The organism is Bacteroides sp. An269, from assembly GCF_002159755.1.
GTDB classification, from domain to species: domain Bacteria; phylum Bacteroidota; class Bacteroidia; order Bacteroidales; family Bacteroidaceae; genus Phocaeicola; species Phocaeicola intestinalis.
Map to the genome: position 1 here is coordinate 1 of NZ_NFJG01000014.1, position 49,972 is coordinate 49,972.

Genomic DNA, 49,972 nt, shown 5'->3' on the forward strand with positions numbered 1-49,972 from the left:
ATCAATAACAAAACAGCATTATGGAAACAAAGACCATTGTAAGAGTGAACAACGTGGACATCATTGCCACCAGTGACGAACAGATGATTGCCATACGCCCCATTTGCGAAGCGTTGGGGATTGACGCAGACAGCCAAAGAAAGCGTATCGAACGGGACGAAATCCTTAATCCAACTGCGGTCATGATGACCGTGGTTGCCGCCGACGGGAAAGACCGGGAAATGTACTGCATCCCATACAAATACGTCTTCGGCTGGCTGTTCAGCATCGACACATCGAGGGTGAACGAGGAAGCGCGCCCCGCCGTGCTGCGCTATAAGGAAGAATGCTACGAAGCCCTTTACCGCCACTTTGCCGAGCCGCAGACCTTCCTTGCCGAAAAGCAGAAGGTGATTGAGCGGAAGGTGGAGGAATACAAGGAAGGCCAGCGCCGCTTCAAGGACGCGCAGAAGCTGATGAACGAAGCCAAGGCGGAACTGAACCAGGTGATGAAGGTAACCATTGAGGAATGGCGTGCCAACAACCGGCAGCTCATCCTGCCCTTTCATTCCGATGAAGAAGAATAAAAATCCACCCAAACCCTTTGCACATTCAAAAATTATCACTATATTTGCAACGTCTAACATAAACTACATACTCACAAATGCAGGACGAAGAGCTTGCATCGGAAGTGCAGGCATTTTTTATGTCCGCAACGATTATAGTATAACCTTATACAGGTATCCGTGTACCCCCGTGTGGCGTGTTAATGCACCCACAGCATTTGTGAGTGAATGTGTTAGACAGCGGGACAGGCACGGATACCTTTTTTATTTATACGTATGTTACAGTATCACTCACTTTCCAACGCTGAACTGTCTATCTGCCACGGAACGTCCGCCCACGAAACGGGCATCGGATCCTTCACGCTTACCGGAAATCCTTACACCGACTTCGCACGCCTGGGCATGGACCTGCAGGGCTGCCACGTCCGCTACCGCCGCACGCCCAACGCGCAGGGGCACACCCTTACCGGCACGTTCAACATCTGCGGCACGTGCTACACCATGGGAGCCGACTCGTATGCGCAGCTGGTGGAGCGCGTGCACGCCAAATGGCTGGAGAAGCAGGCGTACCGCCGCCGCTGCCGTGCCGAGAAGCGGATGCGCAACACCCTCGCCTTCATCGCCCGGCATCCCGACGCTACCGTATTGCCCGCCTACCTCTCGTAACGGGCGCAACCTCTTACTATTGTTTTCCCCCCAAACGGCTTTCCACGGAGATCCGCCCGGGACGGGTACACCCTGAACCGAACGAATTACCAACACCGGATAAGCAATCATTAAAACAATAAAGACATGAAAAAAGAACAGATTAAAGAAGCAGCAGAAAAGCATTCCGAACAATGGCTTGACAATTCGGACGAATATTTCCGCAGCCACCACAGAGACGTTTACGAGTATGGATTCACAGACGGTGTGTACTGGCTGGCCGACCGCTTGTGCCGGCTCCCATGGAATGAAATACTGAAAGAACTGCATGAGTATTGTGTGGAAGAACAAGAAAAACAACAATCAAACAACGCATAGTATGGAAACAAAAACAATCAAAACACAACAGCGGGGCTTTGCCTGCATCGCCTCCCCCGATGAACGATATCGCATCTGGATTCCGCGCCCCACGCCGACAGGCATCCTGGTGTGCACCTGCGGATTTGCCCTGAGCGGGCACATGGACTTTGTGGATGCCGTAGACCGCCTGTTCTACGTGCGTGTAGACCGTGCGCAGACCATCGACGACGACCTGAGCAACCTCTACCTCACTTGCCTGCAAGCCCCCATGGGCTGCATGGAACAGCTGCTGGTAGACTTGCCCGAACTGATGGAGGAACACTTGGGCAATGAATAATTAACAATTAATAATTAATAATTGGATGATGAAGTATGAATTGGAAATCGAGACGGGGCTGCTGCAGGCGCTCATCGATGAATGCCGTGCCGGGCGGCTGCCCGTACACATCCAGCGGGGCGTGCCTTACGATGATGCGAACGGCACCATGCTGGAGACCGTCATCATCGAATGTCCGGACACGGATTTCGACTTCAACGCGGTGATGAGCCGCGTCATCAACCGACACTATAACTTAAAAGACACGGAACAATGAAAAAAGACAAGAACACGAAACAACAACGCGTCAGGGTGCTGCAGACCGGAGAGCTGGGCACCGTGACCGACCAGGTATTGATGAAACGCGGCAACAAGCCGATGGTGTACAAACAGGTAAGGCTCGACAGCAAGCCCCACCTCGACCGCTGGTACTGGGCAGACCAGCTGGGAGCTGTAAGGGAGACGTGCCGCATCACGCTAACGGGCGGCAACGGGACGGAATTGTATATCAATGTGACGCATGACTACGAAAAATACGGCAGCTACGAGTTCGAAGCTTTTGTCAAGCCTGCCAACCTGAAGGAGCACGACCGCCACGGGCTGCCGTTCCTGCTTACAGGCGCATTGCTGAAGGGATTGGGCGTCGGGCAGGAAGGTGTGGAGACTTCCGTCGATGTGCGTCCTGCCATATCCGAAAAGAATTGACCACCTTTGCGGCCTGCCGACAGACCGACGACCGCAACCACTTACAGCTATACCTATGATAGACGATAGAACCATCGAACAAATCCTCGACCGTGCCGACCTGGTGGACATCATCGGGCAATGCGTCGAGCTGAAGAAGCGCGGTGCGGCATATTGGGCTTGCTGCCCGCTGCACCACGAAAAGACACCCTCGTTTTGCGTCAACCCCGCACGCGGCACGTGGCACTGCTTCGGCTGCGGCAAAGGGGGCAACGCTATCGGATTCCTCATGGAGCACGAAGCCATGAATTTCCCCGAAGCCGTGCAGACGCTGGGCAAACGCTACGGCATCGAAGTGGAAGAACGGAAGCTGACTCCCGAACAGGAGCGCGAGCAGGCGAAACGCGAGAGCATGTTTGCCATCAACGAACGCTGTGCCGAACATTTCCGCCAGAACATGCTCCTGCCCGAACACAAGGCAGCCATGGACTACATCGTGAGCCGCTGGGGCAAGGAATACGTAGAAGAGACCGGCATCGGCTATGCCCCCGACACGTGGGACGACCTGCTCCGCTTTGCGCGCTCGGCAGGCCTGTCTGCCGACCTGATGAAAGAAATGGGGCTGCTGAAGACGAACGAGAAGGGAGCGGTGTACGACGGCTACCGCGGGCGTGCCGTTATCCCGATACGCGACCGCTTCCGCCGCATCATCGGCTTCACCGCCCGCGACATGACCGGGGCGAAAGACACAGCCAAGTATCTCAACCCGCCCGAAAACGACATCTACCATAAACGCGCCTCCATCTTCGGCATCGACCTTGCCGTGCGTCAGGCAGCCAAGGAGGGGAAGTTCTACCTGGTAGAGGGTGCGCCCGACGCCATGCAGCTGCAGCGCATCCGTGTGAACAACGCGGTGGCTCCGCTGGGAGGGGCGTGGACGGGCGAGCAGCTGGAGCAACTGAAGCGGTATGCCCCGCGCGTGTGTTTCCTTCCGGACGCCGACCCTCCCAACCTGGAGCGGGGCGAGAAGACGGGCGCGGGCACCCGCAACGCCCTGAAGAACGGCGAGCTGGCGATGCGCTGCGGGCTTTCCGTGTCGGTGAAGGAAATCCCCCTGGGCGAAGACCGGAGCAAGCAGGATCCCGACAGCTACTGCACCACCCGCCAGAAATTCGACGGGCTGAAGGAAGAGGACTTCATCACCTGGTTTGCCCGCTACACGTTTCAGGAAGTGGAGACCACCGAAGACCGCGGCGAGGCGGTGAACCGTGTCTGCGCCCTGCTGGCACTGGTAGACGACGAGGTGAAGGAAGGCATGTACGTCAAGGAGCTGCTTTCCGTTTATCCGGACAAACCCGCATGGACATCGGCTTTGCGGCGAGCGAAGAAACTGGACAAGGCGAAAAAGGTCATCGATGCCAGCAAGAAAATCGACCGCGAGAGCTACGAGCAGTACGGCTTCTACGAGAACCACAACTGCTACTACGCGCAGGGCGACAAGGGCATGATACAGTGGAGCAACTTCACCATGCGCCCGATGTTCCACATCAAGGACAGCCTGCTGCCCAAACGCCTGTACCGCATCAAGAACGAGCGCGGGCAGGAGGAAATCATCGAGATGAAACAGGAAGACCTTGTGTCGCTTGCCAAGTTCAAGATGCGCGTGGAAGGGCTGGGCAACTATATATGGATGGTGACCGAAAAAGAGCTGACCCGCCTGAAGAGCTACCTCTACGAGCAGACCGAGACCGCCGTCGAGGTGACCCAGCTGGGCTGGCAGCGGCAAGGCTTCTTCGCCTTCGGCAACGGATGCTATGACGGCGAGTGGCACGCCGCCGACGAATACGGCATCGTCCGCCTGAAGGCGGGCAACTTCTACCTGCCCGGATGCAGCGTGATATACCGCGACGATGCCAAGCTCTTCCAGTTCGAACGGCGTTTCGTCTATACCAATTACAACAACGTGTCGCTCCGCAGCTTTGCGGACAAGCTCATCACCGTGTTCGGCGACAATGCCAAGGTAGGACTGTGCTTCCTGATGGCGGCACTGTTCCGCGACCTCATAGCCGGCCAGACCAAGAGCTTCCCCATCCTGAACCTGTTCGGCCCGAAGGGCAGCGGCAAGAGCGAGCTGGGACATTCGCTCATGTCGTTCTTCATCATCAAGAACACGCCTCCCAACATACAGAACGCCACCATTGCGGCGCTGGGCGATGCCGTGGCGCAATGCGCGAACGCCCTGGTGCACATCGACGAGTACAAGAACAGCATCGACCTCGACAAGCGCGAGTTCCTGAAAGGCTTGTGGGACGGCACCGGCAGGAGCCGGATGAACATGGACCGCGACAAGAAGCGCGAGATAACCTCAGTAGACTGCGGCGTCATCCTCTCCGGGCAGGAGATGCCGACCATCGACATCGCCCTTTTCAGCCGGCTGGTTTACCTCACGTTTACCAAAACCGAATTCTCGACGCAGGAGAAACGGGCATTCGACGAACTGAAGAGCCTGCGCGACCTCGGCCTGTCACACCTCACGCTGCAGCTGCTTTCCCACCGCGCACGGATGGAGGCAGGCTTCCCGGACAATTACCGCAGCTGCATGGAAGACCTGAACGAACGTCTGAAGGGCGAAACCGTAGAAGACCGCATCCAGCGCAACTGGGTAATCCCATTGGCGGCTTTCCGCACGCTGGAAGCAGCCATCGACTTGCCTTTCTCTTATAACGAACTGCTCCGGATATGCACGGAGGGCATCCTGCGCCAGAACCGCGAGACAAAGAGCAACAACGAGCTGGCGAACTTCTGGAACGTGGTGAGCTACCTGCAGCAAGACGGCGAGATATTCCTGGAGTCCGACTTCCGCATCGACTACCTCGACCGGTTGAAGACGAACAAAAGCCGTGAAATCCAATACAAGACCCCGCACCCTGTATTGAGGATGCGCACCGACCGCATCTTCCCCTTGTATAAGAAATACAGCAAGCAGGTAGGCGACAGCGCGCTGCCTACCGAATCGCTCAACTTCTATCTGGAGAACAGCCACGAGTATTTAGGCGTCCAGAACAGCGTGCGGTTCAAAGTCATACAGAAAGGCATCGAGGTGGTCAAAGAGATAGAGACAGGAGGAACGAAACGGTATTACAAGCAAAGCACCACCAAACAAGCCCTTTGTTTCGACTATGCCGCCCTGATGGAGGCATACAACATCAACCTGAACATCGAGACCCTAAACGGTTCCGAAGATGCGGACAACGGCGATGTTCCGTTCTAAGCATCTGTCTATCATAGCTATAACGGAGTGCCCTGGCATGCGAATGTCGGGGTTTCTTTTTGCCTTTTTGCGCTCTCCCGGATGGGGCAAAAAATGCTTCTACACTTTCTACAACTTCTACAATGCTATATATCAGCACATTAAGCCCTAAAAAGAGCTTCTACAAGCTTCTACAAAATTCTACAAAACCCGGCTTTTGCCCGATTCTTCTACAAATCGTCTACAATGCAGACGGTTTTTTGTCTCCCTTTTTTACTTGACTGACAAGCATGCTATTGATTATCAGTAATATACGTATTTGTAGAAAATGTAGAAGTTGTAGAAGCGGAAATATGCCCTCACGGGAAGCGGATAATCGTTTGTCCGCACCTCCATTCTTCACTCTTCATTCTTCATTCTTCACGTATTATTTTGTATATTTGCAACATAATCAAAACCTTAACGCATGAAACCTCAAGTTATCATAGAACTTCTGCCACATTTACACGACTACCTGTATCACGAGTTCGGCACGCCGCGTAGCGAAGAAGCCATAACCGTTACCGCCGCAAACGACCTGGGCAAGCTTATCCAGTCGATGATTACCGTGAGCGACCGCCCGCCCAAACAGGCAATCAAGGAGCATCCCGTCACGCTTGTCTTGCCGGTACAGGAGTGGAACCACTTCATCTTTCAGGAGAACTTCATCTACATCCCCGAATGGAAGCAGCGGATGCTGCGCGAGTACATCGAAGCATCCTACCGCATCCGTATCCGCGAATACTTCATTGCCGGCTACGAAAAGGGCTACAAGCAGGACCGCATCATCCGCGCCTTCCTCTACGCCTACAACATCAAGAACAACGCCATCAACTACGATGCGGTGAAGAAGTACGACTACCGCAACCGCCAGCGCATGGTGAAGGAGGTAGACAGGGATATCCAGCTTTCGTTATTCCCTTAACACTGTTTAACCTATTAAATTCTAAGTGAAAACCGCCGAAACTCGTATTTTAACTCTTAAACTTTAAGTAAAAATGAACCGAAACGACAAACGCGCGTCCGTCTGCGGGCTGGCGTTCCTTCCGCTGAGCCAAGCCACGGTGCGCAACTTTCCGGGCAGTCCGGACATCGGAGTGCGGGGCACCTTCACGCCGGTACCTGTTTCGTCAGCCGAATACGGCGAGACCGGAGAAGCGGGTTATCCCATAGAACAAGAACTCGAAGCCGTAGTAACCGACACAAGTTCGGCGGAATTGAACGGACTCCGCACCCTTTTCGCCGAAGCCGGGCTGGTGCTGCTCGACTTCACCAACGGCGAGCGACGGGTGGTGGGGAGCGATGAGTTCCCGGTACAGGTCAACACCGAACTGAGCGGCACTCCTGCAACACTTTCACTCACTTTCAAGCGCAACAGCCCCGAGCCAGCCAAGGTTTATTCGTCCTTTTAAGGGGTTGATACCGTTGTACCTTTGTATCCGGTTATTAATAGGTATTAGTTTTCAAAGGTGTAACAATGGTTTTCTCATTTCTATACAGTGCGGTGTGCCGGGGCAAGTGGTTCATCTCCTTCCGCGAGGCGGAAGCCAACTTGCTCCTGGTGCAGCGGCTGTTGTCGCGCGACGCTTCGCTGGCAGACGGCAAGCCGCTGTCTGAAAGCCAGCCCGTTCCGGTGATGCTGGAGCACGAAGGGCGGCTGATGAAGCGTGGCAATTCGTTTTCCGATGCGCCCGAGGGCAGCACGGCAGTCATCCCCCTGCGCGGCACCATGCTGAAATACGGCACGATGTGCAGCTACGGCACAACCGAAATCGCCTCCGTCATCCGTGAGGCGGCAGCATCCAAAAACATTTCCTCTATCGTTCTCGACATCGATTCGGGCGGCGGCAGCGTGGATGCCATCGCCCCGCTGGCAGATGCCATCCGCCAGGCGCAGTCGGCGCGTAAGGCGGTGGTGGCTAGCTGCAGCCTGTGCGCTTCCGCCGCCTACTACGTGGCAAGCTACTGCAACGAGATACTGGCAGACAACGACATCGATGCCGAATTCGGGAGCATCGGCGTGATGATGAGTTTTGCCGACTATGCCAAGTATTACGAGAACGAGGGCATCAAGGTGCATACCATCTACAGCAACCTGTCGGATTACAAGAACGCCCCGTTCGAGGCGGCAAAGAAGGGCGAGTATGCCAAGATACGCGACGAAGAGCTTGACCCGCTGGCGCGCGACTTCCAAGAGAACGTGAAGCGCAACCGGGGTGCACGCTTGAAGGCGGACACCGAAGGCGTGCTGCGTGGGCGCATGTTCTACGCCCGTGATGCCGTCGGCACGGGGCTGGCAGATGCGGTAGGAACGCTGGCGCAGGCTGCCGAACGGAGCCGCGAGCTGTCGGCGCAGATGTGCATCGACGACTATATGGGAGCCAATTATTAATTGTTAATTATTAATTCTTAATTGAATAAAAGCTATGTTTGGAAAAGTAATGAGTGTGGTTCTCGCCTTTCTGGGCATCTCGGCTTTCGCCAAGGACAAGAACGGCAAGTCCGTTCTGCTGTCGGTGCAAGAAGAGCAGCTGAAGCAGAAGTACGGCGAGAAGTTTGTCGAGTCGTTCAAGAAAGACTTGGCGGAGTTTGAGAAAGACGGTGCGGCAGCCGAAAGTGCCGTGACCGGCGAAGTGCAGGCACAGCTGGAAGACGAACGCGAGAGCAACGTCCGCCTGATGGATCGCATCAAGGCACTCCAGGAATCCGAAAAGCAGATGAAAGCCCTTCTCGAAGAGCGGGACAAGACCATCGAACGCCTGAGTAAAGAGCCTGCAGCCGATGCCGGCGAACAGGTGACGGGAGATAATGATAAAGGTATGGCAAAGAAATTCAAGCCCGACATGAGCCTGGCGCACAACCAGTGGCTCGATGCGGCATTCAAGGGGGCTGCCTACAGCGGCAACACCACCATCGACACCACCGAGCTTCAGAAAGAGTTCGGCAAGTACGTAAGCAGCGAACGCCTGCAGATCATCAAGGACCTGATGGGCACTACCGAATCCATCCGCTACATGAGCACCATCATGACGGACAAGACCGAGGTGCGTGCACAGCAGGCGGCCATCGACAGCGTGCTGCAACAGTTCGTGCCCTACTGGACACCCAAGTCGAAGAGCACCTTCACGCCGCTCACCATCCGCAACTACAAGTGCAAGATCAACGTACCAGTCAAACCGTCCGACATCATGGAGGACATCCTGGGCTACCTCTACGACGAGAACCTCGACCCGCAAGACATGCCCATCGTGCGCTACATCCTCTACCAGCTCATCTTCCCCAAACTGGACGAAGAGCGTGAGCAGGCTTTGGCTGTAGGCGTATATAAGGAGAACTCCGCCAGTCAGGACGGAGGCGCGGCAAGCGATGCCCTCGACTGCATGGACGGCTACGTGACCCAGCTGAAGGCACTCAAGACGGCATCGAACAAGAAGGTGACGTGGCTGCTCGACGGCGAAACCTTGAGCACGGACGGTGAAGCCTTGTTGGAACAGATAGACAAGGCGGTAGACCAGGTGAAGCCCCTCTACCGCAAGAAGTCGATGTTCGTGCACGCAGACCCGGATCTGGTCATCCGATACAGCCGTGCCTACCGCGAGAAATACCCGTGGCTGAAGAACCAGGACGGCGAAAAAGTGAAGATTGATTTCACCAACTTCACCTTCGCCCCGCTCGAAGGCATGCGCGGTACCGGCGTGTTCTTCATCACTCCGAAGGAGAACTTCAAACACCTGATGTCGAAGGACCCGCAACGCACCAGCATCCGCATGGAGACCAACCACTACAACGTGGACATCATGGCGGAATGGTGGGAGGCCTGCGGTTTCTGGCTCGCCGAAGCCATCTTCGCCTACATCCCGCCCGAAGAGGAAGAAGAACCGGAATCTTCGCAGGGAGGCGGCGTATAAACAATGGACAATGGACAATTGCGATGCCGCATGGTTCATTGTCAATTCTTCATTCTTAATTATTAATTCTTCATTATTATGGCAGACGAATACGCATTCATATCTGTGCCCCGCAAGAGCAACAATGCCGGACGGGCTACAGGCAAAAAAGGATACATCGTGCTCTTCCGCTGGGACGACGTGGCAACCTTTACCAAAGACGCGAAGGGCGTGCGCGTGACCGCCTTCTCCTTCGCCGAGAGCAAGAAACCCATTGCCGTGTACACCACGCAGAGCACCATCAACATCTACGACACCGCAGAGGGAGACCCCGATGCACGCGGATTTATCCACCACGTGGACTTCGAGCATCCGGGTTCGGAAGTCGAGTTCAAAGAGTTCCTCAACAACAACGTCAACGAAAACCTCGGTGCGATAGTCATCAACTGCGCGGGCGAAGACTGCAAGATTGCCGGAACGCCCTGCACCCCGCTGAGCATCAGCACCGCCGAAGGGCAGGACAACAACGAGGCGAACAAGACCACCATCAACATGGCTTCCACCCTGCGGGGAGACACGCTGGGCGTGATTGCCAAGTCGCTCATCCCTGTGACCGACGATGAAGATATCAACACCATTCTCGGACTGACCGGTACAGGGTCGTCACACGGAGGAGGAGTATGACGGACAAGATGAAACCTGTAGAGAACCCTGCACCCCTGCCAGCCGCACCGGTGCAGGATGCCGACAATAAGAAGACCGCCGGGACCGCATGCGTCTCGGTGGCCATTCCGTATTGCAAGGAATATGCGCAGGGCAACGAGCTACTCTTCGCCTTGCGCTCGTGGTACCAGAACGCGCGCTTTCCCTTCCGCATCGTCATTATCGGTGATGCCGAAGAATGGATGGACGGCGAGAACCTGACCCTCATCGAGTGCCCCCGCTGCTCGGACATCCCCAGCGTGGACACCCTGCACAAGCTGTGGACGGCACAGGAGAGCCCGGAAGTGACCGGCGGCTTCATCTGGACCAACGACGACATCTACCTGATGAACCCCGTCGGGCTGGAGCACATCCGTATTCCCAAGGTACTGGGACCGCTCCGCCCCGAATCCTACAGCGGGCACTACCGCGCCGCGATGCGCCACACGATGGAACTGCTCGCCGAATCGGGCTTGCCTGCGCTGAACTACGGCACCCATACGCCCCTATGGTTTGAGAAGGAACGGCTGGCGGCGTTCCTGCCTGCCGATGACCCCAAAGCCACGGAAGGCACGCTCTTCACCTCGCTTTACTTCAACCAGTGCAACACGGTGCACCCCGTCCGTCTGGACTGGAAGACCGATCCCTTCCTGCTGCCGGTGGTAAGCAAGGCGCCCGATGAGAAGTACGTGGAGCGGCTGTTACAGAACAAGGTGTTCATGAACAATGCCCGCAGCGGTTACAGCCCGTGGCTGGAGAAGTTCCTGGAGAAACGCTTTCCCGACAAGTCGCCCTGCGAGCTATGAAGAGCGGATGCCGGAGAAAAGAGCCTGAGCTTCCGCGACGAGTTCCCGTTTCTCGACAAGCCCGGATGCCCCATGGAGCTGGAAGCCCTTGCCAGCCGCAAGTTCACCAAGTACCGGGCTTACGTCCGCCTGCATCAGAAGCTGCGCGGATGTGCCGGACTGGCGGAATGCGCCGAGACGGCAGGCGAGCTGGTAGACAACTACATCGACAACCGCCTTATCTGGCAAGAGCTAACGTGGTACCAAGAACACGGCTCATTGTTGGGCAAGCATCCCGCCTTCGCCGAGTTCCGCCGCCGCAAAAAGCTGGTGAACATGCCGGTCAAGAAGCTGATGACACGGCTGCGGCAGGTGGAGATGAACATCTGGCGCGTGAAAAGCGAACTGGCAAAGGGTGACAAGCCCCACCTCGACGCCGTGCGCCGCGAACGGCTGGCAGGCTACGAGAAAGAACGGGCAGACATCCTGAGATTATTAGAGTAATAAAAGAAACGCAGATTGACACAGATTCACGCAGATTAAAATCTTTATCCGCGAAAATCTGCGTCAGTCTGCGTTTTAAATAAAACCAATCACCATGAATTCAGAAGTGACCGGATACGACCGCTGGCATGACAGTCCCGAATGGATGTCGCGCATCGACATTGACGAATACGAACGTCTTGCCGGCATCGGCTATCGCCCCGAACAGATTGCCATGTACTACAAGATACCGCAGAAAGACTTCCTGTGGTACTTCCACCTCATAGGCAGTCCGCTGAAGTACCACTACGACCGGGGGCAGCTGCTCCAGCAGGCAAAAGAGGGGCTGTCAATGTCTGCCGCCGCACAGACCGGTGAGAACGTGACACAGGCACAGCGGTTTGACAAGTTCCGCAAATCGATAGGTTATAAAAACAGCATCAACAAGATATTCTTTGATGATATAGGCTGACTTTAATTCTTCCTTTCTAAGTATGTTCGAAAAATCCCACTACGAAACCCTACAAGACTACCTTGCCAGCGGCTGCACCCTGGAGCTGACCGCCGAAGAACTGGACTACTACAATGCCCTTTACGCCTTGGTGGGCATCCATCGCAAGTACGGCAAGGACAACGCCATAGCCTTCCTGATGCACAAGCCGTTCTGCGTGGAGCGTGGCAGGGCACGGCAGATGTACGCCGAAGCCCTCAACCTGTTCTACCTGAACGACACGGTGGAAAACGACGCCTACCGAAGCATCCTCTTCGACAACCTGCAGAAGGCAGCCCTCGCCGTGCTGCAGAACGCCACCTCGGCAAAAGACATGGAGGTGTACGGCAACCTGCTGGTGCAGGCCGCCAAGGTGAAGCAGCTCGACAAGCCCGACCCCGTAAAACTGAAGCAGGTGGACGAGAAGCCTATCAAGTGGTACGACCTCAGCCCCGAATCGGTAGGGCTTCCGGCGGCAAACCGCCAGAACCTGGCACGGCAGATCGACCAGATGCAGGACCTGCCCGAAGGCGAGAAGGTGCGCCTGCGCCGGGATGCCAACATAGAAGACATTAACTTTGAAGAAATGCTCGATGACACGCAAGAGAAAACTAAAGATTACGAATGACGTAGAGGTGCGCTATGCCAACTGGATGGCACAGCTCATCGCCGTGATGCAGCCCTGGAGCCTGTACTGGATTGCCGGGCGTGCCAGTGCCAAGACGGTGCAGGTATTGGCGGAACGGGTGCAGGAGGTGGCGCACGACTGCCCCGGAGCACCCTTCGCATGGGTGGCGGACACCTACAGCGACCTGCACAAGAACGTCATCCCCTCGCTCATCGACGGGCTTTCGCTGCTGGGATGGATGCCCGACGTGCACTTCGTCATCAACCGCGAGCCGCCACGGGAATGGAAGCAGCGCATGTACAACGTCTGCACCGACTGGCGCAACACCATGGTGTTCTATACCGGGTTCAACTTCACCTTCATCTCGCTCGACCGTGCAGCCATCGGCGCGGGACGCTCCTACGTGGGCGTGTTCGGCGACGAGGTGAAGTATTTCCCCGAAGAGAAGTTCACCAACCTGCTGAAGGCGGTGCGCGGATTCCGGGTGAAGTACGGCGACTCGGTGTGGTACCGCAGCCGCACGCTCACCACCGACATGCCCAACCCCAACCACCTGGGCGAGTACGACTGGATATTGAAGCTCGCCCGGCAGAACGACAAGCAGCGCATCCTGCTCGCCCTCCGTGCCGGCTTCGTCTACAACGACACCAAGCGCGAATACCTGTCACGGCTTCAGGAATACAACAGCCTGAAGGCGGACGCGCGCACCGAACCTGCCGTGCGCCCCGCCCTGGCGGATGCCGAACGCCAGATGATGCTGGCACGGCGCACCATGGAGCGGTGGGAACGGCGGTGGGTGAAGACCCGCCGCGGGGTGTCGTTCTTCTTCATCTCGTCCTCGTATGTCAACGTCGACATCCTGGGTGAGGACTGGTTCAACGACGAGTTTGCCGAAGGGCTGGAGGGCGCGGCGTGCAACATCCTCTCGGTCATCCCCAAGCTCGAAGCCTCGCAGATGTTCTACTGCAACCTGTCGATGAAGAACTTCTATGCCGACGGTTTCCTGAACGAGGTCATCGAGCAGCACCCCTTCGGCTGGGAGCAGGACTGCACCGTGCTGCGCTACCTCGACCCGGGGCGTCCGCTGGAGGCAGGCATGGACGCCGGCAACATGCTCAGCATGGTGTTCGGGCAGCAGGCGGGACGCGTGATGCGCATCCTCAAGGAGCTGTACACCCTGCCCCCGCAGAACGTGCGCGACCTTGCCGACAAGTTCCTCGCCTACTTCAAGCCCCACCGCCGCAAGCTGCTCAAGCTCTACTACGACCGCTCGATGAACAACTACAAGCGTGTCAGCACCGACATGGCAAGCCAGATAAAGAAAGCCATCGAGACCGACAGCGAAGGGAGGCGCACGGGCTGGACGGTGCAGCTCATGAGCCTGGGTCAAGGCAATATCTCCAGCAACCTCGAGTACCGGTTCTTCATGGACCTTCTGCCGGGCAACCTCGCCCGCCAGCTCTACACCCTGCTCATCGACCAGCACAACTGCCCCAACCTGAAGAGCGAGATGGAGGTGACCCGCACCAAGGCGAAGGTGAACGAGCGCGACAACACCACGCAGATAGTCAAGGAGAAGACCGGCGACAAGCTGCCCGTACACCGCCTGCCCCGTGAGAGCACCAACCTGACCGACGCGCTGAAGTACTTCGTTCTGCGCCCCGAAGTGGTGCGTATGTGGCAGAGCCGCAGCAAGGTGAGCGGGGCAGCCTACTTGTAATAGCACAGCTTTCTTTCCATGTTTGTGTGCAGCCCGACTGTCCGTGATGGATGGTCGGGCTTTATTTGTTCCCTAACGGAGATGCGACGCAAGGTGGGACGGCTTGCTCCAGCTGGTGGGCTTCGCATTATTTGTAACGATATTTCGTCATATTTCCGAACTGGGAGAAGGCTTGCAATCGCAATCCCCCGACGGCGCGGCTCGGACTTCGGAGATGCTTGTTGCCGCTTTTAAAGCGACAACAGAAGGTTTTCTTTCTGATATTCATCGGTTTCTTGCTTCCCGTTGTGCCGTTTTGCCCGGAAAACCGCCCTGTTCCGCAGGCGCACTCCGCCTGGCAGACGGGGAGGAAGCGCGGAATGCCGCCGCACGCAGCGCGCTGATCAGCCCGATACATAGCGGTACATCCGCAGTTTCACCGCTATGAAACTGCCTTCGCAGCGCGCTGCGTTTCTGCCCGTAAGGGCATAAAAAAAGCCCGTCCCCATAAAGGGACGAGCCTCTTTCCGGTTGTCATCAATTGCCTACGCGCCCGTCTGCGTTTGTGCTTTCCGTTTTGCCGCTTCCAGGTCTACCGTCGCCTCGCCCGCCTTTTCGGCTTTCAGCGTGGCGGCTTGGGCGGCACGGCTGCTCACGGGGTTGAACGTGGCTTGCGAGGCGAGGTTCTCAAAGTCGGCTCCCGGCGTGAAACGGATGTTCACCGCCTTGATGTTCTGGGCGGTGAAGGCTTCCAGCGTTTCCGCGCCCTCCGACGAGAGCGTAATCCAGAAGTCGCCCAGGTCGCCCAGCTGCACCTTCTTTCCTTCGAGGAGCATCTCCACGAGGCATTCGCACATGTCCGAGATGACACCCTTCACGGTGCCGCGCGAGTACACGCCGTTGTGGTTCGCGATGTGGCGCACGAACTTGTTGAACGTCATCAATTCACTCATCTGGGGTTTTGCATACGCCTTTTCGGGCGCCGACTCGCTGGCAGGGTTCGCCTGCAGGCATACAGAATAGTTGATCATAGATTGTAAGGTTTTAAAGGTTGCGCCGCAGCACCATTGCTCCGGCCGGGTGCAAAGGTAAGGCTAAGGGGCGGAATCCGTACACCGGCGTGCGCTCATTCCGCTGCACGGCGCGTGCAGTCGGCGGCGAAGCGTTTCAGCAGGGCGTACACCTTGCGCTCGGAGATGCGGTATTTCACGGCAAGCACGGTCACGGCGTAGGTCACCTTCTCGCCTCGCCGGCGCATGGACGTATATTCGATGTAAAGGTCGATGTATTTGCAGTCGTCCGCCTTTACGCCGGCGGCAACGAGCTTGGCGATGAGTTCGCGGTTGAACTCCAGTATTTCGAAAAGAGTCATAAAATGGATAGGTACGGGAACTTTCGTTTCCTCCCGTGGCAGGCAAAGATAGCATAAAGTTTTGGAACAGAAAGGAAAAACGGACGGAATTTGCATGTCTGATTGATTATTCTTATATTTGCCATGCCGAATAAAAAACAAAGACATGTCCCCCTTGCTACAGTGTAACCCGTGAAGCCGGGTTCAGGTTCGTGTTTATCCTGTCGGCGCACTGTGGCGAGGGGGACGCCCTTTTTTAGCAATTATGGGAAAGTTACCACCAAAGATACCGATTACTCCGCCGCGCCCGCAACCGAAGCCTGTTCCGGGCACAACAAGTTATCCGACTAAAGGAAAAGAAGGATGAGATAAGACAGCATGGCGGCGCAAATGCCGCAGAGAATGGACCGGAGCGACCGCCCGAACAGTCGGACACGGCGATTGTTCGTCTGCTCTTGCCAGCGAATGGAATATTCCAGTTGGTTAAGCTCGTCCCGCAAAACAAGGCGCATCTGTATGTCATCGCTTGCCGATTCTCCGTCCTCCGTAAACGATTGGGCATATTCGTTGGGCTGGGAATCCTTGACCGTATTTCCCAATGGCATATAGTCGCGGGGCATAACCACTTTCATCATCCAGAACGTGGATAAGGCTGTACCGGCAAGTAGGAACCATACGGGCACCGTTCGCCACGCTAAATCCGGATGAGTGAATACGTAAGCGCAAAGCAAGGTGAGCAGGGTGGCATAAATGGCAAGGGTCTTGTAAGCCCTCTCAGTGGTGTCGTTTGCCTGTTTCTGATAGTCGGCAAGACGCTTTTGGGCATTGTCGTAGAACAGCTTCAATACGTCCAGCGACAAGTAAAAAGCTGTCTCGGTAGTCACTTTGTAGATTGGGAGGACGAACGGTTTCATAAGACAGTATGGTTTTTATTTTGTATCTGTTTCTCCGTTGGAGATGTATCTATACAGTGTGTCCGCACGGCGTACGGTTTCGTTTATGTCACGGCTAAGTAGGCCGCTGCGGATCTTCCGCAGGCTGAAACTTTCGCTGCGCAAGGCATCACGGTCTTTGAACAGGCAAAACACATAAGCGAAAAAGAACAGCAGGACTGCCAGTATGGCTATCCCAGCCAACAGATAACAGAACCATGCCGGCGCACTAAAACGGAATGCGGCCAACAGGGTGGCAAGTATAATTCCCAGCAGCCACGTAAGCGGCTTGAGGATAGTGGAACGAGAGCCGCTGGCATCCGAATGTGATAATAATGCTTTGATAATACTCATTCTCTTTTGTTTTCCGCAAATTTACGCATTTTTCTCTTTGCCGTTCCAAAAACTATTCCTATATTTGCAGTGCCAAACTTTTATATGATATTCATATCCGCAGGGCATCCGGTTAGATGCTCAATACGAAATTGGGCTTTTTTTATGTCCATCGGTTTGCTCGCCTCATTCGTGAGGTGCCCAAATCTATATACGAAACTTACGGCTGTCTTTTCCCTACATATTATGCTCTTCGGAGAATAACATATGAGAGTTTGGCGACTTTACGGGAAACAGGCAGCCGTTCGTGTATCCATACGTAAACTTGCCTGTACACAGCCAAACTCTCATATGTTTATGAAAAAAGAAATGATTCTCGGCACGAAGAGCATGCCGACCGCCCGTGTATCCGTGGGCAAAAGATTCCGTGAACTCATCAACCGGGCGCTTCCGTCCGAATGTCAAATCCAGACAGCGCAAGACGCATGGTACGTGGGCGCCATCGGCGCGCTCTGCGTCACCTTCGTGTTTCCGCCAGCCGTGGCGGCAGCGGCTTATTGCGTGTACCGTGCAAAACGGGAAGGAGGTGAGCGATGAAAACAATCGTTATCTGCGGAAAGGCAGGAACCGGAAAGACCCGTCTATGGAGAAAGCTTTGTTCCGAAAGCAACTTCGAAGCACCCTCCTCTATTCTTTATTATACACCCTCCAGACCTTGTGACTATGCGGTAGTAGAGGAAGCCGGACGTTACAGCATAGGGACGCTGGAAGAATTTCACAAGAAAGCGGCATCATCTGGGTACGTGAAAACGGTAATATACATCTTCCAGAAGATGCCTGCCGATGTGTCTTGGCTCGGACGATTCCTGAAAATCGGACTTGAAGAGGAAGGAGGCGCGCGATGAAAAAGAAGAAATTCGGCGACATTAACCACAACAACGAAGAGATGTACGTGTATTGCGAGATGAAAGCAACCGGAAACGCCGTGAGCGATTACATCTATTATCTGTATTGCGGCGGCGAAAGCGTACTGATGGACAAAGAACTGGATGCCGATGACGTGCGCCGCCTGATAAGCTGCCTTACCGCCGCACTGAAAGCCACCGGCGAATGGAAAGAGGAAGGAGGCGCGCAATGAATGACGCACGCGAAGAATGCTCCGAACTGCATTATTACATCAACGGGCTGGAGAACCTGACGCAGTTCCTGCAGGTGGTAGAAGAGATCTCCGCCGAAACCGGCATGAGCGACTGGGTGATGACCCACCGCGGCATCCGCATGGCGTACTGCTGGCAGGATGCCAAGGCGGTCATCAAAGGAGCGATGAGCGAAGAGACGTACATCGGGCGCAACCGGCTGCCGGAAGTAGGTTGAGTCCCTCGGCGATAGCTTCTTCTTTTATTGTACCCGGCTGTTCTTCACGGACACCCGGGTATATTCTTCTAAATAGTATAAAATAATACACCATTCCTTTGCAGATGATATAATATTTTATATCTTTGCAGTACACTCAATAACCGATGAATGAAAAAATATAAAGTCAGAGAAGTAATCAGGATGCTGGAAGCCGACGGATGGGTCAAGATAAAAAGCGGAGGGGGTGACCACCGGCAATTCAAACACCCGGACAAGCCGGGTAAGGTGACGGTAAGGGGACACGAAAGCGAGGTCTTGAGCCAATTCCTGCTAAACAGCATTTGGAAACAGGCGGGGTGGAAATGACCTGCCCCTTTCTCTTAATATAAATAATAGCAGGAGGATAGATAATATGGAAAAGATTCACGTAAAAGTAGATTGGTGCGAAAAGAATTATGCCGCAGTGACTGAATGTGAGGTCCTGAACGGATTAGTAACCGTAACCAACAAAACGTATGAGGGGCTGATGAAGGATTTGGCAGAAGCCGTGCGGTTTCATGTAGAGGGCTGCACGGAAGACGGTGATGCCATGCCGGAATGGCTTGCCGCAGGAGATTACGAGTTTGATGTCGAGCTGGGAACCTCTGCCCTGCTGCGCAAATGCGAACAATTCACCTCGCTTGCCGCTATCTCGCGGGCATCGGGCATCAGCCAGCAACAGCTTTCACACTATGCAAACGGTTTGCGAGAGCCTCGCCAAGAGCAACGCCGCCGCATCGTTGAAGGCATTCACCGCATCGGAAAAGAATGTCTGGCAATAATGTAGTTTTATTGACACACAGCTGCACCTCAGAGCCGGTGCAGTATGGAGGCTTCCCCGGGGGAAGCCTTTTTTTGTGTCCTTTCCGCCGTACCGCTGTCTGTTTACTTTTGCCGAAAAAACAAGCTATGGGAGCAAATGCAGAACGAATGGCAGGGTATTACCGGCGCAACCGGCGGAAGAAACGGGGCGAAGGGTATCCCATCGAACTCTACGTGGAAGGGGATACAGGCATCACGCAGCAGTGGGAACGGCAGCAAGACAAGGAAGCCGTAGCCCGCTTCAACAGCAACGTGCGCCGCTGGGGAGACACGGTGAACGCAGCCTTGCGGAGCAGCATAAGCCATTGGATAACGGAAGACACCCGCCTGTCCGCCTCGCTCGTGCAGAACTACCGCCACTGGGGAAAGGCTCCGCAGGCGGGGCAGGAAATCACCAGCATCGGGTTCGGGTTCGAGGAGGCGGGCTTGTACGTCCATCTGGGCGTAGGGCGCGGATACAACCGCGAAGGAGGTACGGTGGTGGTGACCAAGAAGCACAACCGCGACAAGATGGAGCGCAGTCCCAAGCCGTGGTTCGACCCTGTCGTCGAACAGCATATTCCTGCGTTGCAGAAAATCGTGCAGGACTATTGCGGCACGCTTTTCATCAACACCACCCGCATCCTGATAAACCGTTAACTTCTTAACTTCTTAACTCCTTAACTCATGAACAATGAAACATATCGGAAAATTCTCATTCGTAGACACCGCCGCCGGGCAGTATGCCATCCACATGGACTGGAGCGGCGCCATGAGCCAGTTTTTCGACCTTGGCGGCGAGAACTGGGACGGCGACCCCGTCAGCGTGGCGGGCGAACGGGTGGTGCCCTGGGGCAAAGACAACAACCTGCCCAACGCCATCCGCAACCTGCTAGAGCGCAACAACCTGGGCCCGGGCATCCTCGACCGCAAGACGGGGCTGCTGTACGGGCAGGGACCGGCACTCTACCGCATCGCCATAGAGAACAACGAGCGCGTCCAGCGATGGGTGGAAGACGCGGAGATACAAGACTGGCTGGAGTCGTGGGACTACCGTGCCTTTGTGCGTGCCGCCCTGGTAGAATATACCCACCTGAACGGCGTGTTCGTCAAGTACCGCATGGGGCGCGGCGTGCGCATCGGCCGCCCGTGGGTGGCGGGGCTGGACTGCCTGCACTCGCAGGAATGCCGGCTGGTATGGCCGGCAAACGACAGCCGGAGGCTGGAAGACGTGACCCACGTGCTGACCGGTGACTTCGACGCGTTCCGCAGTCGCACGTTCCGCCGCTATCCCGTGTTCGACAAATGGAACCCCTCGCGCCACGAGACCGCCATCCGCTACCACTCGATGCGTTCGTTCGGGCGCAACCTGTACGCCATTTCCTGCTTCTACGGCTCGGTGCCCTGGCTGGAGAACGCCAACGACCTGCCCCGCATCATCAGCCACCTGAACGAGAACATGATTGCGGCGGCATACATCGTGCACGCCCCGGGTGAGTATTGGAATGAGAAAAAAGACCTGGTGAGGGAACTGCATCCCGACTGGACCGAAGAGCAGGTGCAGCGCGAGATGTCGAAGCTGAAAGACGAACTGACGCAGACCATTGCCGACGTGATGGCAGGAAAGGCGAACGCGGGCAAGTTCTTTTCGTGTGTGGACTTCACCGACCCGCAAGGCAACCTGCAGAGCTGGAAGATAGAGCCTATCGAGATGAACATCGACAAGTACATCGACGCGCAGGCGAAGATAAGCCGTATCGCCGACAGCTCGACTACCAGCGGCTTCGGGCTATCTCCTGCCCTTGCCAACATCATCATCGACGGCAAGAGCGACAGCGGCAGCCAGATGCTCTATGCCCTGAAGATATTCTACGGTGCCGACACGCAGATAGCCGAAGACATCGCCCTCGAAGCCGTAAACGACGCCATCCGAATCAACTTCCCGGACAAAAAAGGCATCTTCCTCGGGCTGTACCGCAAGGTCATCAACAAAGAAGACAACGTGAGCGCAGGCGACCGGGCTTCGAACCAGGTATAAGGTTTATTCATCACGGAGGGATAATGTGGAATTCAAGTAAATTGTAAATACTCAAATGGCAAATGAATTAAGTTTCCCCGACTGCTGGGAAGAGGTGACACCCGAAGAGTGGGTGTACCTCCTGAAGTTAAGGCACGCACTGAGGGTACGGCGGGGTGTATCGCTGCAGGATATCCGCCGTGCGTGGTGTGCCTTTGTGCTGAAGCGGCGCGGCTACAGGTTCCGCCGCAAGCACGAGACAGACGACATGAACCTGGTGGACAGGCTGGCAGGCACGCTGGGCTGGATGTGGGTGGTGGACGACGAAGAAGGCTGCGTTGCCATGGACTTCCGCACCACGAAGAACCTGCTGCCGGAGTGGCAAGGGCTGCGCGGTCCGGCAAGCCACGGTGCCGACCTCACTTTCGGCGAGTTCCGCTGCGCCACTGCCGCCATGAACCTGTACACCACCGACCATTACGAGAGCGACCTGCTTGCCCTCACCGCCACCCTGTACCGCACACCCGGTACCGGCGGACGGCGCATCCCCTTCTGCCGGGACAACATGCCCGGCTATATGCGCGATGCCGTGAAGATGCCCGGCTGGATGCAGTGGGGCGTATACGTGTGGTTCGCTTATTTCTGCGAATACCTGCAGACAGGCAGCTTCGTCGTCGACGGACACGAAGTGACCTTTGCCCCCGTATTCAGCCGTCGTGAGCCGGATGCACCCCGTTCGTCCGCACAAGACCTGGGGCTGAACAGCATCCTCTATACCGTGGCAGAGAGCGGCGTGTTCGGCACGGCAGACGATACCGACCGCACACCGCTGCTCCGTGTCCTCCTCAAACTGCTCGACGACAAGCAGCGGGCAGACGAAATGATGAAGCGGATGAAGAGATGAAAAAAATCCCCGCAGCGGCTCGACTGCGGGGACGGATGTTCAAACAAGATTGTTCTTAACCGAGTTTCAACGATGTCTGGTTCAGCATCGCTCCAATGTCATCCAGTGCATGCCTGAATGTTTGGAGTTCACTTTCGGTAAAATGAGCCTTTTTCCCGTTCACGACATAACCGTTAATGCGTTGGTATAACCAGTTACGGCTTTTGCCAAAGTATTTCTTTGCAATGTAGCTGAGCGATATGGCTTCCGGCAGCTCGCCGAGCTTATCCCGTAGGATAGCTTCGTCTGCCCGGTTGATAAAATCGTTGCAGGCATCCACTGTCGCTTGGAATCCGGCTTCAGCCTTTTCCCTGTAAAGTGCTTTCTCTTCATCAGACATACGTGCGTAGTTGGCTTCCATTTCTTTTTTGAAAGCATCCCTTTCCTCCTGGGTGCGCAAGGTCTTAAAACGTTCGAACGCTGCTTTCATTTCCGGAGTAGGCAGGCAATTATCCCAATTTATCATATTTTTGTAGTTTTAAGCCCTCCCAGTGAAGGGAGGGCGGTTAATCATTCATGTTCCAATTTCTCTTTAATCTCGAGCATCCGGTCCAAGATATCGTCTATCAACTGCTTCCGCTCTTTTACGTCTTCGGGTATTCCGTAAGATTCATGAAAGGAAATCAGAAGTTTCAGGTTCTCGTACTCTTGCTCTAACTGTTTTTTTTCTTCTTCTTTCATCGATTTAAACATTAAATTAAGAACTCTTGTTTGACACTACAAAGATAATACGCTTTTGCTTATTATGCAAATGATTATTGGTTTATTTACTTGCATCCTCTCTTTTTTTGTGTCCTTTCCTTTGTTTCCTCCATGGTTTACATTTGCCTGAAATAATCATTGGTAAATCGTTAATTGCTAAATCGTAAATGACATGTTGCTAATCGAACGAACCGAACAACTCCGGGCACTGACCGGCAACTACTACGCCAACAACGACTTCACGAAGGTAGAGGGCGACATCGAGCAGGCCACCGAAGAACTGGCACGGCTGGTGGGCGAAGGCGTCATTGCCCTGGCTGAAAAGGCAGACGACAGCGACCCGCTGCGACGGCTGGTGCAGCGTCCCATCGCCATCCTTGCCACGCTGCGCATGTACCAGAAAAACGACTTGAGCCACGAAGACGACGGGCGCAAGTTCAAGGTGTCGACCGACGGGGGCGACAAGCTGCCGTGGGAGTGGCAGCTGGATCGCGACGATGCCATGCAGATGGAAGCGTACTACCGTGCCGTAGATTCGCTCATCACCCACCTGAACAAGACCAAGCCCGAAGAGTGGACCTCTACAAGCCTGTACCGTGCCACCCGGCAGCTTATCGTGCGCAGCGGGGCGCAATTCGACATGTATTTCCCCATCAACCGCAGCGAGCGGACATACCTGCTGCTGGTGCCTTTCATCCGCGAAGCGCAGCTGATGACCGTGGCGGATGCCTACGGAGCAGACTGGCAGAAGCTCTTAGACGAAGACTTGGACACGGACGCGTCCAAGTCCGAGAGTGCGGCACACTATGCCGCCGCCATGGCGGTGTGCCTGCTGGCAATGGGCACCGCCCTCTGCCGGTTGCCGCTCAAACTGCTGCCCTGTGGCGTGGTGCGCGGTTACCTTTCCGAGAGCGGGATGCGCGACAGCGAACCGGCAAGCCTCGATGACGTGCGCCGTGCCTCCGACTGGATGCGTGCCGACGCCGCACGCTGGATAGACAAGATGAAGCGTGCCCGCGACGGCAGCGAACCCGATTACGAGCTGCTGCCCCGGAACCACCCGCGCAACAAGTATTGCCGGTTATAGACCCTCCATTATTAACTATTCACTATTAACTAAAAATGACTGTTACCCAACGCCCCAGAACCCGAGAGTTCTGCGCCACCATGCAGGACTACATCATCGATACCGACTCGACCATCACCTTCAGCATCTACTACGGAGGCAAGAAGATACTGGACGAAGAATACGTGCCCGACGCGCAGAACCAGGTGCGCATCCGCCGCCTTGGCAAGTTCTGCGAGCTGGCATTGTGGGGAGAATGGTGCGAAGATGCGCTGTATTGGCAAACAAGTGCCTCCGGTACGTTTTCTTTCTACATCAACAATACGAAAGATGCCGATTCGCTGGTCATCTATTCCTGCCTTCAGACCCGGAAGTCTGCCGGTTCGCCGGGAGCCTTGAGCGAGGTGACGCAAAAAGTGACCCGTCCCGGTATGCCCGAATACGTGAGCGGTTTCCCCTATGCGAACAGCTGTGTCGTGCACGGAATCCTGCCGGACGGTACGGAGAAAAGCTACTCCTTGCCTCTGCCTAACGCGCAGACGATTGTCACCCTAAAGGCGGATTACGAATACGCTTGCTCCCTGCTCGGAGCGGAAAGCCTGCGGAGCTATTCATTCAGCCTGAGCGGCGGAAGCCTGGAATTTGTGGTAGACACCACGCCCTACGCCGAGCGGTGGGTGTTCCGCTTCAAGAACGTGTACGACATGCCCGAAACCCTGTGCTGCACGGGTGGGCTTTCCGTAACCGGGAGCAGCGAAGACGACACGGCATCGATGTACGGCGTAGAGCGCAAGTTCGGGCTGAAGGTGACCGACGAATACACGGCACGAAGCGGCATCATCCACCTGCGGTCGGAATACAAGCTGTGGCACAACCTGCTGAACGCCCGTGAGGTGGAGATACAGACCTCCACCGGATGGATTCCCATCATCATCACCAAGCAGAAGCTGGAGCGTGACTTCCGCCGCTCGGTGCTGTCCACCGTAGAGTTCTCGTTCCGCATGGCAGACCCGACACAGAACAACTTGATAGAGTGAAGAACTTTTTAAATGAAGAATGAAGAATTAAGAATGCCATGCGTGCGAAGCGATTCTTCATTCTTCATTCTTAATTCTTAATTAAAAAATTATGGTTGACATCAAACGATTCAGAGAATGGCTTATTGAATTAAAGGAGAACGTTAACGGACAAGCTAAAGACGTTCAGATAGAAGGCATTGCGCTCGCCGTGCGCGAAGGGCACATCATCCGCAAGCTGCGTGACCGGCGCGGCGTTATCCTGTGTGCCAAATATCCCGATGCCACAGTGGATGGGGATGCCGATAACTTCAGCAGCGACAACGACATGGTGCTGTTCCTCTTGGAGAAAGTGCCGTCGGGCAGTCAGAGTGACGAAGACGAACTGGCGCATTATGCCGCCCTGCAGCAGCTGATGCTGGCTCTTCGCAACCGCCTGATGGATTCCCCTTTTGTTTGCGACGACGAAATGCAGGTTGTGTCAGGACTTACCATCGAGTGGGAATACGACATCTTCGGAGGCTGGAACGGGCTGAGCATCGGATTCAAGCTGCAAGACTATGCGTGATAACTATTGGCTTCTAACTCCCTCTAACTCCTTTAACTCCTTAACTTCTTAACTCCTGACAAAAAATGACCGAACTCTACATCGACGGCGTTTCCGCCGTATTGCCAAAAGACTTCAGCGTGCAGGTGAAGCGTGAGAATCCGCTTTTCACCAAAAACGGCGAATATACCTACGACATCACCCTGCCGCTCGGCAACCCGACCAACGCGGCACTTTATGAGCACCTGAACCGCCTGAACTCGGTGACAGAAGTGGCAAGCAAACGAACTGCCATTCTGATAGCCGACAACCGGGTGTACTGTGACGGCACCGAAATCATCACAGGATGGACAGATGAGAGCGTGAGCATACAGATAGCCAGCGGAAACTCGGAACTGAACTATATCATCGGCAACGACCTGCAGATTTCTTCGCTTTCCGGCATGCCGGTGACAGCGGCCATTACCAAGAAGGCAGCGGTTGAACATATCGAGAAGCGTTATCCGGATGTAGACTATTGCCTGACCATGGTGTACGACCGCGACGGAGAAGAGATTCTTAATCCATGGGTCAATCTCACTACGGGATCTCCGGATCTGACCCCTGGGAATGTAAGCTCTTTGGGGTCCGTATCTCCCGACCTTGACCGTTTCATCCCGCAGCCTTACCTGTGTGTTTATATCAACAGCCTGTTCGAAGCGCTTGGATACAAACTGACCGACAACCTGCTGGCCGGCACCGCCTACGAAGACCTGTTTATCTGCCATGCGGTACGTACGATGAAATGGTGCGAGATGCTGCCCGGCTGGAGTGTAGGCGACTTTCTGGAACAGCTGGAACTGATGTTCGACGGTGTGTTTGTAGTAGACAACCGGAGCCGGAACGTGCGTTTCCTTGCCAAACAAAAATATTACCACGCTTCCACCACAAGCCATGTCCGCTGGGTAGAAGATGTGTACGAAGTGGAGACTGCCGATGAAGATGATGAGCCCGAAACCGTAAACATCCTGCAGAGCGATGTGCGGTATGCGTTTCCGGACAATGCGTATTGGCGTGGGAGGTGTCTGCCCGATACGGTGAAGGCTGCAGCCCGTAAAAGCACCATCGACATAGGGGCTATCCCGCCGCAGCAAGGCGGTTTTGTCGGGCGGATGGATTACTGGTTCGGCTCTTCCCAGCACCAGCAGACAGACACGGTATGGACTGACGGGGAGACCCGGCGGAAAACATACTACGGAACGATGTCGGGCGAAGACCATGCAGGTGACAGAGACCGATGGATTCTGACAGACGAGTTTGCCGCCATTGAGCGTGCAGACCCCGAACAGGAGGTAGAACTGGAGATAATGCCGGCGGAAATCAGGCAGACAGGCAAAGATTTCTTCCGGGGTGACGGAGCAGGTCTGACTGTTCCTATATATATTCCTATGCCTGTCGTTGACGGAGGTTCGGGAAGTAGCGGTGACGAAGACGATGGCTCCGAAGGGCGTACCCCTGTGTCCGACTTGATCAACAACAGCAGTACCGGAGAAAGTGACGGGACTCCTTCAAAGAACAACATCTTCGTGGCATTCTACGGAGGGGCAGCCTTGCCTGTGGAAAACACCGAGCACTACGTGGTTTTAGACATTCCTTTCGCTTATACAGACGAATATCTCTATGTGTGGGACAGCAATACCTATATACAGACCAACACCGAGGGCAAGACGCTCCGGCTGACGGACCTGCAAACCTGCTTTTGGGAAGGCACATTAGACGTAGACCAGCGCAACGAAATCAAGCTGACCAGCCACGACCCCAACCTCTACGACCCGCGGGGCGTTTTCGAAATCCGCAACAAACGCTACGTGTGCAAGGAGATAGAATACACCCTCGATGCGGGTGGGCGCAAAGGGGCATGGACCGGCACGTTCTACCCCGCCAAGATAAGCGACACCGAAGCCGACGCACGCTGGATTCTGGCAGACGGCAAGTGGCGTGACGGCGGCGTGTGGCTCGACAACGGGCGTTGGCTGGACAGTTAAACCGTAAATAGTAAATCGTAAATGGCTAAATAGTAAACAAGATGGCTATCAGTATAAGAGATTTCCGCATGGCTATCCGTATCGACAACTCGGAAGCCAAAGCCAAATTCGACGAGACCAAACGCCAGCTGGAGCAAGTAACCGCAGAAATGCAGAAACTTGCCGATGCAGGCAAAAAGAACTCGGCCGAATACAAGGCACTCAAAAAGAGTCAGGACGAACTGAACCGCTCGCTCTACAGCCAGCGGCTGGAAGCGGGGCGCACCGCATTGACCTATAACGAACTGCGCAAGGGAGCTTCGCAATTGCGCCGCGCGATGAACAACGTCAAGCCCGGCACGAAAGAATGGAAGCAGTATCAGGCCGAACTCCTGCTGACCGAGCAACGGATGAAAGAACTTCGGAACGCATCCACCCAGACCGGACTTTCCATCAGCAAGCTGGCTGACGGTTTCAACCGCTATGCGGGCATGGCAGCCGGTGCCATCGCCACCCTGACCGGCATGACCCTCACCATGCGCCAGTGTGTGGATGAATATGCCAAGATGGAAGAAGCCGAGAGCCAGGCCATCAAGTACACCGGCATGACACGGGAGGAAGTGAAGCAGCTGAACGAACAGTTCAAGCAGCTGGACACCCGTACCCCACGCGAGGAGCTGAACCGGCTGGCTGGCGAGGCAGGCAAACTGGGCATTACGGGGGTGGACAACGTGCGGGAATTCGTCGAAGCGGCGAACCAGATAAACGTGGCACTGGGAGAAGACTTGGGCGAGGAAGCCGTGAACCAGATAGGCAAGCTCAGCCAGATGTTCGGCGACGAGAGCCGGAGCCTGCGCGACAACATGCTTGCCATCGGTTCGGCAGTGAACCAGGTGGCACAGAGCACCAGCGCGTCCGAACCTTACTTGGTGGAGTTCACGGCACGCATGGGCGGCGTGGGCAAGCAGGCGGGCATGTCCGTCACCGACATCATGGGATTTGCTTCGGCACTCGACCAGAACATGCTGCGCTCGGAGATGGCGAGCACGGCACTGTCCGGTCTCATCCTACGCATCTACCAGGAACCGGCAAAGTATGCCCGGCTGGCACAGATGGATGTGGAGGAGTTCACCCGGCTGATGCAGACTGATGTCAACGCAGCGGTCATCTCGTTCCTGGAGGCTCTCAACAAGATGGGCGGCATGGCGCAAATCGCCCCGGTGCTGAAAGAAATGCAGCTCAGCGGAGCCGAAGCGGCAAGCGTCATCAGCACCTTGGCAGGCAATGTAGACCTGGTGCGCCGTGAGCAGGAGAACGCCAACAAGGCTTTTGCCGAAGGCACGAGCATCACCAACGAATACAACGTGCAGAACAACACCGTGCAAGCCGGGCTGGAGAAGGCACGCAAAAGCTTCCAGGAAGTGCGGACAGAACTGGGCGAACGGCTGGAGCCGGTGATGAAGAACCTCATCAGCTTCGGCAGCCTGACCGTAAAGGGGCTGCTTTCGCTCATCAAGGCTTTCGACGACTACCGTGGCGTCATCATTACGACCACTACGGCGGTGGGGCTGTACACGGCAGCGGTAAACATTTCCGTCATTGCCGACAAGGCGAAAGTGCTGTGGACGGGACGCATCGTTACGGGCATGAAGTCGCTCTTCACCCTTCTGCGTGCCAACCCGTGGGGCATCGCCGCTGCGGCGGTAGGAGTGCTGACCGGCCTGTTCATCGACCTGAAGCGCAAGCAAGACAGCGTGACGGAATCGATGCGCTCGATGGAACGCATCAACAAGACCGCGACCGAAGACTACGACCGTCAGGCATCGAGGGTAGAACAGCTTACGGCAATCCTGCACAACGAACGCATCGCTCAAGAGCAGCGCATCAAGGCACTGAACGAACTGAAAAACATCATCCCCGGCTACAACGGCATGCTGGACGACGAAGGCAGGCTGACCAACGACAACACCGAAGCCATCAAGGCATATCTGACACAGTTAGAAAAGCAAATCAAGCTGAAGGCGGCGCAAGAAGAATTGGAAGAACTGTACCGGCGCAAACGCCAGTCGGAGAAACAGCTTGCCGCCGACGAGCAACGCTTCACCACGGCACAGCGAAACCTGTCCGCAGCCGAAAGTACGGCAACGGTGCAGGCATCCCGCATGGGCACCAGCGGTACCCGTATGCTGGCATCCGGATTGAATCAAGGAGTGAAAACCATGCGTTCGGAGTTCCAGCTGGCAGAGAAAGCCGTGACGAACACCAAGAAGCAGTTGTCGGGCATCGAGCAAGCCATAGCCGATATCAACAACGAAATCATGTCGTCCGCACAAAGTACAGGCACGACCGACCCCGTGAATCCCGAACTGGGAACGGGCACTACAACCACAGGTACAACCGGTACGCCTGCCGATGATGCCATTAAGGCATTAGAAGAGCGTTACAAACAAGAACTTGAATCGGATAAGAATTTTGCTAAGCAGAAAAAGCTTCAACGAATAAAGAACGGTGAAGATGAAAAACTTATTCAAGAAGAATACAACAATGCATTATACCAAGCAGAAATCGCTTATTTGAGCAAGCAAAAGAAATTGCTTGAAGACAACAAACAAGACACAACCGAGATACAAGGGCAAATCTATGATAAGATGATAGCCGAAGCCAACCGCGTATACGAAGCGCAGAAGAACGCCGACTTCGGCAAGGCAGAAGCGGATGCCGAAAAAGAAAGGCAAGCCGCCAAGCAGGCATTCATCAGCGGCGACATCGCCGACGAAGAAGCCTACCGCCAGCGGCTGCTCGACATCGAACGGGAGTATCTGGAGGAGCGCAAGCGGCTGCTGGAGAAGTACGGCATGGATACCACCGAAGTAGAAGGGCAACTGCTGGATATGGGTGTGGAGCAAAAACAAAGCAATAACCGACAGCAGAAACGCGACCGGCGCACGCAACGGGAAGAAGGGTTCAGAGCCATAGACAGCACAGACGACTTCGGGCAGAAGAACGACATCTTGGAGCAAATGTATGCGGACGACCTGATCACTTATGAAGAGTATCAGGACGAGAAATCCCGCATCGCTGAAGAACAGGAAGAACGTCGCACCGAGATAGCCCAATCGGCAATGCAATTGGTCGGTCAGGCGGCTTCATCCACCAGCCAGCTGATAAGTGCCTTGCAAGACCGTGAGCTGAGCCAGGTGGAAGCCAAGTATGACAAGGAGATTACCGCCGCCCGGAAGGCAGGCAAGGACACCACCAAGCTGGAAGAAGAAAAAGAGGCGGCAATGAAAGAGGTCAAGAAGAAATACGCCGACGCACAATTCGCCATGAGCGTATTGCAGGTGACGGCAAGCACCGCCGTAGCAGCCATGGAGGCATACAAGGCGATGGCGGGCATCCCCGTTGTAGGTCCGGCATTGGGAGCTGCCGCAGCGGCTGCAGCCGTCGTGGCAGGTGCCGCCCAGATAGCCGTCGCCAAGCAGCAGCGCGATGAAGCCAAGGGTCTGTACTCGGGCGGTTACACTAATGACTACATCGAAGGCTACACCGCCCCAGGCAACCCGCACGACACAGCCGGAGTCATCCCCGTACACAAGAACGAGTTCGTGGCGAACCACGAGGCGGTGGCAAACCCCGCCGTCAAACAGTTCCTCGATGTGTTCGACGTGGCGCAGAAGCGGGGCACCATCCGGATGCTCAACACCACCCAGATACTGGAACAGGTGCGCACCCGTGGCGGACGTTACGAAGGCGGATACACCGATACCGGCACGGGTGATGCCCGCTCATCAGCGTCACCCTTTGCCGGAATGACGGCAGAACAACGCTCACAGGTGGTGGTACTGCTACAGGAAAACAACCGCCTGCTGACCATCCTGACAGAAAAAGAACTGGTGGTAGACCCCCGCAAAGTGCGTGACGCCATCAACCGGGTGAACCGCCTGGAGAAGAACGTGAGCCGCTGATCGCTGTCCTTTTCCCAACATATTTGCCCTCTTACCTTTGCCGTAAATAGTAAATCGCTAAATAGTAAATAGAAGTGGACGTATACGAAGCTATAGACCGGATGCGGGAATTAAGCCGCTTGCGCATTCCCTTCTCTTTCTCCTTCATGAGCTACAGCATAGCGCGCAGGAAAAGCGAAGGTATCGTCACGGTATGCCGTGCCCGGCTCTGCAAACAGAACCGTAAGGAGCGCAACCGCTATTCTGACTATATGCTGAACTACATCGACCTCGATACAGGCAAACAGGCATCGTGCTGGCAACCCTTATTGCTAACATTTAACGACAACGAACTGCAACTGAAGTAATGGATACCAATTATGAACAGATAATCCCATGGAACGGAGCACAAGACACCGGACGTGACGTGCGCCTGAAGTGGAAGCGCAACTTCGACAAGATTGCAGCTGCCTTTGCCGAACTGTTAGAAGCAACTGCGGGATTGGACGAAAAGTTCCTCCGCAAGGACCGTCCGGATACGGCACAGGCTGTCATCACCTTCCTGAAAGGGCTGACCGCCGGGGATTTCCAGCAAGGCAGTTCCGGCGTAGGCATCTGGCAGGACGATGACGGCAACTGGCACATCGAGACGGACTATCTGGACGTACGGATGAAGTTCACGGCAAAAGAGGTGGAGATACAGCGCGTTTACCACATTGCGGGTGCGCAAATCAAATCCTCTGCCAACATGCAATGCGTGAGAGTAGACGAGCTGGAGGATGCATACCGGTGTTATATGAACACCACGGATGATGACGGAAACGAAATCACCAACGACTTCAAGGTAAACGACCAGGCGTATGTGCAGACGTTCAACCTCGTGAAGCAGGCAGACGGCACGGTGGGCAACCATTTCCTGTGGCGACTGGTGACCGGCGTAGGAACGGATTACATTGATCTGTCGAAGGATGTCTGTGCTTCGGGCAGCGATGCGCCCAAGGCTGGCGATGACATCGTACAGCTTGGCTACCGGGGCACCGATGACCCGAACCGCCAGAACGCGGTTATCGATGCGGGTGCCGGCGAAGGCTCTCCCTATTACCGCCAGTTTACAGGCATCAATTCGTTCTCTTTCCCTGAGCCGGAAACACAATTGAAGCCGGGCGACAACATCGTGACCGGTCGGATGAAGATACAGCCGGGCAGCACAGGCTCGGCAAACCTGACGGACCTGCCGGACGAGGTGTACAAGGCGGTGCAGATAGGCGGCGAGAACCTGCTGCTGAACACGGCGTTCGCGGGCGACTACGACAGCAAAAAGCTGGATCCGGCTACCTCCCTGCAGAAGGACACGCAGATGTACAGCCCCAACATGCTGCACTGGACGGGCAACGGCACGACCGTCGCCGAAGCGTCGGCACCCGCCGGATTCGCCTGCCGGGTAGGAAGCATCTCGCAACCCGTGTCCCTCATCAGCGGCGAGAATTACGTATTCAGCTTCTATGCCAAAGGGAACGGGATTGGGATGAGCTGCGGCGGGAGCAACGTTTCCCGGCAGCTGTCATCCTCGTACCAGCATTATTCCATGAAGTTCACTTACCAGAGCGGCGGCGTGTTCCTGCTCTCGGGCGACGCTACGGTGCACAGCCTGAAGCTGGAGCGCGGGACAATCGCCACCGACTGGTGCCCGTCCGTGCTCGACCCGTCTTCCGTCGCAGAGCGGTTCAAAGGCGTGTGGTACCTGCAGCAGGCGCTGAAAGGCAGCACGCAGTTCATCGGCGGGCTCGGGCTGACCACCATGATGCAGCTGGGCAAGTGGACGGACGGGGTGATGGAGAAAGTCAATGCCGGCATATCGGGCATCTACAACGAGGATACGGACGTGGCGTTCTGGGCAGGCGGCACGTTCGAGCAGGCAATCGCCACGGTACGCAAGATAATCGGCGGCGAAAACCCGTCCGACGAGGAATGGAAGTCACTCGCCAAGTTCGTGGCGACACACGGGGGCGACATCTTCCTGCGCGGATACATCTATGCCCTGGGAGGAGTGTTCCGGGGCACGGTGTATGCGGAGGGCGGGGAGTTCCGGGGGAAGTTCGAGACTTCGCTGAACGGGCAACGGATTGTGATAGACCCGGAAGACGGGAGCCTGAAAATGCTGGACGAAGACGGCAGGACAGCCGTCAACATATCGTTTTTAAACGATGACGGCAGGATGACAGCCGGGCTGATGATTACCGAATACGAAGGGGATACCGCATGGTTCTCGACACGGATACTTGGCAGGAGCGTCACCATGGTGAACAACCTAAGCAATTACGGGGCAATATTCCTTCCTGACCAGATAAGTTTTTTAGCAGACAACTCTGAATTGTTCTCGCTCTCAATGGAACACGACTATAATACAGGAAAGAAAAAGATACTTATAACCGGATCGAACTGGAATGAGACAGAAGGTCTGGCAGGAACTGTATATGTAGACGAAAACGGATTTCTAAAAGTTAGTAAAAAAGAACCGGTACAACCGGGCGCATAATTATGGCAAACATATCACAGATAAAGACAGATACGAACTGGCAGGAGGCGGCAGGCACGATAAACACGAACTTTGCCAACGTCAGCACCGCCATAGAGGGGCTGAAACAGACCACTTCGGTCAAGATGCCCCTGTTTTCGAGTACATCGGAGGCGAACTCGGCAATCACGAACAAGTACGTAGGACAGCTGATACTGGTAGGCAGCACCCTGCCAGCCCCGGTGTACCGGTGGAACGGCTCTTCGTGGGCCAATACAGGAACGACCGGAGGCAATGCGGAGGTGCCGCTTTCGGACTATTTGGGATATGACAACTTGGGTAACACTAATGAGGTATCTATATGAGAAAAATAAGGATAGGCAATGATATCAAGGTCGTTTGGGCGATAAAAGTAAACGGAGGCAAAGGCAAGTTGTCCGACCTTCAAGGGACGGTACTTGAACTTCATGATGCTTTCGGCTGGTGGAAAAAGGTGGACTTCACGATAGAGAACGATTCCGTCGTTTTCAATTGGAGTGGTAAAGAGCAAAAGAAAACCGGCAGATACACACTTACCTTTTGGGCAAATTTCGGCAAAGAGAGGCAGGCGGTGGTTGATTGCTGCGACTTTGTGAACCTTGTGAGCCGATCTTGCGAGAGTGACGGCTGCAGCAAGAACCTGGATGTGCAATCAGAGGTCAGCTTGGACGGAGAACTGTCACTTGGCGTGCAAGGGAAATCCGCATATCGGGTGTGGCTGGACAACGGCCATGAGGGCACGGAAGCCGATTTTCTCGAATGGCTCCGACTGCCTTCCATAGAAGCGGCAAACAGTGCGGCATACCTGCAAGATTTAGGAGACATCAATGAAATCAAAATCGAATCTTAATTAAGAATATTATGGCAGCAAAAAAAGTTCAGTTAAAAGACAATTCGGGAAACAAGGCGTATCCTGTAACCAGCAGCGCGTGCGTGGGGATGAGTGACGGAAGCGGCAGCTTGGACGAAAAACTTACCGAGCTAGAAGGTTACAACAAAAAGAACTCTTTAATGTTGTGTGGTACATTAATGCCTCCAATTGAATCTGTAACAAAAACATATGATTATAGTTATTTTAAGCAAGGATATTATCAAAAAAATGGTATTTTAGAACCTAGTCGTAATAAACATTTAGATTTATATGTTAATAATAATACAGAAATAAAAATAAAAGCTGCGTATGAAGATACTCTTTTGCAATACGCTTCTTTTATTGTTGGATTTGATATTAACAATAATATTATTGAAAAAATACCATTTGGTGTAGTTCCTAGCGGTGAAGAATATATATACGTAAAAGAATCTTCTGTTGTAAAAATAGGAGTAAGCACAAGAATAGGTGCCTTGGATGCGTATGTTAAAGTAACTGAAAATAAAGAAGACTATATATATGGAGTTGGAACTGAACAAATACAAGATGGTTCTATAACAACTGAAAAGTTGCAAGATGGTTCTATAACAACTGAAAAGTTGCAAGATGGTTCTATAACAACTGAACAAATAAAAGGCAGTTCAATAACATTTAATAAATTATCTGATGATTTAAAAGAATGTTATTCTCCAAGTTTGGATGACATTCTTACTGTATCAGAAGAGCAGTTTTCTGCTGGTTATTATATGTGGGGTAACGGTTATATAGCCGATAAATATCAAAAACATACAGAATTAATTCCTGTGAATGAAGGAGATATTATTATTGCTAATGTATGTAATGGGAATACTTTATTAGCTATTATAGCGGCATTTGACAAAAATGGAAGTTATTTACAAAATAAATCAGTGCAAGGTGTTTCAGAAATTCAAAATAAAAACACTATTGTAAAATACGTAGTTCCTTCAGGAGTTAATCAAGTAGGAGTATCAACTTTTTCTCAGCAAGTTAATTCTGGATTTTATGTAAAACTACAGCGAGTAAACGGAGAAAGCGTTGAAATCAACGGAGAAAAATTACAGGATAACTCAGTTAATATTTCTGCAATAAAAAATAGTGAATTGGAAAAATTAGGAATTATTACTAATAACACTATTATTGTAAGAAGAAATGGAACTGTAGGAGTTGATTGTGATTTTTCTGGACTGAATGGAATTCATGAAGCATTAGAATCTATAAAAGATAATAGCTATACAAAAAGATACATAATTAAAGTTTATGGTCATTTTATTTTTAATACCATTAAATATTATGATGAAGAAGGAGAAGATATAACAGAGCAGTATTGGACTTGTATGGCTTATGAAAATTCTATTAATGCTTGGTTTGCAAATGTATATGGTAAAGATTATGTAACAATAGACGGAATTAATAGAGATGATACATCTATAGAAGTATATATAGATGAAAATACTGAATTCCCTTCTTACAGTAACGATTCTGGGAAAAAATATAATGGAACAAATTTTCATGTACTATTCAACAATAGTGTAAATTCAGTTTTTAAAAATATTACATTTGTCGGAGTTAATACAAGATATTGTATACATACTGAAAATGCAAGTGAAAGTTACGGATGTTATTGCCTTTTTGAAGATTGCGATTTTAAATACAAAAAAAATATAACTTTTGCTGAAGGATATAATTCTCCTGATGTTTTAGGATTGGGACTAAGAGGTAATATGTTGTGGGAAATAAAAAGATGTAGATTTTTTAACTCAGCAAAAGGTGGAACTATTGGCGGTCATAGTGGATATACAACAGATGTAAATAAGCTTAAAGAACTTACTCCAGCAAAAATAATTATTAGTAATTGTGGTTTTTTTGGCAATAGTAAAATTATTAATATGGGAAGCTATTATCCATTAAGAGATGTAATTATATTGAATGGGTGTAATTTGATGAAACAAGCAAAAGTTAATATAAGTACTAATTATAATCAATCTAATAAACCTGATATAGTTAAATTACCATTTATTATTAGCGACAAGCCTGTTCTTGTAAATGTAAACACATCAAACAAAGTGTTAAAATTTTCATCTAAAAAACAAGGAACTAAAATCCGAATATTGCCAACTTGTAGCATATACAGTAAAATAATATCCTATGGTGATTATTCTAACATTACTAACTGGGAAACTTCCGATTCATTAGATGATTGCGGTGCTTTTACTACATGTGAACAAAATTATAAAGATGGAATAGGTTGTTTTGTTTTTTCAAGTCGATATTTTTCCGTAAAAGCAGATGGTAGTGATACTCTTGGATTATTAATTGGAGATTGCACTTCTAATAATAAGGAATTAACAGTATTAGTAGACGGAGAACCGTACACATATGTATTTAATCAAGATTTTACCGCTATGAGTGATGATAATATTATATCATTACTTAATAATAGTAGCATTTTTGGAGAAAACGTTCAAACAGAAATAATAAAGGAGTCTGATTTTATCTATCCTCAAGTAGGAAATATCTCTCTATGTTTAAATATTTCCTCTAAGAAAATAGAAAAGGGTAAAGCTATTATATGTGGAGGTTATAACAGTGATGCTGACACAAGTACAATGGCTTTAGCAACAGGAAATATTATAGATGGAATCTGTATTGATGAAACTCCAACTAATTCTTGGGGAAGGGTTATGTTTAATAATAATTCCTTGTTTGACCGTAATATATTAGGCCCTCTATCTTCTGGTATTTATAAAATAAATAGTGATGGGAATTATGAAATAGCCACATCTAAAGAAGAGGCTGTTATACGAGTTCTTAACGGCAAAGAGGCTGAAATAATTTAATTGTAGAATAACTCGGTAAGTTTTTAAGGTTGCAAGATACGATTGTAAGAAGGTCGCAGTGGATTTGACCAGCCACGTAAGATGCATTATCGAGGAATGCATAAAAAATCCTTGCAACCTTTTAAAATAAAAAATTATGCTTTTCTAGAGAGACTTAATTATAATTAACTTTATCGTTTAACTTCCTAAAAATTTATAATTATGGGAGAATGTGTAGAAAAGATTTATTGTTTCGACCGCGACAATAATAACAACGCATTGGCAGCAGCTATTTTGGCAAACGGCGGTTATCGCCGGGACAACGACAGCCCTTGGGCTATGGCAGCAATGATGAAAGGAGGTGCGGAATGAACGAGTTCCAAACCGTGGTGACCATTATCAGCTCGCTGGTGTCTTCCGTAGCGCTTCCGCTACTTGGGGTGTTCCTTTTCTACGACAGCAAGAAGCGCAAGGCGAATGCCGAGGCACGCCGGGCGGAACTGGACAACCTGACCGTGTATGCCGATGAATGGAAAGCTCTTTACGAGCAGCGTGACAAGCGGGTGGACGAACTGAATGTCAAGATAGACCAACTCTATAAGGAGAAGGAGGACGACCGGCAACGCATACGTGAGCTACAGGAGAAGAACACAACGCTTGCCCTCGAGAACACTTCGCTCCGCATCAAGGAGTGTCAGGTGAAAGGTTGCAAAAACCGTATTCCACCAAGTGATTATTAATTTAAGATTTACCAATATGAGAAAGATTGAACGCATATTCGTACATTGCACGGCAAGCCATCAGACCGCCAGTGTGAATGACATCAAGAATGAGTTTAAAAGAAAAGGCTGGAAGAACCCCGGATACCATTACATCGTAGACCCGGGCGGAGCCATCCACCAGCTGCTCGATGACGAAAAGGTGAGCAACGGCGTGAGGGGCTACAACCAGACCGCCATCAACGTGGCGTACATCGGCGGCATCGATGCGGAGGACAAAGCCACGGACAACCGCACCGAGCCGCAAAAAAAGGCATTGGCAAAACTCTTGCGGCTGCTTCGTTCCCGATATCCGGACGCAGTGATTCTCGGACACCGTGACATCAGCCCCGACACGAACGGAAACGGCACAGTCGACCCGTGGGAGCGCATCAAGGAGTGCCCGTGTTTCGACGCCAAAACCGAATACGCTGGTTTATGAAAGCCTTACCTTATATAATAATAGGTATAGCCTGCTTCGCCTTGGGCTGGCTGGTACGTCCGGCTGGCAGGCACCCGGCGGTGAAGACCGATACGGTACAGGCACCGCCCATCGTGGTGACGAAGACAAAGGTCGATACGCTGCTGTTGGTTTCTCCCCTACCCTACATTGCATGGCTGACAGGTGACACGATAGAGGTCGACGGGTGCAGGCACGCGAAGGAGCAGAAGATGTACACCGACGATTCCACCTACACGGCATGGGTGAGCGGCGTGCGTCCTTCGCTCGACAGCATCCGCATGTATCGGCAGACGCAATACGTTGACCGATACATCTACCGTGATGTGTTTCATCAGCCGAAGCCCAAGCGGTTCGGCATCGGTCTGAGTGCCGGATATGGTGTGGGCAAGGGCGGTTTGTCGCCTGTGGTGGCACTGACGTTGAACTGGAATCTGTGGCAGTGGTAAAAAATCCCCGAAGCGTTCCGGCTCCGGGGATTGGATTGTCAGTCTATATCGGGGAATTCATTCTTCAGCTTATCACTTTTCACGGCGAAATTCCGTTGGATATAGTGTTCGGTCGTGTCGATACTCTTGTGACGCATGTGCCGCTGCAGTTCCCAAGTGTCGATACCGGCGTTAACCAAAGCCGATGCGCCGGTGTACTTAAAACTGTACAGCTTGTATTCCGGTGGCAGTCCCAGCTTGTTGCGGATGCGGTCGAACCTGTAGCGGAGCGTGTTCTTCCCTAACATGGCAGGTCCCGGAATCCCCCCGGTAGAAAAGAGGTAATCGGTGTAGTCATACCTGTCCAGTCCCATCGACTTCAACAGCCGGTGCAGCTGGTTCGGTATGTTAACCAGTTCCGTCTTCCCGTTCTTGCTGATGGTGCAAGGTATCCGGACTACCCCGTTTTCAAGGTCCAGATGGCCGATGCGCAGCTGGCGCAGTTCGTTCGGTCGGATGGCGCAGTAATACTCCATCAGGCACACCAGCCAAAGCTGCGGGTCATTCCGCTTCATGAAATCAAGCAGCCGCTTCCGTTCCTTGTCCGGTATGGGGCGTGCGGCTTCGTCCGTCTTCCTGCCCATTCTCGGCACATCGCACACCGGATTTTCCGTTATCAGCTTCCGGCTGATAAGATAATCGAAGAAGCCGTGCAGGATTTGCTTGTACTTCTTCACCGAACGGATGCTCAGGTCGTTCACCTTCACAATGTAGCGGAAGAACTCCAGGATGCGCTCCTGCGTAAAGCAACCCACGTGCACCTTGTCCAGCCCTTCGTGTTCCGCCCATTCGTTGAAAATCCGAAGCTTCGAGCGGTACGTCTGGTACGAATGCGGGATTACCGTCTCTTTCTTCAGTTGCAAGAAGCCCGACAGGTACATCCGGAGCGAAGGCACGCTTTCCTTCATCTTCCCCCACCGTTCCGCATACTTCTGCATGGCAAGCTCGTCCTCATACGAAACCCTCCTCTTTTCAAACGGCGTCCAGCCCGATACCAGCTTGTTCCGGATTTCGGCTATCAGCTTGTCCGCATGGGCGTACCGCTCCTTTGCCGTCTTAAGCTTCGCAAATCCGCCGTATTCCCGGAACCGTTTCATCTGGTCCGTGTTCGGGTTCCGGCAGGAGTATTCCACATACCATTGTTTTGTAAGGTCACCGCCAGCGTCTACCAAGTGCGGCGGTATAAGAAATGTCTTTTTCCTTCCCATGAATCTCTTGTTTTTACGGTTAATACTTTGACGATTTACCAACCGACAAAAACAGACATTTATGAACACTTTCAACAGACATTTATCAAATAAAAAGCCCTGATTTCCAACGAAATCAGAGCTCAAGTCGGGGTAGCGGGATTCGAACCCACGACCCCCTGCTCCCAAAGCAGGTGCGCTAACCGGACTGCGCTACACCCCGAATGGTCATTTTTTCAAAACCGATGCAAAGGTAATGGTTTATTTTGTAACCTGCAAATTTTTGGCAATCTTTTTTTCCCAAAGCAAACACATCTATTTTTTAAGGCATCTAACTTTTGATGGACTTTATCTGCCTTTCCGCTTCTGTTATTTGCCAAACAATCCGCTATCTTCCTCATCACAGCCTCTCCCAGCCTCCTCATAAAGGAAGGTCGGGAGAGACTCTCAAAAGTCAACCCAAATCAGCGTACGATAAATCCAAAACAGTTTCTTTAATCTTCACCCCCGTACATTCTTGCCCGCATCGCCTTAATATGGTCGGACGCAATATATTCGTCATACTCCATCATCTTGTCAATGATACCGTTTGGCGTAAGCTCAATGATACGGTTCGCCACGGTCTCGATAAACTCATGGTCGTGCGAGGCAAAGAGGATATTTCCTTTATAAATCTTCAGGTTATTGTTAAATGCCTGAATCGACTCCAAGTCAAGATGGTTAGTAGGCGTATCTAATATCAGGCAATTGGCGTTGCGAAGTTGCATACGCGCAATCATGCAACGCATTTTCTCGCCTCCCGAAAGTACATTGACTTTTTTCAACACTTCTTCTCCAGAAAAGAGCATGCGGCCTAAGAAACTTTTCATATACACTTCGTTTCCTTCGCCATATTGGCTTAACCAATCCACCAGATTCAGATCGCTATTAAAATAACTGGTATTATCCAATGGAAGATAGGCTGTGGTAATCGTCACCCCCCAGTTATAATGTCCTGCCTGAGGCTTGCGATTGCCGTTGATAATTTCGAATAAAGCCGTCATTGCACGTGGGTCCCGGCTCAAAAACACAATCTTGTCCCCCTTCTCCACCGTAAAGTTTACATCGTTAAACAACACTGTGCCGTCTTCAGTGGTAGCACGCAACCCTGACACTTCCAGTATCTGGTTTCCCGGTTCACGATCCATAGTAAAGATGATGCCCGGATATTTACGCGAAGAAGGCTTGATTTCGTCCACATTCAGTTTTTCCAGCATTTTCTTACGGCTGGTGGTCTGTTTTGATTTTGCCACATTGGCAGAAAAACGGCGTATAAATTCCTCCAGTTCCTTACGTTTCTCTTCCGCTTTTGCCTTCTGATTCTGCTGTTGGCGTAAAGCAAGCTGACTGGATTCATACCAAAAGCTGTAGTTCCCTGCAAAAAGGTTCACTTTCCCGAAATCAATATCTACCGTATGTGTACATACCGAATCAAGAAAGTGGCGGTCGTGACTCACCACCAAAACCGTATGCTCGAAATCGGCCAAATAATTCTCCAGCCATGTCACTGTATCCATATCCAAATCGTTGGTCGGCTCATCAAGCAATAAGTTATCCGGATTACCGAACAAAGCCTGTGCCAGCATCACACGTACCTTTTCTTTTCCACTCAAGTCACCCATCAGAACATAATGCTTGTCTTCCTTAATGCCCAATCCGCTCAATAAAATCGCCGCATCGCTTTCAGCATTCCATCCTTCCAACTCTGCAAATTTCTCCTCCAGTTCAGCTGCCTTCAGCCCATCTTCGTCCGAAAAATCAGCCTTGGCATATAATGCTTCACGCTGCTTCATGATATCCCACAATACCGTATGCCCCATCAGTACCGTGTCGAGTACGGTATGCGTGTCATACTTAAAATGGTCTTGGCTCAATACTGAAAGACGCTCGCCAGGCCCTAAAGTTACACTTCCCTTCGTAGGGTCCAGTTCTCCTGAAATGACTTTCAAAAATGTGGATTTTCCAGCGCCATTGGCACCAATGACACCATAAATATTTCCATTGGTAAACTTGATATTCACATCGTTGTACAACACTCTTTTACCAAATTGAACGGCTACGTTTGAAACTGTTATCATCTTTTTACTATACCTATATTAAACTTATGTGGGCACAAAGATAAGAAAAAAAGGCAAATGAAATACAGAAAGCCTGCCAGTATGGCAAAAATTCATTACTTTTGCACCTGTTTTTCGCATGCCAGCCATTCAGGCACGGATTTTGTAGCGCCATTTTTCAGAACAAACAAAACATTATATAATTATGAGTACAAATAATCATAACGAAGAAGAAATCAAACAAGGCCAGGCCGAACAGCCTTCAGGCGAACAAACTGAGACAATATCTGAAAACAAGCAAGAACCCAATAAGAAAGAAGACGAACAAGAATTGACCGGTGAAGCAAAATTGCAAAAAGAACTGGAAACAGCCACAAAAACCATCGAGGAGCAAAAAGACAAATACTTGCGTCTGTCTGCCGAATTCGACAACTATCGGAAACGCACGATGAAAGAGAAAGCTGAATTAATCAAGAATGGAGGAGAAAAAACCATCAGTGCCATACTCCCGATTCTTGATGACATGGAGCGTGCCTTGCAAAATGCAGCAAAGACAGAAGATTTGGATGCCATCCGCCAAGGTATCGAATTGATTTCGCAAAAGTTCCACAAAGTGCTGGAGCAAGAAGGACTTCAGAAAATGGAACCAATAGGCGAAGCTTTTGACACAGACTATCACGAGGCTGTCGCATTGGTCCCCGCCCCCAATGAAGAGCAGAAAGGAAAAGTGCTGGACTGTGTACAAACCGGATATAAACTGAACGACAAAGTAATCCGCCACGCGAAAGTTGTTGTTGCACAATAATATAAAAAAGATTTGTTGATATGGCAAAAAGAGACTACTATGAAGTATTAGGGGTCGACAAGTCGGCCTCGGCAGATGAAATAAAGAAAGCCTACCGGAAGAAAGCAATCCAATATCATCCGGACAGAAACCCCGGCGACAAGGAAGCCGAAGAAAAATTTAAAGAAGCAGCAGAAGCGTATGAAGTCCTAAGCAATCCGGACAAACGTGCACGCTATGACCAATACGGCTTTGCAGGCGTAGACGGAGCTGCCGGCGGAGGAGGATTCGGAGGATTCGGCGCAGGCGGAATGTCAATGGATGATATATTCTCTATGTTCGGTGATATCTTCGGCGGACGAGGAGGATTCGGAGGATTCGGTGGTGGAAGTGCCCAGCCACGCCAACGCCGATACAGAGGTTCCGACTTGCGAGTAAAAGTAAAACTCAGTTTGAAAGAAATTTCTACAGGAGTAGAAAAAAAATTCAAACTGAAAAAATACGTTCAATGTAGTCATTGCCACGGAACTGGAGCTGAAGGCACAGGAGGCGTGGAAACTTGTCCTACCTGTCGCGGAACAGGCAGTGTCACCCGTACCCAGCAAAGCATTTTCGGCATGATGCAGACCCAGTCTGTGTGCCCACAATGTGGAGGTGAAGGCAAAATTATCAAGAACAAATGCAAAGAATGTGACGGAGAAGGCATTGTCTACGGCGAAGAAATCGTAACGGTAAAGATACCGGCAGGCGTAGCCGAAGGTATGCAGGTCACTATCAACGGTAAAGGAAATGCCGGGAAACATAACGGTGTACCGGGTGATTTGCTGGTCTTGATCGAAGAAGAAAAACATCCCGAACTAATCCGTGATGAAAGCGACCTCATCTACAACCTCTTGCTAAGCGTGCCTACAGCGGCATTGGGAGGCACAGTAGAAATCCCCACTATCGATGGCAAGGCAAAAATCAAAATAGAGCCAGGCACTCAACCGGGTAAAGTTTTACGCCTGCGAGGCAAAGGGCTCCCTACAATTAACAGTTACGGATACAATACAGGTACGGGAGACTTACTGGTAAATGTCAGTGTATATATTCCTGAAAAGCTGAACAAAGAAGAACGCCAAGCGTTGGAAAAATGGCAGGAATCGGAAAGTTTCAAGCCCAACATGACCTTGAAAGAAAAAATATTCAAGAAATTCAGAAGCTTATTCGAATAAATACGCTTTTGCTGATACCATCACAGCACCCACAAACGACACAGTCTTTTCAATTGAGAAACTGTTGTGAATTTATCGTGCGATGATTTGGGATGAGTTTTTGAGACATTTCTGCTTCTATGATGAGGAAGATTGCGGTCTGTCTGACGAAGAAAGAAGCGGAAAAGACAAAAAACGCCCAAAGCACACACGAAGACGAATACATCAAGCCAAAAAACTTTTTGTAGAATTCCCGAACAGTTTCTGAAAATTATTTTCTGTGTAGCCTGTGTGGCTTGCGTTCAAAATACCGTTATTAATCCTCATCTCATATGAAACCAAAAGAAATTCCGGTGCTGCTCCTTACCGGCTATCTGGGCAGCGGAAAAACCACTTTAGTAAACCGAATCCTTTCCAACAAACGGGGTATCAAATTTGCCGTCATTGTAAATGATTTAGGCGAAATAAACATTGATGCTGACCTGATTCAAAAAGGAGGTGTCGTAAATCAAAAAGATGACAGCCTGGTATCCTTGCAAAACGGATGTATCTGTTGCACACTAAAGACCAATCTGATAGAACAGTTGTTTGAGCTGATGAAAAGCCAGCGATTCGACTATATCGTCATTGAGGCTAGTGGCATTTGTGAGCCGGAACCAATCGCACAAACCATCTGTTCCATACCTTCACTAGGTGGTGCCTATGCAAAATATGGCATTTGCCGGCTGGATTGCATCGTAACGGTAGTAGATGCCATGCGTATGCAAGACGAATTTGCCTGTGGAGATAACCTGACACGCAAAAACATTGACGAAGAAGATATTGAAAACCTGATTATCCAACAAATCGAATTTTGCAATATCATCCTGCTCAACAAAGCTTCTGAAGTAAAACCCGAAGAATTAAACCGTATCAAACAAATAATCCGTACTATTCAGCCCGCTGCCGAAATCATCGAATGCGACTATGGGAATGCAGACCTCGATAAGTTGCTAAATACACAGATGTTTAATTTCGAACGTGTGGCAACATCTGCCGGATGGATTCGGGGCATTGAAAAAGCTGCGACCGAAGAAGAAGAACGCGAAGCTCACCTACAAGCTGCCGAAGGACATCACCACGATGAAGACGGACTTCACGAAGAAGAAAATCATCACCATCACGAGCATCACCACCACGATGAGGGTGAAGCAGAAGAATACGGTATCGGCACATTCGTGTATTACCGTCGCCCTGCCTTCGACATTCATAAGTTAGACCGCTACATCGCTACCAAATGGCCGAAAAACATCATCCGTGCGAAAGGGGTATGCTACTTCAGCCATAACCGCGACATGTCTTATCTTTTCGAACAGGCAGGAAGACAAAAGCAACTGCACGAAGCAGGCTTATGGTATGCCACCGCACCCGAAGAAGACTTGGTCAAACTGATGGTGCAAGAGCCTGGGTTAATGCGTGACTGGGATGAAAAGTATGGAGACCGCATGATAAAACTCGTTTTCATCGGGCAACATCTCGATAAAGCACAAATCACACATGATTTGGATGAGTGTCTGGAATATTAACATCTAACACAACCAATAAAAAACAATATGGAAATAACTAGTGCCCAATTCGTTGTCAGTAATTCGCGGGCGGATATGTGTCCGGACGGAAATCTGCCCGAGTATGCTTTTATCGGACGCTCCAACGTAGGCAAGTCCAGCCTCATCAATATGCTGACCAATCACTCTAAGTTGGCTATGACTTCGTCTACTCCCGGAAAGACATTACTCATTAATCATTTTCTCATCAACAATTCGTGGTACCTGGTTGATTTGCCTGGGTATGGCTATGCACAGCGAGGGAAGAAGGTAATGGAAAATATCAAGAACCTCATCCAACATTACGTATTGGAACGAATACAGATGACATGCCTGTTTGTACTGATTGACAGCCGGCTTGAACCTCAAAAGATAGACTTACAATTCATTGAGTGGCTGGGTGAGAACAGCGTGCCTTTTGCGCTTGTATTTACCAAATCCGACAAACAAAGTGCCGGAAAGACTAAGCAAAATGTAGAACGTTTTCTTGATACCTTGAAAGAGCAATGGGAAGAACTCCCCCCCTATTTCATTACTTCATCCGAAAAAAAGACTGGAAGACAAGAATTGCTGGATTACATCGAATCAGTCAATCGCACATTACAATAAGTCCCAAGTCATGTCATTTTGTCAGGAATCAATTAAACACATAAAAGGTCATCCCTAAAAATTTTGAGATGACCCTTTATGTGAAATCAAGACCTTTTAAAAGGACCTTTTAAAAAATCACACCCAACCGGAAACCGGCATTATTCTGTCCATCAATATCTTCACTGGCTAAGGTTTCCGCTTTATTGGTCATATAACTATAATAACCTGCTATGTGAAAACCTAAACGATGACCTTTAAATGGGAAAATGCGCAAACCGATTTCAGGCGAAGCATAAAATCCCCATGGATTATCATACACCCCTCCTGTACCATAATAGGTGGTATAACGCGTATATGCTGCTCCCAGTTTCACACCTACATAAGGCTTAACTACCTTACCATTATATATACTATACGAAGTTGTAAGTCCAAAAGGTAACTGATAAGCCGAACGTTGCTGGTCAGTCGTCAGCGATTCAGTAGGGGAAAGTTGTAAAGTTTGCCTGCCTACATACCTATGATTGGTGTGGAAATTTATAAAGCCTCCTATCGCCCAACGTGGAGCCACATTATAAGTAGCCTCAAAATTCATCCCCCACCCGCTGATTTTATCTGCAAAATCAGTAGAATATGGAGCATTTACCTGCCAGTCGATAGTAAAATGCATTTTACGGGCATCCCATTGAGCATATCCCTTTGCGACTCCACACAGCATTACACAACAAGCTATTGCAAAACTTCTGAATATCATTGTTTTCATAATTTAATCCTCCTTTATTATTTATTGGTACTCAAATAAGCCGACTGACTGAAAGCCTGGTCCACACCATCCAACAACAACTGCATATTCACACGGTTGCTCCCGAACTGGAACCCCGAAGCACTGGCATACCATACTACAGGAATCTGACGCTGATTGTTGTCTGCATCCTGTCCTGTCAAATCCACCATCTCTAAAATCAAGGCTTGCGTGTCATAACTATAACTTACCGGATAAGGATAATACCATCCGCCCCAGCCGGCTCCCCAGTAAAAAGGATCCCACCAGCCTCCCCAATAACCGCCGGAAATGACAGTATTGGTCTGTGACACATACGATAATTGTACACCTACATCAGCATTGCCTTTTTGAGTCGGATCAGTAATACGCTGGTAACCCAAACGGTTCATCTGATTTTCTACTTCACCGACTATAGCCAGTGCATTGTTGTCGGTCCAATACGAAGCATGTATATCACCTGCCTCCAAAATACTATCAGGCAAATAATATGTAACATACTTGCTGAAATCAACGCTATTGTCATGATCGGTATATACTACCAAATCACTGTCCAACTGCCCCATATCCGGGTCTTTCTCACATGCGGCCAAGCTCATTAAAGCAATTATACCGAATGCCATAAACAAATTCTTTTTCATATCTGTCTTTCCATTTAATTAGTCAAATCATAAAAAATGTCACGCCAGTTTCCTGGTCAATCCATCACATTCCATCAAAACGAACGTCCTTTAAATACTGTACTCTTATGCAAAGGTAACAAAACACCATTCAAAGTCAAACGGTTCGAATTAAAATTAGGGAAGATTTCAACCGATGCTTGATTGGAACCTTTCATCATGCCAATTTCCACTCTTGCCGAAATTCCCGCTCCCATTACATTCATGGTCAAACGCAAATTGCCTTTCTTGTCTTCTTTCACTTCATAAGAAGATACCGAACCGTCTACCGTTACACCTCCCAGCCCGTTCGGTCCACTGACTGGAATATTAAAAGCGACCTGTACAACCGCCTTTTCACCATCTACAGATACAAAATTTGTATTCGAATTGACATATGCCATCTGTCCATACTTGAAGACAACTTTGTCGGCTTCTAAAGTAAATGCCTTGTCATTCAAGGCTTGTTTCGCTTCTTCGAAAAGCAAGCTGTCCAATTTGGCTTGCATTTCTTTCTTTTCTTCACGAGTCAATTCACGTTCTGTTTCTTGGGCTTGAAGCACACCAGTGCTTAAAAATGCCACACAAATGACTAAAGTTGATAAAATCTTTTTCATAATCAATCTCTCCTTTTTTGTTTAATGTTTGTCTATAAAACAAACTCAAAGTCCTTTTACTGCGGAATATTAGATTAAAAAAATATAAAAGGAAGCAGAAGCTTAATCTATATCAAGATTATTCGTATCTTTAAGTGTATAAATCTTAAAACTCCATCATTATGAACAGCATTTCAGATATCACCATACTGGTAGCCGTCATTGCCCTTGCCCTTTGGCCAATTGTATTGTTCTTGATTCGCATCATACACGAACGAAAAAAACGGCTGGAACATCTGGAACAAATGACCAAGGACGAACTAGATGAAATCAGTACAAAACAATTGGTAGTCAGCACCTTGAAAAAGATAGGATGCCAACCCGAGGAAAACGAGGAAGGACACATCGCCTTCAAGTATCAGGGAGACGATTTCTACATTGCCGCCGAAGAAGAAAACCGTTTCATCATGATATGGAATCCATGGTGGGGCTCTATCAATACCGACAACGAAGCCTTCCCTGTATTGAAAGAAATAATCAACCTGGTCAATGTCAATTCGCTGGTCACTACCGTTTACATGGCAGATGAGGACGGGAAAACCGTAGGACTGCATTCGCGTTGCCATACATACTTTTCGCCCAACGAAGGAGAACTGGAAGAACACCTGAAAATGTTGCTCGACTTTTTCTTCGACACACACAACGCCATCAAAGAAAACCTGAACCAACTGGGTAATGCTACCGTAGCTGAAGAAGAGAAAAAGGAACGGGTTAAAGTAAAAGGATTCGCCGCATACAAGGAAAACACAATGCCCATCGAGACGAAAGCGGAACAAAATGCATAAAAAGCATTTGAAACTGTTTTGAATTTAGAAGCTGTTTTGAATTTATCGTGCGATGATTTGGGATGAGTTTTTGAGGCATTTTCGCTTCTGTGATGAGGAAGATAGCGGGCTATCTGACGAAGAACAGGA

General features: G+C 51.4%; 58 protein-coding genes and 1 tRNA gene. 46 read left to right on the forward strand and 13 right to left on the reverse strand.

Annotated elements, in window-relative coordinates; translation table 11 throughout:
* Positions 1-20 precede the first annotated feature (20 nt).
* The 9 genes from B5F71_RS04610 (at position 21) to B5F71_RS04650 (ending at position 7,251) form a co-directional block, all read left to right on the forward strand.
* Positions 21-566 carry a phage antirepressor N-terminal domain-containing protein gene (locus B5F71_RS04610; protein ID WP_087208030.1) on the forward strand — a complete coding sequence of 182 codons (546 nt, stop codon included), beginning with the start codon at positions 21-23 and terminating at the stop codon, positions 564-566.
* A gap of 255 nt (positions 567-821) precedes the next feature.
* Positions 822-1,211 carry a hypothetical protein gene (locus tag B5F71_RS04615; RefSeq protein WP_087208032.1) on the forward strand — a complete coding sequence of 130 codons (390 nt, stop codon included), beginning with the start codon at positions 822-824 and terminating at the stop codon, positions 1,209-1,211.
* A 126-nt stretch (positions 1,212-1,337) separates the two neighbouring features.
* Positions 1,338-1,568: a hypothetical protein gene (locus tag B5F71_RS04620; protein ID WP_087208035.1), complete on the forward strand. Its 231-nt coding sequence runs from the start codon at positions 1,338-1,340 to the stop codon at positions 1,566-1,568.
* 1 nt (position 1,569) lies between these two features.
* Positions 1,570-1,887: a hypothetical protein gene (locus B5F71_RS04625; RefSeq protein ID WP_087208038.1), complete on the forward strand. Its 318-nt coding sequence runs from the start codon at positions 1,570-1,572 to the stop codon at positions 1,885-1,887.
* 25 nt (positions 1,888-1,912) lie between these two features.
* Entirely contained in the window at positions 1,913-2,143 is a 231-nt protein-coding gene (locus B5F71_RS04630; RefSeq protein ID WP_087208040.1) for a hypothetical protein, read from the forward strand.
* Positions 2,140-2,571, forward strand: coding sequence for a hypothetical protein (locus B5F71_RS04635; protein ID WP_087208042.1), 432 nt, complete (start codon positions 2,140-2,142; stop codon positions 2,569-2,571). The genes B5F71_RS04630 and B5F71_RS04635 overlap by 4 nt, the downstream gene beginning before the upstream one ends.
* A 55-nt stretch (positions 2,572-2,626) precedes the next feature.
* Positions 2,627-5,821: a DNA primase gene (dnaG, locus tag B5F71_RS04640; protein WP_087208045.1), complete on the forward strand. Its 3,195-nt coding sequence runs from the start codon at positions 2,627-2,629 to the stop codon at positions 5,819-5,821.
* Between the two features lie 445 nt (positions 5,822-6,266).
* Positions 6,267-6,764 (forward strand): transcriptional regulator, encoded by a 498-nt coding sequence (locus B5F71_RS04645; RefSeq protein ID WP_087208048.1) that lies wholly within the window; start codon positions 6,267-6,269, stop codon positions 6,762-6,764.
* A 139-nt stretch (positions 6,765-6,903) separates the two neighbouring features.
* Positions 6,904-7,251: a hypothetical protein gene (locus tag B5F71_RS04650; protein WP_143269846.1), complete on the forward strand. Its 348-nt coding sequence runs from the start codon at positions 6,904-6,906 to the stop codon at positions 7,249-7,251.
* A 34-nt stretch (positions 7,252-7,285) separates the two neighbouring features.
* On the opposite strand, the gene B5F71_RS20945 is transcribed toward B5F71_RS04650, so the two are convergent.
* Positions 7,286-7,570: a hypothetical protein gene (locus B5F71_RS20945; protein ID WP_241148553.1), complete on the reverse strand. Its 285-nt coding sequence runs from the start codon at positions 7,568-7,570 to the stop codon at positions 7,286-7,288.
* A 16-nt stretch (positions 7,571-7,586) separates the two neighbouring features.
* On the opposite strand from B5F71_RS20945, the gene B5F71_RS20950 reads away from it, so the two are divergent.
* The 8 genes from B5F71_RS20950 to B5F71_RS04690 all read left to right on the forward strand — a co-directional run bounded on the left by B5F71_RS20950 (position 7,587) and on the right by B5F71_RS04690 (position 14,534).
* Positions 7,587-8,231, forward strand: a complete 645-nt coding sequence (locus tag B5F71_RS20950) for a S49 family peptidase (protein ID WP_262483243.1) — start codon at positions 7,587-7,589, stop codon at positions 8,229-8,231.
* Between the two features lie 34 nt (positions 8,232-8,265).
* The gene (locus B5F71_RS04660) at positions 8,266-9,747 is read left to right on the forward strand and encodes a hypothetical protein (protein WP_087208054.1); all 1,482 of its coding nucleotides are present in this window, start codon (positions 8,266-8,268) and stop codon (positions 9,745-9,747) included.
* A 78-nt stretch (positions 9,748-9,825) separates the two neighbouring features.
* Entirely contained in the window at positions 9,826-10,410 is a 585-nt protein-coding gene (locus B5F71_RS04665; RefSeq protein WP_087208056.1) for a hypothetical protein, read from the forward strand.
* Complete coding sequence (locus tag B5F71_RS04670; RefSeq protein ID WP_087208058.1) at positions 10,407-11,234, forward strand: hypothetical protein; 828 nt, start codon at positions 10,407-10,409, stop codon at positions 11,232-11,234. Before B5F71_RS04665 ends, B5F71_RS04670 begins: the two co-directional genes overlap by 4 nt.
* 72 nt (positions 11,235-11,306) lie before the next feature.
* The gene (locus tag B5F71_RS04675) at positions 11,307-11,717 is read left to right on the forward strand and encodes a hypothetical protein (protein WP_087208060.1); all 411 of its coding nucleotides are present in this window, start codon (positions 11,307-11,309) and stop codon (positions 11,715-11,717) included.
* Positions 11,718-11,811: 94 nt separating this feature from the next.
* On the forward strand, positions 11,812-12,168 hold the full coding sequence (locus B5F71_RS04680; RefSeq protein ID WP_087208062.1) for a hypothetical protein: 357 nt from the start codon (positions 11,812-11,814) through the stop codon (positions 12,166-12,168).
* 22 nt (positions 12,169-12,190) lie between these two features.
* The gene (locus B5F71_RS04685; RefSeq protein ID WP_087208064.1) at positions 12,191-12,814 is read left to right on the forward strand and encodes a hypothetical protein; all 624 of its coding nucleotides are present in this window, start codon (positions 12,191-12,193) and stop codon (positions 12,812-12,814) included.
* Positions 12,780-14,534 (forward strand): hypothetical protein, encoded by a 1,755-nt coding sequence (locus B5F71_RS04690; protein ID WP_087208066.1) that lies wholly within the window; start codon positions 12,780-12,782, stop codon positions 14,532-14,534. The genes B5F71_RS04685 and B5F71_RS04690 overlap by 35 nt, the downstream gene beginning before the upstream one ends.
* Positions 14,535-15,058: 524 nt before the next feature.
* Here B5F71_RS04690 and B5F71_RS04695 read toward each other — a convergent pair.
* The 4 genes from B5F71_RS04695 to B5F71_RS04710 all read right to left on the reverse strand — a co-directional run bounded on the left by B5F71_RS04695 (position 15,059) and on the right by B5F71_RS04710 (position 17,150).
* A complete protein-coding gene (locus B5F71_RS04695) occupies positions 15,059-15,544 on the reverse strand; it encodes an HU family DNA-binding protein (RefSeq protein WP_087208068.1) in 486 nt (161 codons plus the stop codon).
* Positions 15,545-15,639: 95 nt separating this feature from the next.
* Positions 15,640-15,885, reverse strand: a complete 246-nt coding sequence (locus tag B5F71_RS04700; protein ID WP_087208070.1) for a hypothetical protein — start codon at positions 15,883-15,885, stop codon at positions 15,640-15,642.
* 326 nt (positions 15,886-16,211) lie between these two features.
* The gene (locus tag B5F71_RS04705; protein ID WP_087208072.1) at positions 16,212-16,778 is read right to left on the reverse strand and encodes a hypothetical protein; all 567 of its coding nucleotides are present in this window, start codon (positions 16,776-16,778) and stop codon (positions 16,212-16,214) included.
* A 15-nt stretch (positions 16,779-16,793) separates the two neighbouring features.
* Entirely contained in the window at positions 16,794-17,150 is a 357-nt protein-coding gene (locus B5F71_RS04710; RefSeq protein WP_087208074.1) for a hypothetical protein, read from the reverse strand.
* 246 nt (positions 17,151-17,396) lie between these two features.
* Here B5F71_RS04710 and B5F71_RS04715 point away from each other — a divergent pair, with 246 nt between their 5' ends.
* The 9 genes from B5F71_RS04715 to B5F71_RS20955 all read left to right on the forward strand — a co-directional run bounded on the left by B5F71_RS04715 (position 17,397) and on the right by B5F71_RS20955 (position 22,246).
* Entirely contained in the window at positions 17,397-17,726 is a 330-nt protein-coding gene (locus tag B5F71_RS04715) for a hypothetical protein (protein ID WP_143269847.1), read from the forward strand.
* Complete coding sequence (locus B5F71_RS04720) at positions 17,723-18,034, forward strand: hypothetical protein (RefSeq protein ID WP_087208077.1); 312 nt, start codon at positions 17,723-17,725, stop codon at positions 18,032-18,034. The genes B5F71_RS04715 and B5F71_RS04720 overlap by 4 nt, the downstream gene beginning before the upstream one ends.
* Positions 18,031-18,267: a hypothetical protein gene (locus B5F71_RS04725; RefSeq protein WP_087208079.1), complete on the forward strand. Its 237-nt coding sequence runs from the start codon at positions 18,031-18,033 to the stop codon at positions 18,265-18,267. Before B5F71_RS04720 ends, B5F71_RS04725 begins: the two co-directional genes overlap by 4 nt.
* Positions 18,240-18,503, forward strand: coding sequence for a hypothetical protein (locus B5F71_RS04730; protein WP_143269848.1), 264 nt, complete (start codon positions 18,240-18,242; stop codon positions 18,501-18,503). Before B5F71_RS04725 ends, B5F71_RS04730 begins: the two co-directional genes overlap by 28 nt.
* A 150-nt stretch (positions 18,504-18,653) precedes the next feature.
* Positions 18,654-18,851, forward strand: a complete 198-nt coding sequence (locus B5F71_RS04735; RefSeq protein WP_087208082.1) for a type II toxin-antitoxin system HicA family toxin — start codon at positions 18,654-18,656, stop codon at positions 18,849-18,851.
* A 46-nt stretch (positions 18,852-18,897) separates the two neighbouring features.
* Complete coding sequence (locus tag B5F71_RS04740) at positions 18,898-19,311, forward strand: CopG family transcriptional regulator (protein WP_087208084.1); 414 nt, start codon at positions 18,898-18,900, stop codon at positions 19,309-19,311.
* A 122-nt stretch (positions 19,312-19,433) separates the two neighbouring features.
* Positions 19,434-19,985, forward strand: a complete 552-nt coding sequence (locus tag B5F71_RS04745) for a hypothetical protein (protein ID WP_087208086.1) — start codon at positions 19,434-19,436, stop codon at positions 19,983-19,985.
* Between the two features lie 349 nt (positions 19,986-20,334).
* Complete coding sequence (locus tag B5F71_RS04750; RefSeq protein ID WP_241148555.1) at positions 20,335-21,363, forward strand: hypothetical protein; 1,029 nt, start codon at positions 20,335-20,337, stop codon at positions 21,361-21,363.
* A 433-nt stretch (positions 21,364-21,796) separates the two neighbouring features.
* Complete coding sequence (locus B5F71_RS20955; RefSeq protein ID WP_241148556.1) at positions 21,797-22,246, forward strand: hypothetical protein; 450 nt, start codon at positions 21,797-21,799, stop codon at positions 22,244-22,246.
* A 55-nt stretch (positions 22,247-22,301) separates the two neighbouring features.
* Here B5F71_RS20955 and B5F71_RS04760 read toward each other — a convergent pair whose 3' ends face one another.
* Positions 22,302-22,751: a DUF5053 domain-containing protein gene (locus tag B5F71_RS04760; protein ID WP_087208092.1), complete on the reverse strand. Its 450-nt coding sequence runs from the start codon at positions 22,749-22,751 to the stop codon at positions 22,302-22,304.
* Between the two features lie 44 nt (positions 22,752-22,795).
* The gene (locus B5F71_RS20650) at positions 22,796-22,966 is read right to left on the reverse strand and encodes a hypothetical protein (protein WP_164488567.1); all 171 of its coding nucleotides are present in this window, start codon (positions 22,964-22,966) and stop codon (positions 22,796-22,798) included.
* 193 nt (positions 22,967-23,159) lie between these two features.
* On the opposite strand from B5F71_RS20650, the gene B5F71_RS04765 reads away from it, so the two are divergent.
* The 14 genes from B5F71_RS04765 to B5F71_RS04825 all read left to right on the forward strand — a co-directional run bounded on the left by B5F71_RS04765 (position 23,160) and on the right by B5F71_RS04825 (position 39,492).
* Positions 23,160-24,074 (forward strand): DUF6712 family protein, encoded by a 915-nt coding sequence (locus tag B5F71_RS04765; RefSeq protein WP_087208094.1) that lies wholly within the window; start codon positions 23,160-23,162, stop codon positions 24,072-24,074.
* 35 nt (positions 24,075-24,109) lie between these two features.
* On the forward strand, positions 24,110-25,090 hold the full coding sequence (locus B5F71_RS04770; protein ID WP_087208097.1) for a hypothetical protein: 981 nt from the start codon (positions 24,110-24,112) through the stop codon (positions 25,088-25,090).
* A 91-nt stretch (positions 25,091-25,181) separates the two neighbouring features.
* Entirely contained in the window at positions 25,182-25,637 is a 456-nt protein-coding gene (locus tag B5F71_RS04775) for a hypothetical protein (RefSeq protein WP_087208099.1), read from the forward strand.
* Between the two features lie 65 nt (positions 25,638-25,702).
* Entirely contained in the window at positions 25,703-27,640 is a 1,938-nt protein-coding gene (locus B5F71_RS04780; protein ID WP_087208101.1) for a hypothetical protein, read from the forward strand.
* A gap of 41 nt (positions 27,641-27,681) precedes the next feature.
* On the forward strand, positions 27,682-31,584 hold the full coding sequence (locus B5F71_RS04785) for a phage tail tape measure protein (RefSeq protein WP_087208103.1): 3,903 nt from the start codon (positions 27,682-27,684) through the stop codon (positions 31,582-31,584).
* Between the two features lie 74 nt (positions 31,585-31,658).
* Positions 31,659-31,931, forward strand: coding sequence for a hypothetical protein (locus B5F71_RS04790; RefSeq protein WP_087208105.1), 273 nt, complete (start codon positions 31,659-31,661; stop codon positions 31,929-31,931).
* Positions 31,931-34,099, forward strand: a complete 2,169-nt coding sequence (locus tag B5F71_RS04795) for a hypothetical protein (RefSeq protein WP_087208107.1) — start codon at positions 31,931-31,933, stop codon at positions 34,097-34,099. The genes B5F71_RS04790 and B5F71_RS04795 overlap by 1 nt, the downstream gene beginning before the upstream one ends.
* A gap of 2 nt (positions 34,100-34,101) precedes the next feature.
* Positions 34,102-34,443, forward strand: coding sequence for a hypothetical protein (locus B5F71_RS04800; protein WP_087208108.1), 342 nt, complete (start codon positions 34,102-34,104; stop codon positions 34,441-34,443).
* Positions 34,440-34,967: a hypothetical protein gene (locus B5F71_RS04805; RefSeq protein ID WP_087208110.1), complete on the forward strand. Its 528-nt coding sequence runs from the start codon at positions 34,440-34,442 to the stop codon at positions 34,965-34,967. The genes B5F71_RS04800 and B5F71_RS04805 overlap by 4 nt, the downstream gene beginning before the upstream one ends.
* A gap of 11 nt (positions 34,968-34,978) precedes the next feature.
* The gene (locus tag B5F71_RS04810) at positions 34,979-37,846 is read left to right on the forward strand and encodes a hypothetical protein (protein ID WP_087208112.1); all 2,868 of its coding nucleotides are present in this window, start codon (positions 34,979-34,981) and stop codon (positions 37,844-37,846) included.
* 201 nt (positions 37,847-38,047) lie between these two features.
* On the forward strand, positions 38,048-38,197 hold the full coding sequence (locus B5F71_RS20120; RefSeq protein WP_158098036.1) for a hypothetical protein: 150 nt from the start codon (positions 38,048-38,050) through the stop codon (positions 38,195-38,197).
* Positions 38,194-38,565: a hypothetical protein gene (locus B5F71_RS04815; protein WP_087208114.1), complete on the forward strand. Its 372-nt coding sequence runs from the start codon at positions 38,194-38,196 to the stop codon at positions 38,563-38,565. The genes B5F71_RS20120 and B5F71_RS04815 overlap by 4 nt, the downstream gene beginning before the upstream one ends.
* A gap of 16 nt (positions 38,566-38,581) precedes the next feature.
* The gene (locus tag B5F71_RS04820; protein ID WP_087208133.1) at positions 38,582-39,025 is read left to right on the forward strand and encodes an N-acetylmuramoyl-L-alanine amidase; all 444 of its coding nucleotides are present in this window, start codon (positions 38,582-38,584) and stop codon (positions 39,023-39,025) included.
* A complete protein-coding gene (locus tag B5F71_RS04825) occupies positions 39,022-39,492 on the forward strand; it encodes a DUF6808 domain-containing protein (RefSeq protein ID WP_087208116.1) in 471 nt (156 codons plus the stop codon). The genes B5F71_RS04820 and B5F71_RS04825 overlap by 4 nt, the downstream gene beginning before the upstream one ends.
* Before the next feature lie 38 nt (positions 39,493-39,530).
* Here B5F71_RS04825 and B5F71_RS04830 read toward each other — a convergent pair whose 3' ends face one another.
* The 3 genes from B5F71_RS04830 to B5F71_RS04840 form a co-directional block, all read right to left on the reverse strand.
* Positions 39,531-40,739 (reverse strand): tyrosine-type recombinase/integrase, encoded by a 1,209-nt coding sequence (locus B5F71_RS04830; RefSeq protein ID WP_087208118.1) that lies wholly within the window; start codon positions 40,737-40,739, stop codon positions 39,531-39,533.
* A 127-nt stretch (positions 40,740-40,866) separates the two neighbouring features.
* A tRNA-Pro gene (locus B5F71_RS04835) sits at positions 40,867-40,941 on the reverse strand.
* A gap of 271 nt (positions 40,942-41,212) precedes the next feature.
* Complete coding sequence (locus B5F71_RS04840; protein WP_087208120.1) at positions 41,213-42,835, reverse strand: ATP-binding cassette domain-containing protein; 1,623 nt, start codon at positions 42,833-42,835, stop codon at positions 41,213-41,215.
* A gap of 184 nt (positions 42,836-43,019) precedes the next feature.
* Between B5F71_RS04840 and B5F71_RS04845 the strand changes: the two genes are divergently transcribed.
* The 5 genes from B5F71_RS04845 to yihA all read left to right on the forward strand — a co-directional run bounded on the left by B5F71_RS04845 (position 43,020) and on the right by yihA (position 46,983).
* Positions 43,020-43,619, forward strand: coding sequence for a nucleotide exchange factor GrpE (locus tag B5F71_RS04845; RefSeq protein ID WP_087208122.1), 600 nt, complete (start codon positions 43,020-43,022; stop codon positions 43,617-43,619).
* A gap of 20 nt (positions 43,620-43,639) precedes the next feature.
* Entirely contained in the window at positions 43,640-44,812 is a 1,173-nt protein-coding gene (gene dnaJ / locus B5F71_RS04850; protein ID WP_087208124.1) for a molecular chaperone DnaJ, read from the forward strand.
* 82 nt (positions 44,813-44,894) lie between these two features.
* Entirely contained in the window at positions 44,895-45,059 is a 165-nt protein-coding gene (locus B5F71_RS20125) for a hypothetical protein (RefSeq protein WP_158098037.1), read from the forward strand.
* Positions 45,060-45,123: 64 nt separating this feature from the next.
* Positions 45,124-46,356 carry a GTP-binding protein gene (locus B5F71_RS04855; protein WP_087208126.1) on the forward strand — a complete coding sequence of 411 codons (1,233 nt, stop codon included), beginning with the start codon at positions 45,124-45,126 and terminating at the stop codon, positions 46,354-46,356.
* 27 nt (positions 46,357-46,383) lie between these two features.
* Positions 46,384-46,983 (forward strand): ribosome biogenesis GTP-binding protein YihA/YsxC, encoded by a 600-nt coding sequence (gene yihA / locus B5F71_RS04860; protein WP_022039417.1) that lies wholly within the window; start codon positions 46,384-46,386, stop codon positions 46,981-46,983.
* Between the two features lie 109 nt (positions 46,984-47,092).
* Here yihA and B5F71_RS04865 read toward each other — a convergent pair whose 3' ends face one another.
* The 3 genes from B5F71_RS04865 to B5F71_RS04875 form a co-directional block, all read right to left on the reverse strand.
* Entirely contained in the window at positions 47,093-47,725 is a 633-nt protein-coding gene (locus B5F71_RS04865; protein ID WP_087208129.1) for an outer membrane beta-barrel protein, read from the reverse strand.
* Positions 47,726-47,742: 17 nt separating this feature from the next.
* A complete protein-coding gene (locus B5F71_RS04870) occupies positions 47,743-48,384 on the reverse strand; it encodes a DUF4136 domain-containing protein (protein ID WP_022039415.1) in 642 nt (213 codons plus the stop codon).
* Between the two features lie 74 nt (positions 48,385-48,458).
* Complete coding sequence (locus B5F71_RS04875) at positions 48,459-49,019, reverse strand: DUF4251 domain-containing protein (protein ID WP_022039414.1); 561 nt, start codon at positions 49,017-49,019, stop codon at positions 48,459-48,461.
* A gap of 170 nt (positions 49,020-49,189) precedes the next feature.
* Here B5F71_RS04875 and B5F71_RS04880 point away from each other — a divergent pair, with 170 nt between their 5' ends.
* Entirely contained in the window at positions 49,190-49,843 is a 654-nt protein-coding gene (locus B5F71_RS04880) for a YbjN domain-containing protein (RefSeq protein WP_162608568.1), read from the forward strand.
* Positions 49,844-49,972 lie beyond the last annotated feature (129 nt).

What these genes read in the sequence shown, in the direction of transcription:
- dnaG (WP_087208045.1), top strand. Translation starts at nt 2,627, where the DNA reads ATGATAGACGATAGAACCATCGAACAAATCCTCGACCGTGCCGACCTG.
- B5F71_RS04615 (WP_087208032.1), top strand. Translation starts at nt 822, where the DNA reads ATGTTACAGTATCACTCACTTTCCAACGCTGAACTGTCTATCTGCCAC.
- B5F71_RS04760 (WP_087208092.1), bottom strand. Translation starts at nt 22,751, where the DNA reads ATGATAAATTGGGATAATTGCCTGCCTACTCCGGAAATGAAAGCAGCG.
- B5F71_RS20120 (WP_158098036.1), top strand. Translation starts at nt 38,048, where the DNA reads ATGGGAGAATGTGTAGAAAAGATTTATTGTTTCGACCGCGACAATAAT.
- B5F71_RS20125 (WP_158098037.1), top strand. Translation starts at nt 44,895, where the DNA reads ATGATTTGGGATGAGTTTTTGAGACATTTCTGCTTCTATGATGAGGAA.
- B5F71_RS04690 (WP_087208066.1), top strand. Translation starts at nt 12,780, where the DNA reads ATGACACGCAAGAGAAAACTAAAGATTACGAATGACGTAGAGGTGCGC.
- B5F71_RS04745 (WP_087208086.1), top strand. Translation starts at nt 19,434, where the DNA reads ATGGGAGCAAATGCAGAACGAATGGCAGGGTATTACCGGCGCAACCGG.
- B5F71_RS04855 (WP_087208126.1), top strand. Translation starts at nt 45,124, where the DNA reads ATGAAACCAAAAGAAATTCCGGTGCTGCTCCTTACCGGCTATCTGGGC.
- B5F71_RS04865 (WP_087208129.1), bottom strand. Translation starts at nt 47,725, where the DNA reads ATGAAAACAATGATATTCAGAAGTTTTGCAATAGCTTGTTGTGTAATG.
- B5F71_RS04635 (WP_087208042.1), top strand. Translation starts at nt 2,140, where the DNA reads ATGAAAAAAGACAAGAACACGAAACAACAACGCGTCAGGGTGCTGCAG.
- B5F71_RS04620 (WP_087208035.1), top strand. Translation starts at nt 1,338, where the DNA reads ATGAAAAAAGAACAGATTAAAGAAGCAGCAGAAAAGCATTCCGAACAA.
- yihA (WP_022039417.1), top strand. Translation starts at nt 46,384, where the DNA reads ATGGAAATAACTAGTGCCCAATTCGTTGTCAGTAATTCGCGGGCGGAT.
- B5F71_RS04625 (WP_087208038.1), top strand. Translation starts at nt 1,570, where the DNA reads ATGGAAACAAAAACAATCAAAACACAACAGCGGGGCTTTGCCTGCATC.
- B5F71_RS20950 (WP_262483243.1), top strand. Translation starts at nt 7,587, where the DNA reads ATGTGCAGCTACGGCACAACCGAAATCGCCTCCGTCATCCGTGAGGCG.
- B5F71_RS04685 (WP_087208064.1), top strand. Translation starts at nt 12,191, where the DNA reads ATGTTCGAAAAATCCCACTACGAAACCCTACAAGACTACCTTGCCAGC.
- B5F71_RS04795 (WP_087208107.1), top strand. Translation starts at nt 31,931, where the DNA reads ATGGATACCAATTATGAACAGATAATCCCATGGAACGGAGCACAAGAC.
- B5F71_RS04875 (WP_022039414.1), bottom strand. Translation starts at nt 49,019, where the DNA reads ATGAAAAAGATTTTATCAACTTTAGTCATTTGTGTGGCATTTTTAAGC.
- B5F71_RS04715 (WP_143269847.1), top strand. Translation starts at nt 17,397, where the DNA reads ATGAGAGTTTGGCGACTTTACGGGAAACAGGCAGCCGTTCGTGTATCC.
- B5F71_RS04665 (WP_087208056.1), top strand. Translation starts at nt 9,826, where the DNA reads ATGGCAGACGAATACGCATTCATATCTGTGCCCCGCAAGAGCAACAAT.
- B5F71_RS04735 (WP_087208082.1), top strand. Translation starts at nt 18,654, where the DNA reads ATGAAAAAATATAAAGTCAGAGAAGTAATCAGGATGCTGGAAGCCGAC.
- B5F71_RS04630 (WP_087208040.1), top strand. Translation starts at nt 1,913, where the DNA reads ATGATGAAGTATGAATTGGAAATCGAGACGGGGCTGCTGCAGGCGCTC.
- B5F71_RS04765 (WP_087208094.1), top strand. Translation starts at nt 23,160, where the DNA reads ATGTTGCTAATCGAACGAACCGAACAACTCCGGGCACTGACCGGCAAC.
- B5F71_RS04770 (WP_087208097.1), top strand. Translation starts at nt 24,110, where the DNA reads ATGACTGTTACCCAACGCCCCAGAACCCGAGAGTTCTGCGCCACCATG.
- B5F71_RS04800 (WP_087208108.1), top strand. Translation starts at nt 34,102, where the DNA reads ATGGCAAACATATCACAGATAAAGACAGATACGAACTGGCAGGAGGCG.
- B5F71_RS04660 (WP_087208054.1), top strand. Translation starts at nt 8,266, where the DNA reads ATGTTTGGAAAAGTAATGAGTGTGGTTCTCGCCTTTCTGGGCATCTCG.
- B5F71_RS04870 (WP_022039415.1), bottom strand. Translation starts at nt 48,384, where the DNA reads ATGAAAAAGAATTTGTTTATGGCATTCGGTATAATTGCTTTAATGAGC.
- dnaJ (WP_087208124.1), top strand. Translation starts at nt 43,640, where the DNA reads ATGGCAAAAAGAGACTACTATGAAGTATTAGGGGTCGACAAGTCGGCC.
- B5F71_RS04610 (WP_087208030.1), top strand. Translation starts at nt 21, where the DNA reads ATGGAAACAAAGACCATTGTAAGAGTGAACAACGTGGACATCATTGCC.
- B5F71_RS04730 (WP_143269848.1), top strand. Translation starts at nt 18,240, where the DNA reads ATGGAAAGAGGAAGGAGGCGCGCAATGAATGACGCACGCGAAGAATGC.
- B5F71_RS04810 (WP_087208112.1), top strand. Translation starts at nt 34,979, where the DNA reads ATGGCAGCAAAAAAAGTTCAGTTAAAAGACAATTCGGGAAACAAGGCG.
- B5F71_RS04830 (WP_087208118.1), bottom strand. Translation starts at nt 40,739, where the DNA reads ATGGGAAGGAAAAAGACATTTCTTATACCGCCGCACTTGGTAGACGCT.
- B5F71_RS04705 (WP_087208072.1), bottom strand. Translation starts at nt 16,778, where the DNA reads ATGAAACCGTTCGTCCTCCCAATCTACAAAGTGACTACCGAGACAGCT.
- B5F71_RS04740 (WP_087208084.1), top strand. Translation starts at nt 18,898, where the DNA reads ATGGAAAAGATTCACGTAAAAGTAGATTGGTGCGAAAAGAATTATGCC.
- B5F71_RS04710 (WP_087208074.1), bottom strand. Translation starts at nt 17,150, where the DNA reads ATGAGTATTATCAAAGCATTATTATCACATTCGGATGCCAGCGGCTCT.
- B5F71_RS04805 (WP_087208110.1), top strand. Translation starts at nt 34,440, where the DNA reads ATGAGAAAAATAAGGATAGGCAATGATATCAAGGTCGTTTGGGCGATA.
- B5F71_RS04645 (WP_087208048.1), top strand. Translation starts at nt 6,267, where the DNA reads ATGAAACCTCAAGTTATCATAGAACTTCTGCCACATTTACACGACTAC.
- B5F71_RS04695 (WP_087208068.1), bottom strand. Translation starts at nt 15,544, where the DNA reads ATGATCAACTATTCTGTATGCCTGCAGGCGAACCCTGCCAGCGAGTCG.
- B5F71_RS20945 (WP_241148553.1), bottom strand. Translation starts at nt 7,570, where the DNA reads ATGGTGCCGCGCAGGGGGATGACTGCCGTGCTGCCCTCGGGCGCATCG.
- B5F71_RS04780 (WP_087208101.1), top strand. Translation starts at nt 25,703, where the DNA reads ATGACCGAACTCTACATCGACGGCGTTTCCGCCGTATTGCCAAAAGAC.
- B5F71_RS04820 (WP_087208133.1), top strand. Translation starts at nt 38,582, where the DNA reads ATGAGAAAGATTGAACGCATATTCGTACATTGCACGGCAAGCCATCAG.
- B5F71_RS20650 (WP_164488567.1), bottom strand. Translation starts at nt 22,966, where the DNA reads ATGAAAGAAGAAGAAAAAAAACAGTTAGAGCAAGAGTACGAGAACCTG.
- B5F71_RS20955 (WP_241148556.1), top strand. Translation starts at nt 21,797, where the DNA reads ATGAACCTGTACACCACCGACCATTACGAGAGCGACCTGCTTGCCCTC.
- B5F71_RS04680 (WP_087208062.1), top strand. Translation starts at nt 11,812, where the DNA reads ATGAATTCAGAAGTGACCGGATACGACCGCTGGCATGACAGTCCCGAA.
- B5F71_RS04785 (WP_087208103.1), top strand. Translation starts at nt 27,682, where the DNA reads ATGGCTATCAGTATAAGAGATTTCCGCATGGCTATCCGTATCGACAAC.
- B5F71_RS04725 (WP_087208079.1), top strand. Translation starts at nt 18,031, where the DNA reads ATGAAAAAGAAGAAATTCGGCGACATTAACCACAACAACGAAGAGATG.
- B5F71_RS04670 (WP_087208058.1), top strand. Translation starts at nt 10,407, where the DNA reads ATGACGGACAAGATGAAACCTGTAGAGAACCCTGCACCCCTGCCAGCC.
- B5F71_RS04675 (WP_087208060.1), top strand. Translation starts at nt 11,307, where the DNA reads ATGGAGCTGGAAGCCCTTGCCAGCCGCAAGTTCACCAAGTACCGGGCT.
- B5F71_RS04700 (WP_087208070.1), bottom strand. Translation starts at nt 15,885, where the DNA reads ATGACTCTTTTCGAAATACTGGAGTTCAACCGCGAACTCATCGCCAAG.
- B5F71_RS04825 (WP_087208116.1), top strand. Translation starts at nt 39,022, where the DNA reads ATGAAAGCCTTACCTTATATAATAATAGGTATAGCCTGCTTCGCCTTG.
- B5F71_RS04815 (WP_087208114.1), top strand. Translation starts at nt 38,194, where the DNA reads ATGAACGAGTTCCAAACCGTGGTGACCATTATCAGCTCGCTGGTGTCT.
- B5F71_RS04845 (WP_087208122.1), top strand. Translation starts at nt 43,020, where the DNA reads ATGAGTACAAATAATCATAACGAAGAAGAAATCAAACAAGGCCAGGCC.
- B5F71_RS04720 (WP_087208077.1), top strand. Translation starts at nt 17,723, where the DNA reads ATGAAAACAATCGTTATCTGCGGAAAGGCAGGAACCGGAAAGACCCGT.
- B5F71_RS04775 (WP_087208099.1), top strand. Translation starts at nt 25,182, where the DNA reads ATGGTTGACATCAAACGATTCAGAGAATGGCTTATTGAATTAAAGGAG.
- B5F71_RS04840 (WP_087208120.1), bottom strand. Translation starts at nt 42,835, where the DNA reads ATGATAACAGTTTCAAACGTAGCCGTTCAATTTGGTAAAAGAGTGTTG.